General features: G+C 65.5%; 58 protein-coding genes and 2 pseudogenes (1 of these 60 running past the window's edge). 39 read left to right on the top strand and 21 right to left on the bottom strand.

All coding sequences use genetic code 11. The annotated features are described in order from the left end of the window. Positions 1-259: 259 nt before the first annotated feature. The 3 genes from ACIBI6_RS38010 (at position 260) to ACIBI6_RS38020 (ending at position 3,249) form a co-directional block, all read left to right on the top strand. Positions 260-991: a rhomboid-like protein gene (locus ACIBI6_RS38010; RefSeq protein ID WP_396959819.1), complete on the top strand. Its 732-nt coding sequence runs from the start codon at positions 260-262 to the stop codon at positions 989-991. Positions 992-1,049: 58 nt separating this feature from the next. Then, positions 1,050-1,736: an endonuclease NucS gene (gene nucS / locus ACIBI6_RS38015; protein ID WP_364360281.1), complete on the top strand. Its 687-nt coding sequence runs from the start codon at positions 1,050-1,052 to the stop codon at positions 1,734-1,736. Between the two features lie 1,204 nt (positions 1,737-2,940). Next, positions 2,941-3,249: an ATP/GTP-binding protein gene (locus ACIBI6_RS38020; RefSeq protein ID WP_364360278.1), complete on the top strand. Its 309-nt coding sequence runs from the start codon at positions 2,941-2,943 to the stop codon at positions 3,247-3,249. Positions 3,250-3,788: 539 nt separating this feature from the next. Here the strand turns inward: ACIBI6_RS38020 and ACIBI6_RS38025 are convergent. From ACIBI6_RS38025 to ACIBI6_RS38035, 3 genes are all read right to left on the bottom strand, one after another. Next, complete coding sequence (locus tag ACIBI6_RS38025; protein WP_396959821.1) at positions 3,789-4,604, bottom strand: ATP-binding protein; 816 nt, start codon at positions 4,602-4,604, stop codon at positions 3,789-3,791. Further along, positions 4,601-6,148, bottom strand: coding sequence for an IS21 family transposase (gene istA / locus ACIBI6_RS38030; protein ID WP_396959823.1), 1,548 nt, complete (start codon positions 6,146-6,148; stop codon positions 4,601-4,603). Before istA ends, ACIBI6_RS38025 begins: the two co-directional genes overlap by 4 nt. 445 nt (positions 6,149-6,593) lie before the next feature. Beyond that, the gene (locus ACIBI6_RS38035) at positions 6,594-6,752 is read right to left on the bottom strand and encodes a hypothetical protein (RefSeq protein WP_396959825.1); all 159 of its coding nucleotides are present in this window, start codon (positions 6,750-6,752) and stop codon (positions 6,594-6,596) included. 150 nt (positions 6,753-6,902) lie between these two features. Here ACIBI6_RS38035 and ACIBI6_RS38040 point away from each other — a divergent pair, with 150 nt between their 5' ends. Further along, positions 6,903-7,313, top strand: a complete 411-nt coding sequence (locus ACIBI6_RS38040) for a hypothetical protein (RefSeq protein WP_396959827.1) — start codon at positions 6,903-6,905, stop codon at positions 7,311-7,313. A gap of 539 nt (positions 7,314-7,852) precedes the next feature. Here the strand turns inward: ACIBI6_RS38040 and ACIBI6_RS38045 are convergent. Then, on the bottom strand, positions 7,853-8,857 hold the full coding sequence (locus ACIBI6_RS38045; RefSeq protein WP_364355634.1) for a hypothetical protein: 1,005 nt from the start codon (positions 8,855-8,857) through the stop codon (positions 7,853-7,855). 86 nt (positions 8,858-8,943) lie between these two features. Then, on the bottom strand, positions 8,944-9,417 hold the full coding sequence (gene mce, locus ACIBI6_RS38050) for a methylmalonyl-CoA epimerase (RefSeq protein WP_364355637.1): 474 nt from the start codon (positions 9,415-9,417) through the stop codon (positions 8,944-8,946). A 199-nt stretch (positions 9,418-9,616) separates the two neighbouring features. On the opposite strand from mce, the gene ACIBI6_RS38055 reads away from it, so the two are divergent. From ACIBI6_RS38055 to ACIBI6_RS38065, 3 genes are all read left to right on the top strand, one after another. Next, a complete protein-coding gene (locus tag ACIBI6_RS38055) occupies positions 9,617-10,795 on the top strand; it encodes an acetyl-CoA C-acetyltransferase (RefSeq protein WP_364355640.1) in 1,179 nt (392 codons plus the stop codon). A gap of 89 nt (positions 10,796-10,884) precedes the next feature. After that, positions 10,885-11,262, top strand: coding sequence for a DUF3817 domain-containing protein (locus ACIBI6_RS38060; RefSeq protein WP_396959830.1), 378 nt, complete (start codon positions 10,885-10,887; stop codon positions 11,260-11,262). Between the two features lie 61 nt (positions 11,263-11,323). Continuing rightward, positions 11,324-12,172, top strand: coding sequence for a tetratricopeptide repeat protein (locus ACIBI6_RS38065; protein WP_364355848.1), 849 nt, complete (start codon positions 11,324-11,326; stop codon positions 12,170-12,172). Positions 12,173-12,347: 175 nt separating this feature from the next. Here ACIBI6_RS38065 and glgB read toward each other — a convergent pair whose 3' ends face one another. Genes glgB through ACIBI6_RS38080 form a run of 3 tightly spaced genes read right to left on the bottom strand, consistent with a single transcriptional unit; the run spans position 12,348 to position 17,217 of the window. Next, positions 12,348-14,504: a 1,4-alpha-glucan branching protein GlgB gene (gene glgB, locus ACIBI6_RS38070; RefSeq protein ID WP_364355646.1), complete on the bottom strand. Its 2,157-nt coding sequence runs from the start codon at positions 14,502-14,504 to the stop codon at positions 12,348-12,350. Further along, positions 14,501-16,504, bottom strand: coding sequence for a maltotransferase domain-containing protein (locus ACIBI6_RS38075; RefSeq protein ID WP_396959833.1), 2,004 nt, complete (start codon positions 16,502-16,504; stop codon positions 14,501-14,503). The genes glgB and ACIBI6_RS38075 overlap by 4 nt, the downstream gene beginning before the upstream one ends. A gap of 38 nt (positions 16,505-16,542) precedes the next feature. Next, positions 16,543-17,217: a LysE family translocator gene (locus tag ACIBI6_RS38080; RefSeq protein ID WP_396959835.1), complete on the bottom strand. Its 675-nt coding sequence runs from the start codon at positions 17,215-17,217 to the stop codon at positions 16,543-16,545. 130 nt (positions 17,218-17,347) lie between these two features. On the opposite strand from ACIBI6_RS38080, the gene ACIBI6_RS38085 reads away from it, so the two are divergent. From ACIBI6_RS38085 to ACIBI6_RS38105, 5 genes are all read left to right on the top strand, one after another. Next, positions 17,348-17,608, top strand: coding sequence for a hypothetical protein (locus ACIBI6_RS38085; protein ID WP_364355655.1), 261 nt, complete (start codon positions 17,348-17,350; stop codon positions 17,606-17,608). After that, complete coding sequence (locus tag ACIBI6_RS38090) at positions 17,605-17,979, top strand: hypothetical protein (protein WP_364355658.1); 375 nt, start codon at positions 17,605-17,607, stop codon at positions 17,977-17,979. Before ACIBI6_RS38085 ends, ACIBI6_RS38090 begins: the two co-directional genes overlap by 4 nt. Positions 17,980-18,093: 114 nt before the next feature. After that, positions 18,094-20,664, top strand: coding sequence for an alpha-glucan family phosphorylase (glgP, locus tag ACIBI6_RS38095; RefSeq protein ID WP_396959837.1), 2,571 nt, complete (start codon positions 18,094-18,096; stop codon positions 20,662-20,664). 221 nt (positions 20,665-20,885) lie between these two features. Continuing rightward, complete coding sequence (locus ACIBI6_RS38100) at positions 20,886-22,247, top strand: NCS2 family permease (RefSeq protein WP_364355663.1); 1,362 nt, start codon at positions 20,886-20,888, stop codon at positions 22,245-22,247. Between the two features lie 114 nt (positions 22,248-22,361). Beyond that, positions 22,362-22,907, top strand: coding sequence for a DoxX family protein (locus ACIBI6_RS38105; RefSeq protein WP_364355666.1), 546 nt, complete (start codon positions 22,362-22,364; stop codon positions 22,905-22,907). 74 nt (positions 22,908-22,981) lie between these two features. On the opposite strand, the gene ACIBI6_RS38110 is transcribed toward ACIBI6_RS38105, so the two are convergent. The 4 genes from ACIBI6_RS38110 to ACIBI6_RS38125 all read right to left on the bottom strand — a co-directional run bounded on the left by ACIBI6_RS38110 (position 22,982) and on the right by ACIBI6_RS38125 (position 28,232). Continuing rightward, entirely contained in the window at positions 22,982-23,692 is a 711-nt protein-coding gene (locus ACIBI6_RS38110; protein WP_364355669.1) for a methyltransferase domain-containing protein, read from the bottom strand. Positions 23,693-23,885: 193 nt separating this feature from the next. Then, positions 23,886-25,931 carry an ATP-dependent DNA helicase gene (locus ACIBI6_RS38115; RefSeq protein WP_364355672.1) on the bottom strand — a complete coding sequence of 682 codons (2,046 nt, stop codon included), beginning with the start codon at positions 25,929-25,931 and terminating at the stop codon, positions 23,886-23,888. Positions 25,932-26,053: 122 nt separating this feature from the next. Continuing rightward, positions 26,054-26,620: a nicotinamidase gene (locus ACIBI6_RS38120; RefSeq protein WP_364355675.1), complete on the bottom strand. Its 567-nt coding sequence runs from the start codon at positions 26,618-26,620 to the stop codon at positions 26,054-26,056. Positions 26,621-26,936: 316 nt separating this feature from the next. Continuing rightward, complete coding sequence (locus ACIBI6_RS38125; protein WP_364355851.1) at positions 26,937-28,232, bottom strand: nicotinate phosphoribosyltransferase; 1,296 nt, start codon at positions 28,230-28,232, stop codon at positions 26,937-26,939. 120 nt (positions 28,233-28,352) lie between these two features. On the opposite strand from ACIBI6_RS38125, the gene clpS reads away from it, so the two are divergent. From clpS to rdgB, 10 genes are all read left to right on the top strand, one after another. Continuing rightward, a complete protein-coding gene (gene clpS / locus ACIBI6_RS38130) occupies positions 28,353-28,673 on the top strand; it encodes an ATP-dependent Clp protease adapter ClpS (RefSeq protein ID WP_040687186.1) in 321 nt (106 codons plus the stop codon). Between the two features lie 23 nt (positions 28,674-28,696). Further along, entirely contained in the window at positions 28,697-29,266 is a 570-nt protein-coding gene (locus ACIBI6_RS38135; protein WP_364355678.1) for a DUF2017 domain-containing protein, read from the top strand. A gap of 103 nt (positions 29,267-29,369) precedes the next feature. Then, the gene (locus ACIBI6_RS38140) at positions 29,370-30,431 is read left to right on the top strand and encodes a P1 family peptidase (RefSeq protein ID WP_364355681.1); all 1,062 of its coding nucleotides are present in this window, start codon (positions 29,370-29,372) and stop codon (positions 30,429-30,431) included. Between the two features lie 258 nt (positions 30,432-30,689). After that, positions 30,690-31,112 carry a M67 family metallopeptidase gene (locus tag ACIBI6_RS38145; RefSeq protein ID WP_364355684.1) on the top strand — a complete coding sequence of 141 codons (423 nt, stop codon included), beginning with the start codon at positions 30,690-30,692 and terminating at the stop codon, positions 31,110-31,112. Positions 31,113-31,143: 31 nt separating this feature from the next. After that, positions 31,144-31,416, top strand: a complete 273-nt coding sequence (locus ACIBI6_RS38150; protein ID WP_364355687.1) for a MoaD/ThiS family protein — start codon at positions 31,144-31,146, stop codon at positions 31,414-31,416. Positions 31,417-31,424: 8 nt separating this feature from the next. After that, positions 31,425-32,387, top strand: coding sequence for a cysteine synthase (locus ACIBI6_RS38155; RefSeq protein WP_364355690.1), 963 nt, complete (start codon positions 31,425-31,427; stop codon positions 32,385-32,387). A 163-nt stretch (positions 32,388-32,550) separates the two neighbouring features. Next, positions 32,551-33,264 (top strand): rhomboid family intramembrane serine protease, encoded by a 714-nt coding sequence (locus tag ACIBI6_RS38160; protein ID WP_396959914.1) that lies wholly within the window; start codon positions 32,551-32,553, stop codon positions 33,262-33,264. A gap of 149 nt (positions 33,265-33,413) precedes the next feature. Next, the gene (locus tag ACIBI6_RS38165; protein WP_364355857.1) at positions 33,414-34,178 is read left to right on the top strand and encodes a cyclic nucleotide-degrading phosphodiesterase; all 765 of its coding nucleotides are present in this window, start codon (positions 33,414-33,416) and stop codon (positions 34,176-34,178) included. A 42-nt stretch (positions 34,179-34,220) separates the two neighbouring features. Beyond that, a complete protein-coding gene (rph, locus tag ACIBI6_RS38170; protein WP_364355693.1) occupies positions 34,221-34,991 on the top strand; it encodes a ribonuclease PH in 771 nt (256 codons plus the stop codon). After that, a complete protein-coding gene (rdgB, locus tag ACIBI6_RS38175) occupies positions 34,991-35,602 on the top strand; it encodes an RdgB/HAM1 family non-canonical purine NTP pyrophosphatase (protein WP_364355696.1) in 612 nt (203 codons plus the stop codon). The genes rph and rdgB overlap by 1 nt, the downstream gene beginning before the upstream one ends. A 124-nt stretch (positions 35,603-35,726) precedes the next feature. Here the strand turns inward: rdgB and ACIBI6_RS38180 are convergent, their stop codons facing one another. From ACIBI6_RS38180 to ACIBI6_RS38190, 3 genes are all read right to left on the bottom strand, one after another. After that, positions 35,727-36,101 (bottom strand): DUF3817 domain-containing protein, encoded by a 375-nt coding sequence (locus tag ACIBI6_RS38180; RefSeq protein ID WP_396959844.1) that lies wholly within the window; start codon positions 36,099-36,101, stop codon positions 35,727-35,729. After that, positions 36,098-36,553 carry a transcriptional regulator gene (locus tag ACIBI6_RS38185; RefSeq protein WP_396959846.1) on the bottom strand — a complete coding sequence of 152 codons (456 nt, stop codon included), beginning with the start codon at positions 36,551-36,553 and terminating at the stop codon, positions 36,098-36,100. The genes ACIBI6_RS38180 and ACIBI6_RS38185 overlap by 4 nt, the downstream gene beginning before the upstream one ends. 62 nt (positions 36,554-36,615) lie before the next feature. Next, positions 36,616-37,491 carry an oxidoreductase gene (locus tag ACIBI6_RS38190; protein WP_364355702.1) on the bottom strand — a complete coding sequence of 292 codons (876 nt, stop codon included), beginning with the start codon at positions 37,489-37,491 and terminating at the stop codon, positions 36,616-36,618. 163 nt (positions 37,492-37,654) lie between these two features. Between ACIBI6_RS38190 and ACIBI6_RS38195 the strand changes: the two are divergent. The 7 genes and pseudogenes from ACIBI6_RS38195 to ACIBI6_RS38225 all read left to right on the top strand — a co-directional run. After that, positions 37,655-37,846: pseudogene (locus ACIBI6_RS38195) on the top strand (hypothetical protein); the annotation flags it as partial. Beyond that, the gene (locus ACIBI6_RS38200; protein WP_396959918.1) at positions 37,833-38,045 is read left to right on the top strand and encodes a hypothetical protein; all 213 of its coding nucleotides are present in this window, start codon (positions 37,833-37,835) and stop codon (positions 38,043-38,045) included. The pseudogene ACIBI6_RS38195 and the gene ACIBI6_RS38200, both read left to right, overlap by 14 nt. Before the next feature lie 89 nt (positions 38,046-38,134). Then, positions 38,135-38,782 carry a PadR family transcriptional regulator gene (locus tag ACIBI6_RS38205; RefSeq protein WP_364355708.1) on the top strand — a complete coding sequence of 216 codons (648 nt, stop codon included), beginning with the start codon at positions 38,135-38,137 and terminating at the stop codon, positions 38,780-38,782. A gap of 224 nt (positions 38,783-39,006) precedes the next feature. Continuing rightward, a complete protein-coding gene (locus tag ACIBI6_RS38210) occupies positions 39,007-40,215 on the top strand; it encodes an FAD-dependent oxidoreductase (RefSeq protein ID WP_396959849.1) in 1,209 nt (402 codons plus the stop codon). Between the two features lie 107 nt (positions 40,216-40,322). After that, positions 40,323-41,087, top strand: a complete 765-nt coding sequence (locus ACIBI6_RS38215; protein ID WP_364355714.1) for an ABC transporter ATP-binding protein — start codon at positions 40,323-40,325, stop codon at positions 41,085-41,087. Then, positions 41,072-42,640 (top strand): hypothetical protein, encoded by a 1,569-nt coding sequence (locus ACIBI6_RS38220; RefSeq protein ID WP_364355717.1) that lies wholly within the window; start codon positions 41,072-41,074, stop codon positions 42,638-42,640. The genes ACIBI6_RS38215 and ACIBI6_RS38220 overlap by 16 nt, the downstream gene beginning before the upstream one ends. Before the next feature lie 274 nt (positions 42,641-42,914). Continuing rightward, positions 42,915-43,289, top strand: coding sequence for a LysR family transcriptional regulator (locus ACIBI6_RS38225; protein WP_364355720.1), 375 nt, complete (start codon positions 42,915-42,917; stop codon positions 43,287-43,289). Here the strand turns inward: ACIBI6_RS38225 and ACIBI6_RS38230 are convergent. Further along, on the bottom strand, positions 43,176-44,006 hold the full coding sequence (locus ACIBI6_RS38230; RefSeq protein ID WP_364355723.1) for a helix-turn-helix transcriptional regulator: 831 nt from the start codon (positions 44,004-44,006) through the stop codon (positions 43,176-43,178). The two genes, ACIBI6_RS38225 and ACIBI6_RS38230, sit on opposite strands and share 114 nt — an antisense overlap. 124 nt (positions 44,007-44,130) lie before the next feature. Between ACIBI6_RS38230 and ACIBI6_RS38235 the strand changes: the two genes are divergently transcribed. Genes ACIBI6_RS38235 through ACIBI6_RS38245 form a run of 3 tightly spaced genes read left to right on the top strand, consistent with a single transcriptional unit; the run spans position 44,131 to position 45,985 of the window. Further along, positions 44,131-44,562, top strand: coding sequence for a hypothetical protein (locus tag ACIBI6_RS38235; RefSeq protein ID WP_364355726.1), 432 nt, complete (start codon positions 44,131-44,133; stop codon positions 44,560-44,562). Beyond that, on the top strand, positions 44,559-44,951 hold the full coding sequence (locus ACIBI6_RS38240; protein WP_364355729.1) for a hypothetical protein: 393 nt from the start codon (positions 44,559-44,561) through the stop codon (positions 44,949-44,951). Before ACIBI6_RS38235 ends, ACIBI6_RS38240 begins: the two co-directional genes overlap by 4 nt. A 5-nt stretch (positions 44,952-44,956) precedes the next feature. Beyond that, positions 44,957-45,985, top strand: a complete 1,029-nt coding sequence (locus tag ACIBI6_RS38245; protein ID WP_364355732.1) for an NAD(P)-dependent alcohol dehydrogenase — start codon at positions 44,957-44,959, stop codon at positions 45,983-45,985. 9 nt (positions 45,986-45,994) lie between these two features. Here the strand turns inward: ACIBI6_RS38245 and ACIBI6_RS38250 are convergent, their stop codons facing one another. Continuing rightward, positions 45,995-46,219, bottom strand: coding sequence for a hypothetical protein (locus ACIBI6_RS38250; protein WP_364355735.1), 225 nt, complete (start codon positions 46,217-46,219; stop codon positions 45,995-45,997). 35 nt (positions 46,220-46,254) lie between these two features. Then, positions 46,255-47,034 (bottom strand): HNH endonuclease family protein, encoded by a 780-nt coding sequence (locus ACIBI6_RS38255; protein ID WP_364355738.1) that lies wholly within the window; start codon positions 47,032-47,034, stop codon positions 46,255-46,257. Positions 47,035-47,657: 623 nt separating this feature from the next. Between ACIBI6_RS38255 and ACIBI6_RS38260 the strand changes: the two genes are divergently transcribed. Both ACIBI6_RS38260 and ACIBI6_RS38265 read left to right on the top strand, forming a co-directional pair. Beyond that, on the top strand, positions 47,658-48,530 hold the full coding sequence (locus tag ACIBI6_RS38260; RefSeq protein WP_364355741.1) for a haloalkane dehalogenase: 873 nt from the start codon (positions 47,658-47,660) through the stop codon (positions 48,528-48,530). 84 nt (positions 48,531-48,614) lie between these two features. Continuing rightward, the gene (locus ACIBI6_RS38265) at positions 48,615-49,499 is read left to right on the top strand and encodes an RNA polymerase sigma factor (RefSeq protein ID WP_396959854.1); all 885 of its coding nucleotides are present in this window, start codon (positions 48,615-48,617) and stop codon (positions 49,497-49,499) included. Here the strand turns inward: ACIBI6_RS38265 and ACIBI6_RS38270 are convergent, their stop codons facing one another. Beyond that, on the bottom strand, positions 49,500-50,387 hold the full coding sequence (locus ACIBI6_RS38270) for an oxidoreductase (RefSeq protein ID WP_396959856.1): 888 nt from the start codon (positions 50,385-50,387) through the stop codon (positions 49,500-49,502). 75 nt (positions 50,388-50,462) lie between these two features. Between ACIBI6_RS38270 and ACIBI6_RS38275 the strand changes: the two genes are divergently transcribed. Together ACIBI6_RS38275 and ACIBI6_RS38280 are read left to right on the top strand one after the other, a co-directional pair. Next, positions 50,463-51,062 (top strand): TetR/AcrR family transcriptional regulator, encoded by a 600-nt coding sequence (locus ACIBI6_RS38275; RefSeq protein WP_364355750.1) that lies wholly within the window; start codon positions 50,463-50,465, stop codon positions 51,060-51,062. 28 nt (positions 51,063-51,090) lie between these two features. Further along, positions 51,091-51,915: an acyl-CoA thioesterase gene (locus tag ACIBI6_RS38280; RefSeq protein ID WP_396959858.1), complete on the top strand. Its 825-nt coding sequence runs from the start codon at positions 51,091-51,093 to the stop codon at positions 51,913-51,915. Here ACIBI6_RS38280 and ACIBI6_RS38285 read toward each other — a convergent pair. After that, the gene (locus ACIBI6_RS38285; protein WP_396959860.1) at positions 51,905-53,059 is read right to left on the bottom strand and encodes a TDT family transporter; all 1,155 of its coding nucleotides are present in this window, start codon (positions 53,057-53,059) and stop codon (positions 51,905-51,907) included. The genes ACIBI6_RS38280 and ACIBI6_RS38285 overlap by 11 nt on opposite strands. 70 nt (positions 53,060-53,129) lie before the next feature. On the opposite strand from ACIBI6_RS38285, the gene ACIBI6_RS38290 reads away from it, so the two are divergent. Then, a complete protein-coding gene (locus ACIBI6_RS38290; RefSeq protein WP_396959862.1) occupies positions 53,130-54,038 on the top strand; it encodes a LysR family transcriptional regulator in 909 nt (302 codons plus the stop codon). A gap of 147 nt (positions 54,039-54,185) precedes the next feature. On the opposite strand, the gene ACIBI6_RS38295 is transcribed toward ACIBI6_RS38290, so the two are convergent. Further along, complete coding sequence (locus ACIBI6_RS38295; RefSeq protein WP_364355762.1) at positions 54,186-54,836, bottom strand: PhoU domain-containing protein; 651 nt, start codon at positions 54,834-54,836, stop codon at positions 54,186-54,188. A gap of 194 nt (positions 54,837-55,030) precedes the next feature. Here ACIBI6_RS38295 and ACIBI6_RS38300 point away from each other — a divergent pair, with 194 nt between their 5' ends. Beyond that, positions 55,031-55,426 carry a nitroreductase/quinone reductase family protein gene (locus tag ACIBI6_RS38300; RefSeq protein ID WP_396959865.1) on the top strand — a complete coding sequence of 132 codons (396 nt, stop codon included), beginning with the start codon at positions 55,031-55,033 and terminating at the stop codon, positions 55,424-55,426. Positions 55,427-55,459: 33 nt separating this feature from the next. Then, positions 55,460-55,529, top strand: a pseudogene (locus ACIBI6_RS38305) (ionic transporter y4hA); its annotated part runs 232 nt beyond the window's last position; the annotation flags it as partial.

Here is a 55,529-nt window from a genome sequence, read left to right on the forward strand (position 1 = left end):
CGCCGATGGTACTGCACTCGACAGGGTGTGGGAGAGTAGGACACCGCCGGAACATCCTTGCGAAAGGCCCCCAACACCGTTGGGGGCCTTTTTGCTTTATATTCTCCTTGCGCGCGGTGCGGTACGAGGTTTCGTAGCAATCTCACAGGGAATAGTTACCCTATGCGGCGCTCCGGTGGCCATGATGGAGAATGACAGAAAGTAGTAATCAGCATCGGCAGGTTCCGAGTAGGTGCGGTCGATGTGCATGGAGGTGTTGATGGTCGCAGCGACGACAACCGCCGACCGCGCGCCGGTCGATCCCCTCAGGCCGCTTCGCTCGCGCTGGTGGCAGCTGAGGCTTCCGGCGACGTTCGGATATCTGGCGGCCCTTGTCGCTGTTACGGCGGTCTTCTCGGCGATGAGCGAGTCGGCGCAGGCGCGGATGGTGCTGCATGCGAGTACGAATCTGCACAATCTGCTGAACGGCCAAGTGGGCACCATGCTGTCGAGCGCACTGGTGATCGGCGACGTCAGTGCCGCATGGGTGCTGATTCCGTTGCTCGGTTGTCTACTGGCACTTGCCGAGTTGCGTTTCGGTGCTGTGCATATGGTGCGCGTGTTCCTGGCCGGACATATCGGTGCCACGCTCCTTGTGGCGCTCGGTCTGTGGATAGCGATCGAGGCCGACTGGTTGCCCGCCAGCATCCGCTGGGCCCAGGACGTCGGCGTCAGCTACGGCGCCATGGCGTTGGTCGGGGCGATCGTGGTCGCCATTCCACACCGCTGGCGAATCGCTTGGTCCACTGTGTGGTTCCTCGTCGCGGCCGAGGGTGTGCTGATCGAACGGACCTTCACCAATGTCGGTCACCTGTTGGGGTTCGTCATCGGAACCGCGGTCGGCTTCGGCATGCTGCGCGCGAAAGCGGCGTCTACCCGCCGACTCACGCGGGTCGAATCCGGCCTGCTCGCTGTGAGCGCGTTCCTCGCGGCAATCCTGCTCATGGGCTGAACGCCGACGCGGCAGGGGTGACGCCGGGCGGGACCGGGCGCTCACCTACAGTGCTTGGGTGCGCCTAGTGATTGCTCGCTGTCAGGTCGACTACGTAGGGCGACTCACCGCCCATCTCGCGATGGCCCGCCGATTGTTGCTGATCAAAGCTGACGGTTCGGTCCTCGTACATTCCGATGGCGGCTCGTATAAGCCGCTGAACTGGATGAGTCCGCCGTGCTGGTTGCAGGAGCGCGACGGTGACGCGGTGCCCGAGGGAGCGAAGGCCTTCTGGGTGGTTACCAACAAGGCGGGTGAGGAACTGCGCATCACCATCGAGGACGTCGAGCACGACTCCTCGCATGAGCTGGGAGTGGACCCGGGTCTGGTGAAAGACGGTGTGGAAGCCCATCTTCAGGAGCTGCTCGCCGAACACGTACAGACCCTCGGCCCCGGCTACACGCTGATCCGCCGCGAGTATATGACCGCCATCGGCCCGGTAGATCTACTCTGCCGCGATGCCGACGGCGCCACCGTGGCCGTCGAGATCAAGCGTCGTGGCGAAATCGATGGCGTCGAGCAGCTCACTCGCTACCTCGAACTCCTGAACCGCGACACGCTGCTCGCCCCCGTCGCCGGCGTCTTCGCCGCCCAACAAATCAAACCCCAAGCCCGCACCCTCGCCGAAGACCGCGGCATCCGCTGCCTAACCCTCGATTACGACGCCTTACGCGGCACCGAGAGCAACGAATTCCGCCTCTTCTAGTTTTCTCCCCGCCGTGGCGAATGACTCCGTCTACTGCGCACCGGTTAGCGCCGCTGTGTATGGGTCGGCGCTCGCGCGTGAGTTCGCCCGCTGGGCGTGAACTGGCCTGCTGTGCATTGGCTCGGTTCGCCGCTGCGTGAGTTCGCCGGCCGCGCATGGGTTCGCCTAGCGCACTCGGGCCTGCCGCCGCTGCACATGGGATCGGTGGTCGCGCCTGCGCTCGTTCGCTGGGCGTGAACTTGCCCGCTACGTGTGACCTCGCCCCGCACGCATGGGTCGCGCGCTGCACATTGATTTGCTCGACGGGCAGGGGGTCGTGGGCCGCGGTGGGTTCGCCAGGCCAGTGTGCACCGGCGCAGGAAATGGTGCGCGACGGGCGTGGATTGGATCCCCGGGGTGCATGAGCGGGCGGTGCGGGGAGCTGCCGGTGGTGTGTGAGGTCGCCGGTGGTGTGTGAGGTCGCCGGTGGTGTGTGAGGTCGCCGGTGGTGTGTGAGGAGGTCGCCGGTGGTGTGTGAGGTCGCCGGTGGTGTGTGCGGTCGCCGGTGGTGTGTGCGGTCGCCGGTGGTGTGTGCGGTCGCCGGTGGTGTGTGCGGTCGCCGGTGGTGTGTGCGGTCGCTGGCGGTGTGTGAGGTCGCTGGCGGTGTGTGCGGTCGCTGGCGGTGTGTGCGGTCGCTGGCGGTGTGTGCGGTCGCCGGTGGTGTGTGCGGTCGCCGGTGGTGTGTGAGGTCGCTGGCGGTGTGTGAGGTCGCTGGCGGTGCGTGGCGTCGCTGGCGGTGCGTGAGGTCGTCGGTGGTGGCCGGGCAAGTGTGCACGGCGCAGGAAAATGGTGCGCGGCGAGCGTGGATTGGATCCCCGGGGTGCGTGAGGTCGTGTGGTGCGTGAGGTCAGCTGGCGGTGTGTGGGGGCGCTGGCGGTGTGTGGCGTCGCCGGTGGTGCGTGGCGTCGTTGGTGGTGCGTGGCGTCGTTGGTGGTGCGTGAGAGCGTCGGTGGTGCGTCCGGTCAGGTGGGTGGTGCTTATGGTTCGGCAGGTGCGATTTTCGTGGCTGCGCATGGCTGTGTTGTGGGGAACGGGTTCGTTTGCCGCGCGAGTTTGCTCGCTGCTGATGGGGTAGCCGGGCAAACGTGTGTGGTGCGGGATGTCGTGTGCGGAGGGGGCGGACTGCGCGTTCAGCGTGAACTCGGCCACGACCTAGGCTTATGGGATGCCTCGACGGAAACCGCGGACGGAACGTCAGGTGGGCCGCTCGCAGGAGGGGGCTCCGCCGATCGGCGATGTCTTCGGTCGGCGGGAGGCCGGGCCGAACAGCGACGATATGTACATCGTGCGAACCGTCCCAGGTAGCCGTGCGACCAAAACGTATCGCTGCCCCGGCTGCGATCACGAAATCCCGCCCGGGGTAGCCCATGTCGTCGCGTGGGCGCTCGAGGGCGGCGAAGACGATCGCAGACACTGGCACCGCGGCTGCTGGAACGGCCGTCGCACCCGCCGAATCACCCGTCGCTGGTCCTGAATCCCACCCCAAAGTAACCCTGCACTCCACGCCCCGAGTCGCCAGTACACCCCGCGCAGACGGTGTGCCGCTACGACAAACGGTGCTGTCATAAGAGCACCTTGGATAACTTTGCGTCCACAGACAAGGGCCAACTTGCGGCGTAAAAACGAGACCGGCGGCACAGCAGGGCGGCTGTGATACCTGAATCTTCCTGCACCCCAGAGCAACCTCTGCACTGCATTCGACCGCGTCGCCAGTGCACACCGCGCAAACGGTGCGCGCCTACAGGCAGAAGAGCACCGTTGGGTAAAGGGTGCGCTCACGGACAGAGGCGCAGCTTGCGGCGTAAAGACAAGACTGTGGGCACGGCAGGGTCGGCTGCGGTACTTGAATCTTCCTGCACCCCAGAGCAACCTCGGCACTGCATTCGACCGCGCCGCCAGTGCACACCGTGTCGGCTGCCAGCCTGAAGGGACCACCGGTTTGCCATGAGTATGGGACCGGGTTGCGTCCGGTCGCGGGCCGTGTGCTGATAGTGGCCGATGACCGGCTGCTGGTCAATCCGAGTGGGTCGGATCGGCCGGTTTGCCGCGACGAGGCTTCTGCCGCTGCCGGTAGGACTCGCCCTCGACGACGAGTTCGTAGGCTGCTGATTGCAGCCGGTCCATTGCCGACTGCGCCAGCAGGGGGTCGGCCATCATGGTCAGGATTTCCGGAGGTTCCCGGTTGCTGGTGATCACGGTCGATGCCTTGCGGTGGCGCTCGACGATCAGTTCGTAGAAGTCGTTGGTCTCGGGTGCTTCGAGCCGGTGCAGAGCCAGGTCATCGATGATCAGTAAATCGACGCGGTGTAGTTTGCGCATCTCGTCTTCGTAGCTGCCATCGAGGCGTGCGCCGCGCAGCCGTTTGAACAGTTTGTCGGCGCGTTCGGTGTGAACAGTGTGGTGCCGGCGGACCGCGATGTGTCCTAATGCGTTGGCCAGGAACGTCTTTCCGACACCGACCGGCCCCATATTCAATACGTTGTAGGCGTCGGCGAGGAATCGTAATGAGGTCAGCTCGGCCCAGAGTTCTCGGTCGAAGGTGACCGCGGTCGAATCGTCCCAGGCCTGCAGTTGCATCTGCGGATCCAGGTGGGCGGTCTTGGCGCGGCGTTGCTCGGACTGCCGGTCCCGGCGGGCGACCTCGTCGGCGAACAGCATTTCCAGGAAGTCGTGGTGCGGCAGCCGATTCGACCGCGCCAGCGCGAGGCGTTCGGGGAGGGTGTCCAGGAGCTGGCCGAGCTTGAGCCTGCGCATCAGCGACTTCAGCTCAGGGGTGACCTCGATCGGTTTGACCGCCGGGGCGGCGGCGGGACGGCGAGTGGTGCTCATGACGGCCTCCTGACCGCGAAATCGGTGGCGGAACGGACGAACCGGGACGGAGCCGGTGGTGGCAACAACGTCAGCTGCTGGGCCGTGGTGCCGCGGGTGAGCATGCGATCGATGACACCGACGTCGACGACCTCGGCGTCCAGCGCGCGGCGGCAGGCATCGTCGACGGCGTCGGCGCCGTGGCGGCGCACCAGCCCGAGTAGCCGGTAGACCTGCCGCATCTTCGTCCAGGGCAGCGGATGCTCGAGCACCGCCGCCGCATAGGAACCGACATGAGCACCATGGTCGAATGCTTTGCGTTGCAACGTATTCAAGTCCCGCATCGCATAGGCGGTGAGCTCGCTGGGCAGGTCCGCCGGATCGGTCTGGCGGCGACCGGCTCCGACTCGGGGATGGACCTTGATCAACTCACCACGGAAGTAGAGCTTCACCGTCTGCGAGTCGACCCGGGCGGACAGGCGCTGCCCAACGAGATCACCAGGAATGCTGTAGAGAGCCTGGGAGATCTGAACATGCCGATCCGGTGCGACTTTCGGATTCACCCAGGTCGGGATATCGAACGTAGTGTCGGGCAACGGTTTCAGTTTCGGAGCCTCGTCGATGGCGAACACTTCGGCCGGACGCAGGCGCGTGGTGCCATGTATTCTCATCCCCGCGGTCTCACGGCACCACCGCCGCGCGCGTTCTCGGCAGTCCTCCAGATCCCGGAATTGTTCTCCGGCAAAGAAATTCGACCGTGCGTAAGGAACGCAGCGTTCGACGCGCGGCTTGTCCTGCGGGCTGCGGATCCGCGCCGGATCAACCACGAACCCACGAGACTCGGCATACTCGCGGAACGAATCGTTCAACCGAGGATCGGTCGCGTTCGCGACCTCGACGATCGCCTTCATATTGTCCGGAATCGCAACGGCGAACACGCCATCGAAGAACACCCACGCCGCTTCGAACCCGGCGATCACGTCGTTGAGTGTTTCCCGGTAGGTCGGGAAGACGAACATGTGCCGCGAATACACCGCGGTGAAGATCAGGCCCTTCACCACCCGCCGGCGGCCCTCGACGTCGGTCAGCAGGCCGAGCCGGCCGAAGTCGACCTGCACTTCCGCGCCGGGTTCGCAGTCGGCCACCCGCACGGTCGTGCGCCGCTTGCCGAACCCCAATTCCGTTGTGGCATAACGGTTCAACGTCCGATACGACACCACCACACCACGGCGGGCGAGCAGAATATGAATCTTGGTCAAGGTCAGGCCCTGATCCAGCCACGCCTTGATCTGCTCGGACTGACCGGCGAGAGTCTCCCACACATCGCTCTTACCGTTCGGCCGAGACCTCCGAACCCCGGCGATCACCGTCATCAGCAGCTCATCGGTCAACTGCTCCGCACCATCGTCGCGGTCCACGCCACACGACTGCGCTCTCTCGACATACCGGCGCACGGTCTTGCGGTCGGTGCCCGACAGCCGGGCCACCTCCCGCAACCCGCGACCCTGCAGCCATAGCCGCAGCATCTCCCTGATCTCGATCACCGAAACCTCCCGGTAGCTCATCTGGCCAATACATCGGCCGAGCGACCGGAAGCCCCGCAGCCACGCCGGGTGGTCCCATAACTGGCAAAACCGCTAGTCAGGTGGTCCCATCAGTGGCAAACGGGTGGTCCCATACTCATGGCAAAAACGGCTCCGAAGTGGTCCCTTCCTCCTGGCAGCCGACACACACCGCGCGAACGGTGCGCGCCGAATGAAGGGTGCGCTCACGGACAGAGGCGCAGCTTGCGGCGTAAAGACAAGACTGTGGGCACGGCGGGGGCGGCTGTGGTACCTGAATCTTCCTGCACCAGAGCAACCCTGCACTCCACGCCCCGAGTCGCCATGACACACCCCGTGCAGACGGTGTGCGGCTACGACAAACGGTGCGCGCCTACAGTCAGAAGTGTCAGCGCTCTTCGAAAATCGGATCTGTCCCACTTTCCGTGATTTTGTCCGGGTGGATTGTTCAGGCGCTCAGCAGAATTCGCTCGCGGAGCAGGTCGGGTTCGGCGGGGCCGAACGTCTGGCGTTTGATCCGGGTTGTTGTGGCCTTCGAGGGGCCGCTGTTCCAGGACAGCGTCAGCCCTGTGGTGACCGCGTCCTGGTTGCGGCGTAGGACCGCCACCGGTCCAAGATCAGAGCACCGACACCATGATCAATTGCCGAGTCCCCGTTCGCAGTTCGAGCGATGGGTTGATCACGGAAAGTGGGGCAGATCCGAAAATCTGGCTACTAGCGCTCTTCGAAAATCGGCCACCTATCCACGATCGGAAGGGTGATCTCAGTGCAGGATTGGGCGCAGATCAGGCATCTCCATGCGGGGGAGGGCCTGTCGAGGCGGGCGATCGCGACCGAGTTGAGCATTTCGCGGGATACGGTTTCGTGGGCGATCAAGTCGGAGTTCCCGCCGCCGTGTCAGCGAGCGGCGGGTCCGTCGGCGTTCGATGAGTTCGAGGCGCTGGTGCGGGCATTGTTGGTGGAGTTCCCGGTGATGCCGGCGGCGGTGATCGCCGAGCGGGTGGGCTGGTCGGGGTCGCGGTCGTGGTTTCGTAAGAAGGTCGCCGAGCTGCGGCCGGAGTATGCGCCGAAGGATCCGGCTGATCGGCTCGAGTATCGGCCTGGTGATCAAGCGCAGGGTATTCGAAGAGCCTCGACACCAAGGGCTCGGTTGCCAGCGGCAGGCTGAACACTCACCTGCGGAGCGGGAGCGCGCCCGAGGTCGAAGCGTGGTCTCGGCGTGGGTGAATTCGGGTCAGATCTTCTGGCGGGGTCGGGCGCGGTAGCTGTCGGGTCAGAGATACCGGCTGCGGGTTCTGTGGATTTTCTTGGGGCTGAGGATCTTCGGGAGACAGTGGCTTGACGGATAGCGCATTACGCCAAGCCGCGCGGGACCAGCGCCGAGGCATCGAGGATGCGTCGGCTTCGCGACCGCCGACGTGCGCGTGAGAATCGGAAGTGCGGACGTCGAAACCGGTTACTCGAACGCCGAGAGGTATCTGCTGCGAGATATGGGGTTTTGCGCCGGAGAATCTCTCGGTAGATGCGGAAGTGCGGGCCGAATGTTCCAGGGGCGCTGGGGTCTCGGTGGGGGCGGAATATTGTTGTGGCGGTGTGTGTCCCCGTACGGGCGATGTCCGGACATTAGGAAGGCCGCCCCGGGTGTGGGGCGGCCTTGGTATGAATTCGGTTGGGGTGTTGCGTTTGTCGCCGCTCAGCCCGCCGTTGTCAGTTGCTGATTTCGGCGTTCTCGCGCTCGTCGGCGTCGATGTCGTCTTCCTCGGTCGAGACCTCGGGGATGGCCTTGGTGCGCGAACCGCCGGTGACCGACTTGGTGCCGCCGCCGATGGACTTGCGCTGATCCGGAACACCGTCCAGGAGTTCGCTTTCCCGGTTGACGGCCGCGAGCATGGCGGGCACGGAGTCGAGCTGGCCGCGGATGCCGAGCAGCTGGGCGAGCACTCGGCCGCGCAGCACGCGCATCTCCTCGGCGAGTTCCTTCGCGTGCGCGATCTTGCGCTCGGAGGTCTGAGTGGCGGAGGTGATGAGGCGGTTGGACTCGTCGGTCGCGTCCTTGATCCGCTGGGCGGCCTCGGCGCGGCTGGTGGCCTCGAGCTCCTCCATGGCGCGGGTGAGCTTGGTGCGACGCTCCGCCATGGTGGCCTCGAAGTCCTGCTGGGTCGCCTTGCGCTTGGCATCGGCTTCCTTGCCGAGGCGGTCGGCCTCGGCCTGAGCGGCCTCGATGATCTTGGCGGACTCGGTACGCGCATTCGCCAGGGTCTGCTCGAATTCGATCTCGAGCGCCTCGCGCTTCTCCTTGGTCTCGGCGAGCAGCGATTCGTACTTACCACGCATTTCGGTGGCCTGCTGCTCGGCGATCGACACCATTTCCGCCGCCTCGGCCTGCGCGAGCGCGCGGACTTCGGAAGCCTCGTCGGAAGCCAGTCGCAGCATCCGAGAGATGCGGTCGGACATGCCTTCCGCGGTGGTTGGCGGAACCGAAAGGCGATCGACTTCCTTACGGAGTTCGTCGATCTCGTCCCGCGCGTCCTCCAGCTGGCTGGCGAGGTTACGGGCTTGCGCCGCAGCGGCATCCCGATCTGTGGCGGTGACCCTTAACTCGGCATCGAAACGGTCGAAGTAGTTGCGTACCTCGTCTTGCGCATAACCCTTGCGCACAACGGTGAAGGGCAGTGCAACGAAGCGATTGCGATCGGACTCAGGTGACGACATGGCACACAAACTACAGCCTACTTGCACCTCATGGTGACTCGACCGCGAATGTGATCGGGACGAGATTTTCGGCCTCGATCTTGATACTAGTGCGTAACATTCGCGTTCGGCTCGACCAACTCGATCAGCACACCGCCAGCATCCTTCGGGTGAATGAAATTGATGCGAGAATCGGCGGTTCCGTGACGCGGGGCCTCGTACAGCAAACGCAGACCTCGATCACGAAGATACGTGGAAACGGCCACTATATCGGTGACGCGATAGGCGAGTTGCTGCAGGCCCGGACCGCTGCGTTCGATGAACTTGGCGATGGTGGACTCCGCGTTCAGTGGCGCCAGCAACTGCAGGGCAGTCGCGCCGTCCGGTGCGCCGGGCAAAGACAGCATCGCCTCGTGCACACCTTGGGCCTCGTTCACCTCCCGATGGGTCTCGATCATGCCGAGATTGTCGGCATACCAGGCAATTGCGGCATCCAAGTCGGGTACGGCGATGCCCACGTGGTCGACGGCGATGACGTAGTCGCCGGGGATGAAATTCGACGGGTCGATAACGTTGCTCACCCCTCGAACGTAGCGCCTGATCTGACACAGCCGGCCGGAGGCCGTCATTAGTCCCTTGCGCTTGGCCGAGCGTAGGCGAGGGCGCCGCGTACCTGGTAGGGGGCGTTCGAGTAGGACAAGCTACCGTTGAGTACAGAGGTTGACGTCGCGAGTGCTTCGGTGCGCGACGCTGTTCCGATCAATGAATGCGAGGCTCGTCGTGACCACAACCGTGATCGTCTCCGGTGCGCGTACCCCGGTCGGTCGGCTACTCGGGGGTCTGAAGGACTTCACCGGTTCCGACCTGGGCGGTTTCGCCATCAAGGCCGCGCTGGAGAAGGCTGGCGTCGCGCCGGAGCAGGTCGACTACGTGATCATGGGCCAGGTGCTGACCGCCGGTGCGGGACAGATCCCGGCCCGGCAGGCGGCCGTAGCGGCGGGCATTCCGATGGATGTGCCCGCGCTGACGGTGAACAAGGTGTGCCTGTCGGGTATCAACGCGATCGCGCTCGCGGACCAGCTCATCCGCGCCGGCGAGTACGAGATCGTCGTCGCGGGCGGTCAGGAGTCCATGAGCCAGGCCCCGCATCTGCTCGAAAGGAGCAGGGAGGGTTACAAATACGGCGATGTGACGCTGCGCGACAGCATGGCCTTCGACGGTCTGCACGATATCTTCACCGACCAGCCGATGGGTGCGCTGACCGAACAGCGCAACGACGCCGAGCCGGTCAGCCGGGAGGATCAGGACGCGTTCGCGGCGGCCTCGCATCAGCGTGCGGCGGCGGCGTGGAAGAACGGCGTCTTCGATGACGAGGTGGTCCCGGTCTCGGTGCCGCAGCGCAAGGGCGATCCGATCGTGGTGAGCACCGACGAGGGCATCCGCGCGGACACCACCGCCGAATCGCTGGCCAAGCTGCGCCCGGCCTTCCGCAAGGACGGCAGCATCACCGCGGGGACCGCCTCGCAGATCTCCGACGGCGCGGCCGCGGTGGTCGTGATGAGCAAGGAGAAGGCGCAGTCGCTCGGCCTGAGCTGGATCGCCGAGATCGGCGCCGCGGGCGTGGTGGCCGGTCCGGATTCGACGCTGCAGGATCAGCCCGCCAATGCGATCGCCAAGGCCTGTGCGCGCGAAGGCATTTCGCCCGCCGAGCTGGATCTGGTGGAGATCAACGAGGCGTTCGCGGCGGTCGGCATCGCGTCCACTCGCAAGTTGGGCATCGATCCGGAGAAGGTGAACGTCAATGGTGGCGCGATCGCCATCGGGCACCCGCTCGGCATGTCCGGTGCGCGCATCCTGCTGCATCTGGCGCTGGAGCTGAAGCGGCGCGGTGGCGGTATCGGTGCGGCCGCGCTCTGCGGCGGCGGCGGTCAGGGCGACGCGCTGATCATCAAGGTGTAGTTCTCGCCTCCGTCGGCCCGGCGTATACCGGGTCGGCGGAGTTCGGGTGTGACCGGTTCAACTACGACCCGTCGTAGCAGTCCGGCACAATGGTGGCCATGGGCAATTTCTTCGACTTGAGCACCGTGGCCAAGCGGTTCCGCTTCATCGCCGTGCTGGAGGCGATCTCCTGGGTCTTCCTGATCGTCGGCATGGTGTTCAAGCGACTCCCCGACCCGGTGCTGTGGCCGGTCAAAGTGTTCGGGATGACGCACGGCATCATCTTCATCCTGTTCGTCATTACCGCGATTCTCGCGGCCCGTGAGCTGGCCTGGAACACCAAGACCACGGTGCTGGCGCTGCTGTCCAGCATTCCGCCGCTCTTCACCGTGCTCTTCGAGGTGTGGGCCGTGCGCGCGGGCAAGCTCGGTGAGCTGAGCGACACCAGTTCCGTCGACACCGGAGCCCCGGCGTCGGTGACGCCGTGACAAACTGGAAACCGTGACTCGACCTGCTGCCCGCCGCCCCTCGCCAGCCGTCGCCGCCGCCATGTCCGGTGCGGTGGATCTGTCCAGCCTGAAGCAGCCCCCGGCCGGTGCGTCGGGTGCGGGCGGCGGCGGCGACTACGCCGTCTCCGAGGCGGATTTCGAAACGAAGGTGCTGCGCCGGTCCACTCAGGTGCCGGTGGTCGTTGCGCTGTATTCGCAGCGCAGCCCGGGCAGCGTCGAACTGGTCCAGACGCTGGAGCGGCTCGTCCAGGAGGGCGCGGGCGCGTGGGATCTGGCGACAGTCGAGGCAGAGGCCAATATGCGGATCGCGCAGGCGTTCGGTGTGAAGGGCATTCCGACGGTGATCGCGGTGGCCGGTGGTCGGCCGCTCGCGGATTTCGAGGGCGCCCAGCCGGAGCCGCAGGTCCGGCAGTGGTTGAGCGCGGTCGTCGATGCGGTCGGGGGTCAGCTCGAGGGCGGTGAGCAGCCCCAGGCGGTCGAGGACCCGCGTTTCACCGCCGCAGAGGCCGCGCTCGAGCGGGGCGACTTGGCCGGTGCCGAAGCGGCCTATGAGGCGATCATCGCTGCCGAGCCGGGCAATGAGGAGGCGAAGAGCGCACTGCGTCAGTTGCGCTTCCTGTCCCGTGCGCAGGCCATTTCGGACTCCGCGATCGCCACTGCCGATGCCGATCCGGCGAATGTCGACGCGGCCCTGGAGGCCGCCGATGTCGAAATGCTGAGGCAGCAGCCCGAGGCCTCGTTCGACCGGTTGATCGCGGTGATCAAGAAGACGGCGGGTGATGATCGAACCAAGGCCCGCACCCGGCTGCTCGAACTCTTCGAATTGTTCGACCCGGCAGAGCCTTTCGTGGTTGCCGCGCGCCGCAAGCTGGCTGCCGCACTGTACTGACCCAGCCGCCGCGGCGCGCATGGCATGGGCGGATAGTGTGCGCCGATGCGGTCGCCGGACCTATCCGCCGATCGTATCGGCGCGGTCGATTGCCGGGCGCGGTTATTGGCAACGCAATCGCGCTGCTGGGTAGCGAACGTTGTGGGGACTGGCGCAGCTGAACACTGCTGGTGGCTTATTTCTCCGGTGCGAGCCAGATCGCGGTGTTCGGGGCCAGCGCTACGGTGGCCGAAGCCGGTCGACCGTGCCATGGCGCATCGGTCGCCTTGACGCCGCCCAGGTTTCCGATGCCCGAGCCGCCGTATTCGACGGCGTCGGTATTGAGGATTTCGCGCCAGGTGCCGGCGCTCGGCAAGCCGACGCGGTATTCGCCGTGCACCGAGCCGGAGAAGTTGAAGACGCAGGCGATGACCGAACCGTCGGAGCCATAGCGCAGGAAGGCGATCACATTGTTTTCGCGATCGTCGGCCTGGACCCAGGAGTAGCCGCCGGGGCTGGTGTCCTGACTCCACAGCGCGGGATGGGCGCGGTAGACCGCGTTGAGATCTCGGACGGCGGCCGTAATGCCCTGGTGCAGTGGGTTTTCCAGTTCGCGCCAGTCCAAGCCGCGATCGTGTGACCATTCCCGGAACTGGCCGAAATCCTGGCCCATGAACAGCAATTGCTTACCGGGATGCGACCACATGTAGGCCAGTAGTGCGCGCACGCCCGCCGCCTTGGCGAAGTCGTCGCCGGGCATTCTGGTCCACAGGGTGCCCTTGCCGTGCACGACCTCGTCGTGGCTGATGGGCAACACGTAGTTCTCGCTCCACGCGTATACCAGCGAGAAGGTGATCTCGTTGTGGTGCCAGGAGCGGTGGATCGGATCGCGCCCCAGATAGCCCAGGGTGTCGTGCATCCAGCCCATATTCCACTTCATGGTGAACCCGAGACCGCCGACATCGGCGCCGCGGGTAACACCCGGCCAGGTGGTGGATTCCTCGGCGATGGTGACGACGCCGGGATGGTGGCGGTGCACGGTTTCGTTGAGGTCCTGCAGGAAGTCGACGGCCTCCAGGTTCTCCCGACCGCCGTGCACATTGGGTTCCCATTCGCCTTCGGCGCGTGAGTAATCCAGGTACAGCATGGACGCGACCGCATCGACGCGCAGTCCGTCGATATGGAATTCTTCGATCCAGTACCGCGCATTGGCGACCAGGAAGTTGCGCACCTCATTGCGGCCGAAGTCGAAAATATAGGTGCCCCAGTCGAGTTGCTCGCCGCGACGCGGGTCGGCGTGCTCGTAGAGCGCGGTGCCGTCGAAGCGTGCCAGCGCCCATTCGTCGCGGGGGAAGTGCGCGGGCACCCAGTCCAGCAGTACGCCGATGCCTGCCGCGTGCATGCGGTCGACGAAGGCGCGGAAATCGTCGGGGGAGCCGAAACGGGCGGTCGGCGCGTAATACGACGTGACCTGATAGCCCCAGGAGCCGCCGAACGGATGCTCGGCGATCGGCAGCAGTTCGATATGGGTGAATCCGGCCGAGCGTACGTAATCGGCTAGCTGGTCAGCCAATTCGCGGTAGCCGAGGCCGGGACGCCAGGAGCCCAGGTGCACTTCGTAGACGCTCATCGGGGCGCGGGTCGGGTCGGTGCGTTCGCGGGCCGCGACCCAATCCCCATCGGACCACACGTAATTGCTTTCGGTGACCACCGATGCCGTCGCGGGTGGCAGCTCCGTCGCGAAGGCCAGCGGATCCGCATGATCCACGGTGCGTCCATCCGCGCCGTGCAGCCGGAACTTGTACTTGGTGCCGACGCCGACCCCCGGCACGAAAACCTCCCAAACCCCGGAGGATCCGAGCGAACGCATCGGTGCGGTATTCCCGCTCCAACCGTCGAAATCGCCGATCACGGTGACACCACGGGCATTCGGTGCCCAGACGGCGAACGACGTCCCGTCCACCTCGCCGTCGAGGGTGGTGTAATGACGCGGATGCGCGCCGAGCACCTCCCACAGGTGTTCGTGACGGCCCTCCCCGATGAGATGCAGATCCAGCTCACCGACGGTGGGCAGAAAGCGGTAGCCGTCCGCACTGATGATCGTCTGTCCGCCTTGGTAATTGGTGACGATGCGATAGTCCATCAGGTCCTGATGCGGCACGACACCTGCGTAAATGCCGTGTCCCAACGACTTCAGCGGATGATCGACGCCGCCGACCCGGGCGAACACGGTATCGGCGTGCGGGCGCAACACTCGCACGATCGTGCCGTCGGGGTGGGGGTGCGCGCCGAGCACAGTATGCGGATCGGCGTGGGTGCCCGCCGCGAGCAGCATCAGATCGCGGCGTTTCATCGAAATGTCCTCCGGAAGGCCAGTTCCGCGCGCGCCTGCTGTGATACCGCGGGCAGCGTCAGAATATGGGCGACCGCGCGGGCCGGATCCAGGCGCACGTAATTGGTCTGCGCCCAGTGGTATTCCTCGCCGCTGACCTCGTCGAACACCACCGGATGGTCGTGCCATTCGCGGCCGATGGCGGGCAGGTCGAGCGAGATCATGCCCCATTCGACCCCATAGGGATTCAGATTCACCACGACCAGCACCGCGTCACCGCTGACCGGATCGACCTTCGAATAGGCCAGCAGCGCGTCGTTGTCGACGTGATGGAAGTGGACGCAGCGCAATTGCTGCAGTGCCGGATGCGCGCGGCGGATCTCGTTGAGCCGAGTGATCCACGGCTCCAATGATTCTCCGCGCGCGAACGCCTCGGCGAACGGGCGTGGGCGCAGCTCGTACTTCTCCGAATCCAGGTATTCCTCGCTGCCCGGGCGCACCGCCTGATGCTCGAAGAGTTCGAATCCGGAGTAGACACCCCAGGTCGGTGCCATGGTCGCGGCCAGCGCCGCGCGGATGGCGAACATGCCGGGACCGCCGTGCTGCAGGCTTTCGTGCAGGATGTCGGGGGTATTGACGAACAGGTTCGGTCTGGCCTCGTCGGCCTTGGCCGCCAGTTCGTTGCCGAATTCGGTCAGCTCCCATTTCGCGACGCGCCAGGTGAAATACGAGTAGGACTGGCTGAATCCGCGGCGGGCCAGTCCGTAGAGCCGCGCCGGTCGGGTGAATGCCTCGGACAGGAAGATCACGTCCGGATCGGTGCGCCGCACGGTCGCGATCAGCCATTCCCAGAAGTCGGCTGGTTTGGTGTGCGGGTTGTCGACGCGGAAGATTTTCACGCCCAAGCCGATCCAGTGTCGGACGACGCGCAGCACTTCCGCGTACAGTCCGTCCGGATCGTTGTCGAAGTTGACCGGGTAGATGTCCTGGTACTTCTTCGGTGGATTCTCGGCGTAGGCGATGGTGCCGTCCGGGAGGGTGGTGAACCACTCCGGGTGCGCGGCGACCCACGGGTGGTCCGGTGCACACTGCAGTGCCAGGTCGAGCGCTACCTCGAGGCCGAGTTGGGTTGCGGTGGCGACGAATTCAGCGAAGTCGGCGGTGCTGCCGAGTTCGGGATGGATTGCGTCGTGCCCGCCCTGCTTCGACCCGATCGCCCACGGAGATCCGACATCACCGGGTTCGGCGGCGAGCGTGTTGTTGCGGCCCTTGCGGTTGATCTCACCGATCGGGTGGATCGGCGGCAGGTAGACCACATCGAAGCCCATGCCCGCGATACGCGGCAATTCCTTTGCGGCGGTGGCGAAGTTACCGTGGATCGGGTTGCCCTCGGCATCGCGGCCGCCGGTCGAGCGCGGGAAGAATTCGTACCACGAGCCGTACAGTGCGCGTTGACGTTCCACCAGTATCGAGTGCTGCGGGCCGCGAGTGACCATGTCCCGCAACGGCGTATCGCGCAGAATTTCGGCGACGTCCGAACTGAAGGCGGGGGCGACCCGGGCGGGCAGCTGTTCGTCGGTGCGCAAAGCCGTCGCGGCGGCGCGCAAGCGCTCGAACTGCTTCTTTGGCACCGCCTGCGCGGCCCGCTCGAACAGCCGGGCGCCTAGCTCGAGGTCGTTGGCGAGATCCGCGGCGCTCTGCCCGACGGCGAGTTTCGCCTCCACCGCTGCCCGCCAGGTGGCGATCGGATCGCTCCAGCCCTCGATGCGGTAGGTCCATGTGCCGGGCAGGTTGGGTACGAAGGTGGCGTTGAAGACATCCGGTTCGTAGTCCGGCGTCATGCGAATGCGGGTGATCCGCGACGAGCCGGGGCCGCGCACCGCGAGCGTGGCGGAGACGGCGTCATGGCCCTCGCGCCAGACCACGGTGCGCACCGGAAAGACCTCGCCGACCACGGCCTTGGCCGAGCGGCCGCCGGGTATCGCAGGGGCGGTGTCATCGATTGCGATGCGGCCGGTCACGTCGACCAACCTACCGGGTGCCGGGCGGTTGGACGGGATCAGCGTGCGTCGGCCGCCAGACCGAGACCGAGTGCGACCAGGATCGCGCCGAGCGCGCGCTGCACCCGCTGGCGGATTCCGGTTCGCCGCAGCCAGGTCCCGGCGTGGTCGGCGGCCAACACGATGCCGATGCACCAAGCGGTATCGATGACCAATTGGATGCCCGCCAGGATCAGCACGGTCGGCAGCACCGGCCCGCTCGACGGCAGGAACTGCGGCAGGATCGTCAGGCCGAAGACGGCGGCCTTCGGATTCGCCGCGATCGAGATCAGCGAGGCGCGGAAGGCCGAACCGGGGGTACGGCCGGTCGGCAGTAACTTGGGCGCCCGGGGTTGGGAGCCGGCGGGGCGGGTAAACGCCGTGCTGCCGAATTCGTCGTCACCGCGGGCACCGCGCCAAGCCTGCACGCCGAGCCAGATCAACACCAACGCCCCGATGACGTGCACCGTCGTGTTGATGAACCGGTTCGCGACCAGCAGCACCGACAGACCCGCGCCACCGGCGAGCGTCCACCCGAACACCCCGATCTCGTTCCCGGCCACCGCCGCCAAGCCCGCCGCGCGACCGTCCCGCACGGCGCGTTGGAGGAACAGCGCCGTCGCCGGTCCCGGCAGTGCGGCCAGGATGAAGCAGGCCAGCAGGAACTGGGGGAGCACATCGATCCAGTGCGGCATCAGGCGATGCTCTCACCCGCCCGGGTTGGTCGCGAGCCATTATTCGGTCTGGGCGTCGGGGCCAACGGCATCGCGTCCGCCCGATACTCAACAGTATGAAATGTTCATACTGTTGAGTATCATGCTGGTCATGGCGCGTATTACAATCTCGATCCCCGACGACCTGGCTGCCAAAGCGGATCGCGCGGTCGAAGCGGGACTAGCGTCCTCCGTATCATCGTGGTTCGCCGCGCTGGCCCGTCGGGAACCCGACTGGGCCGCCGCTGAGGCCATCCTCACCGAACTCGCCACCGAGGCTGGAGTCACCGACGCCGACCGAGAAGAGGCCGGCGCTGCTCTTGACGCTGCCGAGGCCGCCGCAGCGGCGGACCACCTCGGCGGTGCTGCATGATTGTGCTCGACTCCGGAGCATTGATCGGCCTCGAAAAACGCAACTCCCGCGCAGTCGCGGTGTTGCAAGAAGCTACCCGGCGGAATTACCAAATCCTCATCCCCGCAACAGTTCTGGCACAGACATGGCGGAACAGCCCACGTCAGCATGCGATTTCGTGCCTTTTGAAGGCGCATACGGTCACCGTCGCCGGACTCAGCGAGACCCACGCCATCGCGGTCGGCGCGTTGCTGGCCGTCACTGGAACTGCTGATGTGGTCGATGCACACGTGATCGTGCTTGCTCGTGCCGTGCAGTCGATCATGGTCGTAACCTCCGACCCCGACGACCTCACCGCCCTCGACCCTGCGGTGCGGCTGCATGTGGTCTGATGGTCGGGGTCTGCCGCCCTCCCATTGACCGTGACCGCGGATGCGGCGGATCTGGTCAGGTGACCTGGGCAGCTGGAGCCCCCAGGTGTCGCGGCATTCGGTAGGGTTCGGCAGGTGAAGGCACTCCGTCGTTTCACCGTCCGTGCCCATCTGCCCGAGCGTTTGGCGGCCCTGGGCGAACTTTCCACGAATCTGCGCTGGTCGTGGCATTGGCCTACCCAGGACCTGTTCGCCGAACTCGACGCCGAGCTGTGGCGCGAGCTCGGACACGATCCGGTGCGGATGCTGGGTGAGGTCCCCGCGGCGCGGTTGGACGAGCTCGCCGCCGACGCGGACTACGTCGGGCGCGTGGATGCCGCGGCCGCCGATCTGCGCGACTATCTGACGCGACCGGGCTGGTTCCAGCGGCAGACCGACGAACCGGTGCGCGGTATCGCCTACTTCTCGATGGAGTTCGGCGTCACCGAGGTACTGCCGAACTATTCGGGTGGCCTCGGGATTCTCGCCGGTGATCATCTGAAGTCCGCATCGGATCTGGGGCTGCCGCTGATCGGCGTCGGATTGCTCTACCGCTCCGGCTACTTCCGACAGTCGCTGACCGCGGACGGTTGGCAGTCCGAGCACTATCCGGCGCTGGATCCGCAAGGGCTGCCATTGCGGCTGCTGACCACCGAAGGTTCGCCGGTGCTGATCCATGTGGCCATGCCCGATCAGCGGGTGTTGCGGGCGCGGGTATGGATAGCACAGGTCGGGCGGGTGCCATTGCTGCTGCTGGATTCCGATATCGCCGAGAACGATCCGGAACTGCGCGCGGTCACCGACCGGCTCTACGGCGGTGATCAGGACCATCGAATCAAGCAGGAGATCCTGGCCGGTATCGGTGGGGTGCGGGCGGTGCGCGCCTATACGCGAGCTGCGGGGGTGCCGGATCCCGATGTGTTCCATATGAACGAGGGCCACGCCGGATTCCTCGGCGTCGAGCGGATCCGCGAATTCGTCTCGGCCGGACTGGATTTCGACACCGCGCTCACTGCGGTGCGGGCCGCGACCGTGTTCACCACGCATACGCCGGTGCCCGCGGGTATCGACCGGTTCCCGATGCCGTTGGTGCGCAGGTATTTCGGCGGTGGCCACGGCGAATCCGAATCCGCCATGCTGCCAGGGCTTTCCGTCGACCGGATCGTCGCGCTCGGTCGCGAGGCCGACCCGTCGGTGTTCAATATGGCGCATATGGGCTTGCGGCTCGCCCAGCGCGCCAATGGTGTTTCCAAACTGCACGGCGAGGTGAGTCGCGCGATGTTCGCGCCGCTGTGGCCCGGCTTCGACGCGACCGAGGTGCCGATCGGATCGGTCACCAATGGTGTGCACGCCCCGACCTGGGCCGCGCGCGAATGGTTCGACAAGGCACGCGAACATATCGGTCCGGAGCTGGTCGAGGAGGCGCGTGGCTGGGAGAAGCTGCGCGACTTCGACCTGGGTGAATTGTGGTCGACCCGGAATACGTTGCGCGCTATCCTCGTTGCCGAGGTGCGCCGGCGGGTCCGCGCGTCCTGGTTGCAGCGCGGTGCGGCTTCGGCTGAATTGGGTTGGGTCGACAGCGTTTTCGATCCGAACGTATTAACCGTCGGTTTCGCGCGCCGGGTGCCGACCTACAAGCGGTTGACCCTGATGCTGCGCGATCCGCAGCGCTTGCGTGCGCTGCTGCTGGATCCCGACCGGCCGATGCAACTGGTCGTCGCGGGGAAAAGCCACCCTGCCGACGATGGCGGCAAGGCGCTGATTCAACAGGTCGTGCGGTTCGCCGACGATCCGGAAGTGCGTCATCGCATCGCCTTCCTGCCCGACTACGACATGTCCATGGCTCGCTACCTGTACTGGGGTTGCGATGTCTGGCTGAACAATCCGCTGCGTCCGCTGGAGGCCTGCGGCACCTCCGGTATGAAGTCCGCGCTCAACGGCGGACTCAACCTCTCCATCCGCGACGGCTGGTGGGATGAGATGTACGACGGCGAAAACGGTTGGGCCATACCGACCGCCGACGGTGTCTCCGATGAACACCGCCGCGACGACCTGGAGGCCGCCGCCCTCTACGACCTGTTCGAACGCACCGTCGCACCGCGCTTCTACGACCGCGACGGCTCGGATATGCCGGTGCGCTGGGTCGAGATGGTGCGCCACACTCTGCAAACGCTCGGCCCGAAGGTGCTGGCCTCGCGCATGGTTCGCGACTATGCCGTCGAGTACTACACTTGCGCCGCATCCGCCGGTCGACGCGCGAGCGCCGACGAATTCGCTGGTGCCCGAGCGGTTTCGGAGTACCGCCGCCGAGTCGAGGCCGCGTGGTCCTCGGTCAAGATCATCCAGGTCGACAGTGCGGGCCTGCCCGACACTCCGATCATCGGCGCCGACCTCTCTCTCGCCGCCCGCATCGACCTCGGCGGACTCACCCCCGGCGACGTCACGGTCCAAGCGGTACTGGGCCGCGTCTCGCCGACCGACGACCTCTCCGACACCACCACCTTCCCCATGACCCACACCGGATCCGATTCCGGCGTAGACCGTTTCACCGTCGAAACCCCGGTGCCCCTGTCGGGCGCCGTCGGCTACACAGTCCGCGTACTCCCTCACAACGAATTACTCGCCAGCGATGCCGAACTGGGCCTGGTAATCGCCCCGAACGGCTAATCGACCGCGCTGCGCTGGTGTAAGGGTCGCATGCTGGACCCACTCCGAGCTCTCGGCGAGTTGGACCAGGCCTTTCAGGTCCCAGGGGAGCGGGTCTGAGATGGCGACCGTGACGCTGCTCACGGAAACCTCTACCTGCTGATGGGCCGGGTTCTGGGGAGCAGTGAATTGTCGGCTACCGTGCCCTGGCACCCCTGTACTTGTTTTCGACTGGAGAGCTCATGGTCACCGACGTTCTGACGCGAACCCGAGGACGCCTCGACGCGTACTTCGGCATCAGTTCGAACGGTTCGACCATGAAGCGCGAGCTGATGGCCGGAACCATCACCTTCCTCGCCATGTCCTATGTGCTCGCCGTGAATCCATCGGTTCTCGGCGACGAGGGCACGCTCGGTGCCAAGGGCATTCCCATGCAGGCGGTCTTCACCGCGACGGCCGTCGCCGCGGTCTTCGGCACGCTGGTCATGGGGGTGTGGGCCAGATATCCGATCGCGCTCGCACCGGGCATGGGCCTGAATGCCTTCTTCGCCTATTCGGTGGTGCTCGGGATGGGAATCCCGTGGCAGGTGGCGCTGTCGGGGACCTTCCTGTCCGGCGTGATCTTCTTCGTACTCGCGATCACCAAGGTGCGCGAACGCATCCTTAACGCGATTCCGATGCAGATGAAGCTCGCCGTCGGCGCGGGCATCGGCATGTTCGTGGCATTTCTCGGCCTGAAGAACGCGGGCATCGTTGTCAATAGCGAGGCCACCCTCGTCACCCTCGGCGACTTCACCAAGGGCACCACGCTGCTGGCACTGTTCGGTCTCGTGATGACCGTGGTGTTCCTGGTCATCGGCTGGCACGGCGCGGTGCTCTACGGCATCGTGCTCACGGCCATTGTGGGTGTCATCAGTGGTTTAGTCGATCTGCCCACGGGTGTCGTGGCGATGCCGACGGGACTCGAGCACACCTTCGGCCAGGCGATCATCCACCTGCCCGATGCATTCACCGGCCAGATGGCAGTCGTCATTCTCACCATGCTCTTCGTCGACTTCTTCGACTGCTCCGGCACCCTGATCGGCGTCGCCAACCAGGCCGGACTGCTCGACAAGAACGGCAAACTGCCGCGTGCGGCCAGCGCACTCGCCGCGGATTCGGTGGGCACCATGGCGGGTGCGGTTATCGGCACCTCGACCACCACCGCCTACGTCGAATCGACCGCGGGTGTCTCAGCGGGCGGACGGACCGGCATGACTGCCGTGACCACGGCGGGGTGGTTCCTGATCGCCATGTTCTGCTACCCGATCTTCGCCGTGGTCGCCGGTTCGGCGGCCATTACCGCGCCTGCGCTGATCGTGGTCGGCGTGCTGATGGCCCGCGCGCTCGGCGAGATCGACTGGAACCGTCTGGAGTACTCGATTCCGGCGTTCATCACCGTCGTCATGATGCCGCTGACCTACTCGATCGCGAATGGCCTGGCGATGGGCATGCTGTTTTATCCGATCGTCATGGTCGCGAAGGGACGAGTCAAAGAGGTGCATCCGGCGATGTGGGCGCTGATGGTGATGTTCCTCGGATATTTCTTCTTCCTCGCGAAATAAGTCGCGCCTATCGCGCGGTTGGGTCGTTCTGTGCGATAATCGGACCGCAGTCCGCTTCATTGCCGAGGCTAAACAAGCCATTTGTTCATAACCGATGCGCGAATGAGGACCAGCATGAATACCAACGGCACACTCGAACGCTCCACCAATCCGAGTGGCGCGACCCTCGACAACTCTGCCGCCGATATCGGCCTGCTGGTGCTGCGCGTCGTCTTCGGCGGCCTGCTCGCGGCGCACGGCGCTCAGAAACTGTTCGGCTGGTTCAGCGGCATGGGTTGGAGCGCCAACGCCGCCGCCTTTGATTCCATGGGCTACAACCCTGGAAAACTGTTCGGCACCCTCGCCGGACTCAGCGAATTCACCGGCGGCATTCTATTGCTGCTCGGCCTGCTGACACCGCTGGCCTCGGCCATCGTGCTCGGCACCATGATCAATGCGGTCAATGCCACCTGGGGTGGGGGGCTGTTGACCGGTAAGGGCTACGAAACGCCCTTGCTGTTCGCCGCCGTCGGTGCGGCTGTCGCTTTCACCGGCCCCGGCAAGTTCTCCCTCGACCACGGCCGTCCGTGGCACCGTCAGGGCATTGTCTGGGGTGGTGCCGCCATCGCGGTGGCCGTGGTCGCGGCTGTCATCACCTTGATCCTCAAGTGGACGCTCTGATCTCGTAACAGATCGCGGCGCGGTGACCGGGGGTGCTCGCCGCGCCGCGAATTCATCTGGGTTGGCAACCGTTTTCACGTTTCGTCCGAGTGCGGGTGCAGGACCAGAACCGTGGTCGCTCCATGGTGGAACTCGTAGGCCGTCTCCCGGAGCGACGAGCGGATTCCCTTGTCGTGCAATTCTTTTCGCAGATGTGCGACCAGATCGTCTTGGCGTGCGCCGGTGTGATCGACGAGCGGATAGAGGCGAGTCTCGCCCGCGGACACTCGGGAGAGTTCGAGCAGGGATGCGAGATGGAAATCCGGATCGAGTCGGTCGGCGTAGGTGAAGAGCAGATGTGAGCTCAGGGCCAGATCGAAGCTGTTGTCGGGAAAGGGAAGTGACGGCAACACAGCCGCGACGTATCGGTCTCGATGAGCAGTGAGGTCGGCGCCGAAGCGAGCCGCCGCGGCCAGGCGGATTGCTCGGTGCTGTTGCGGATCGCCGTAGAAATCCCACCGGTAGCGGTCCAGATGTGCTGTTGCCCAGATGTTTCCGCGATTGGTTTCGGAGACGGCGAGGGTGCGCAGTTGCTCCGCGGGTTGGGCGTAGATCGGATCCGCCGCGATGACGGTGGCCCCGAGTTCACACGCCTGCGCGGTGAAACTTGCTGCGCCGCCTGGGCAGTCGAGGATGTGTCCGTCGAGGTCGGCTTCGGTGAGTGCAAAGATTGCCCGGTATTCATCCAAAGATCTTGCGCTGATCAAGAATTCGCCGAGTGTGCCGATATCTGGCTGGTGCGTCATTGGGAAACGGTCTCACGGGTGCACCGGCGGTGACAGGGATTTGTGGTGTCCCCGCGCCGCGTGCAGGGCTTGGCGCGGGGATCGCCGATACGTCCGGTGTGGGAATTGGGGTTCCACCGACGTACCGATTCTCAACTTACTTCTGCCTGGAAATATTGGCATCCTTTGTGAGTGGTCTCACAGTGTGTGCAGCTCAGGCGCTTGCGGCGGCGAGTCGCCGCAGCGCTTTGGTGACGACTTCGGGATCGGCGGTCTCCCAGTACGGCGGCAGTGACGCCCGCAGATAGGCGCCGTAGCGCGCGGTCGCCAAACGAGAATCCAGGATCGCGACGACGCCGCGGTCATCGACGCTGCGTAAGAGCCTGCCGGTGCCCTGGGCCAGCAGCAGCGCGGCGTGATTAGCCGCAACGGTCATGAAGCCATTGCCACCGCGCGACTCGACGGCCCGCTGTCGCGCGGTCAGCAGCGGATCGTCGGGGCGCGGGAACGGGATCCGATCCAGGATCACCAGACTCAGCGACGGACCGGGCACGTCGACGCCCTGCCACAGCGACAGCGTGCCGAACAGAGAGGTCTCGGGGTCGTCGGCGAACTTGCGCACCAGCGCGCCGGTTGCGTCGTCCCCTTGACACAGAACGGGAGTATTCAGCCGCTCGCGGAGTGCGTCGGTGGCCGCGCGTGCGGCTCGCATCGAGGAGAACAGCCCGAGCGTGCGTCCACCCGCAGCGTTGATCAGCCGCTCGATTTCGTCGAGGTAGGCCGGTGCCAGACCGTCTCGTCCGGGGGCGGGCAGATGCTTCGCGACATAGAGAATTCCCGACTTGGCATGGTCGAACGGCGAACCCACATCGAGCGAACTCCAGCGCACGGTCTCCGCGTCCGAGGGCGCCTCGGCGCCGTTTGCGGTTGCCGTATCGCTGCGGTTGGCCGATTGTGCGGGCAGGCCCCAGGTGATGGCTAGTCCGTCGAAAGAGCCGCCGATCTGCAGGGTGGCCGAGGTCAGCACGACGGTGGCGGTGCCGAAAAGTCGGCTGCGCAGTAGCCCGCCCACCGACAGCGGCGCCATCCGCAGCGTGCGCCGGGTGACGCCGCGGATCTCGTCGGCGGCGAGCCAGATGACATCGTGACGCTTGGCCGGATCGGATTCGTCGAACGCGGTCAACGCGCGCACCGCGCCGTCGTGCACCTCATCGATGGCGGCCAACGCCTGGGTGCGGGCGGCAGCGCTTTCCGGATCGCCCTGTGCGGTGGTGCCGCCCTGCGGCGCGAGCGCGGTACGGGCATTCCAGGCGGCATCGCGGACCAGTGCGAGCACCGGCGCGATGCCATCGGGCAAGGTGTCCCAGCGGGCGGCGGGCAGTTCGTCGAGCACCGTGTGCCAGGCCTCCCCGGCCTCCTCCAGCCGGTCCACTTCCTGCTGGTCGATGAGTTTGGCGCAGCGCCGGGCTGCGGCGCTGATCGTCGATGCGGCCAGTTCGGCGGTGGCGACGCCGGTGACCCGATCGACCAATTCGTGCGCCTCATCGATGACGACCACATCGTGTTCGGGCAGCACCTGGATGCCGCTGATCGCATCGATCGCGAGCAGGGCGTGATTGGTCACCACCACATCGGCCTGCGCCGATTCGGCTCTTGCCAGTTCGGCGAAGCAGTCCTGGCCGAACGGGCAGCGCGACTTGCCGAGGCACTCCCGCGACGACACGCTGACCTGCCGCCAGGCCCGATCGGTGACGCCGGGAGCGAGCTCGTCCCGGTCGCCGGTTTCGGTATTCGATGCCCATTCGTTGAGCCGCTGCACCTCCCGGCCCAGCCGCGAGATGGCGAATGCGTCGAAGAGTTCGGCCTCCGCGGGTTCGTCCGGAATCACGCTGTTGATCTTGTTCAGGCACAGATAGTTATTGCGCCCCTTGAGGATCGCGAATTTCGCCTCCCGCCCGAGCGGCTTGCTCAGCGCCTCGGCCAGTCGCGGCAGGTCCCGGTCGACGAGCTGACGCTGCAGCGCGATCGTCGCGGTCGACACCACCACGGTCCGGCCGGTTCGTACCGCATGACGCAGGCTCGGCACCAGATACGCCAGCGACTTCCCGGTCCCGGTGCCCGCCTGCACCGCGAGGTGTTCCTTGGTATCGATGGCGTGATCCACCGCCGCCGCCATCGTCACCTGCCCGACGCGTTCCTTCCCGCCGAGCGCGCGCACGGCGGTGGCCAAAAGCTCGGGAACGGGAGGCAGTTCGGGCACGCGACGAGCCTACTGCTTCGGACCGACACCGATAACCGCCCGATCGGATCCTCGGCCTGCTTCGCGCATCTTCCGAACGCGAAACCGGCGTGTTCTGCGGAAGGTCGGGTGGAGGGTCTGCGCTAGCGAATGACCGAGCCCTCGATATCCACCCCCGCCGCACGCATGCGATCGAGTGCGGCGGTGGTCGTATCGGGTGCGACGCCAGCGGTGAAGTCCAGCAGCACCCTGGTGTCGAAACCTTCGATGCGGGCGTCCAGAGCGGTGGCGCGGACGCAGTGGTCGGTGGCGATGCCGACGATGTCGAGTTCATCGATGGCGCGCTCACGTAGCCAGTCAGCGAGGCTGGTGCCGTCCTCGGTGGCGCCCTCGAAACCCGAATAGGCGGCACTGTATTGGCCCTTGGAGAAGATCTCCTGGATCTGCTCGGTATTCAGGGCGGGGTGGAAATCCGCGCCGGAGGTGCCGACCCGGCAGTGCGGCGGCCAGGTGTCCAGGTAATCCGGATGGTCGGAGAAATGGCCGCCGGGATCGATGTGGTAGTCGCGGGTGGCCACGACCGCGCTGTAATGCGCGGAGTCCAGGTAGCCGGTGATGCGCTGGGCGACCGTCGCCCCGCCGGTGACGGCAAGGGACCCGCCCTCGCAGAAGTCGTTCTGCACGTCGACGATGATCAACGCTCGGTTCATGTCGACCTCACCTTCCCAGGATCTAAGCGCCGAAGGTGTAAACACTCGGGCCCCTGTCTGTGGATTACATTGTGCCGCCTGATCGCTCGGGCGGGCTACCAACACTCGGAGGTCCACGTGAGCAGTACCGCCAGAATTTCGATCGCACTCTTCGTCGGCTACACGGCCTATCTCGCCACCGCCTTTCTGCTGGGTGACCGACCCGATGGGGTAGGTGACTGGGTGCCGCTGCTGATCAAGGGGTTCCTGATCGTGCTGGTAGCGATCTCCTTCGTGGAATGGCTGACCAAGCGACGCCACGCCGAAGCGGTCCGGGTCAGTTCGCGAATGTCGTCGGAATCGCAGGTTCCCCAGCCGATAGCTTCAGGCCCTCCCACGGCAGGCTGACCAAACCGCGCGCTACCAACTTGCGGCTGTCCGCGAGCGTGGGCAGCTCATCCACCGGTTCGCCGTCGCGCACCAGCGGGGTCAGCAACTCGCGCACCTCGAATCCGTTTGCGGCGGGCTGGGTTCCGGCGGCCGGATAGATGATCTCCTCCACCACGGTGCCGGTCCGGCGCGACAGCCGAATCGCCTTCTTGGTGCCCCCGCGCGACTCCTTGTGGCTGCTGCGCTTGGCGACCGGCAGCCCGTCCACCTCGACCAACTTGTAGACCATTCCAGCAGTGGGTGCGCCGGACCCGGTGACCAGCGACGTCCCGACCCCATAGGCATCCACCGGTTCGGCGCGCAGTGCGGCGATCGCGTACTCGTCCAGATCGCCGGAGACCACGATGCGGGTCTTGGTCGCGCCGAGTCCGTCGAGTTGGTCGCGCACCTGCCTGGCCAATACGCCGAGATCACCGGAATCGATACGCACACCGCCCAATTCGGGCCCGGCGACCTCGATGGCGGTCGCCACTCCCTGGGTGATGTCGAAGGTGTCGACCAGCAGTGTGGTGCCGATGCCGAGTGCCTCGATCTGACCGCGGAATGCGGCGGCCTCGTGCGCGCCATCCGCAGCGCTGTGCAGCAGGGTGAACGCATGCGCGCTGGTACCCGCCCCCGGCACGCCGAACCGGCGCACGGCCTCCAGATTGGAGGTGGCGTCGAAGCCGGCCACGTATGCCGCGCGCGAGCAGGACGGCGCCGCGAGTTCGTGGGCGCGGCGGGAGCCCATCTCGATGATCCGGCGTCCGTCGGCGGCGCTCACCATGCGGGCGGCGGCCGAGGCGATCGCGCTGTCGTGATTGAGGATCGACAGGGCGATGGTCTCCAACAGGACGCATTCGGCGAAGCTGCCGCGCACCGAAAGAATCGGGGAGCCCGGGAAATACAGTTCGCCCTCCGGATAGCCGTCGATATCGCCGGTGAAGCGGTACTCGCGCAGCCAATCGATGGTCCTCGAGTCCAGGAAGCCAGCCGCGATATCGAGCTCCGGTTCCTCGAAACGGAAATGCGCCAGCGCCTCGACCAGTCGGCCGGTGCCCGCGACCACCCCGTAGCGGCGACCATTCGGCAAACGTCGTGCAAACACCTCGAAGGTGCAGCGGCGGTGCGCCGAGCCGTCGCCGAGGGCGGCCGCGAGCATGGTCAGTTCGTACTGATCGGTCAGCAGGGCGGTGCTGCGCATCTCCACCCCAGCCACTGTAGACAGCCGTGGCGGGCATGATAGGCCGGTGTGGTCGGGGTGTCTGTCAATTACCGGTGGACGGGTGTTGTGTATCCGGAGTCGAGTCGTACCCTGAGTGTTATGGCCTTGTGCGAAGTGAACGCGACACTGTCGGCGGCACAGGCGACTCCGGAGGCGGTCGAATACACCGAGATCCTGGAGGCCGAGGACCGTCCGTGGGTGACGGTCGTATGGGATGATCCGGTCAACCTCATGCACTACGTCGCCTACATCTTCCAGAAGCTGTTCGGCTACAGCAAAGCGAAGGCGACCGAATTGATGCTGAAGGTGCACAACGAGGGCAAGGCAGTAGTGTCGTCGGGTTCGCGGGACAAGATGGAACAGGACGTGCGACGGCTGCACGCCGCGGGTCTCTGGGCGACCATGCAACGGGACGACTGACCGGTACGACTACCCTGACGTCAGTGCGTAAGTGGAGCCGGAAGAACTCGCTGAGCGGCCTCAAATTGCGATCCGAAATGGACGCGCGTGAGGCGAGCGTGCTGCGGTCCCTGGTCGGCGCGGTTTCCGGCCTACTGACCGAGCGGGCCGAATCCGCACCCGACGATGAGCTCGCCGAGCTCACCGGGCTGCGCAGCGGCAATACGACCCCGCCCGACGATCCCCGGCTGCACCGGCTACTGCCGGACTTCCACCGGAGTGAACCGGGCTCACCCGATGCCGATCGCGCCGATCTCAACAGCGCGCTGCGCGGCCTGCACGAACCGGAGATCATCGACGCCAAGCTGGCGGCCGGATCGGTGGTGCTGAATACGGTGCCGACCGACGGCGGGAAGATCGTGCTGACGCCGGAGCAGGCCGACGCCTGGTTGACCGCGCTGACCGATGTGCGGCTGGCCTTGGGCACGGTGCTCGGAATCGATGCCGAAACACCGGATCACCTCGAACCCGATGATCCGCGCGGGCCGCATCTGGATGTGTACCACTGGCTGACGTGGATGCAGGATTCGCTGCTGCAGGCCCTCGCGCCCTGAGGGGCGTCCGTCCGGGAACCGATGCGCGGTCAGGTCCGCCGCGGCTCGAAGTGTCGCATGCTTGCATGGAGATCGTCGTGACCAGTAGTCAGGAGCACATGCTGTGAATGCGCAAGCCGGACTGCGGAATTCGCTCACCGATGTGCCGAGCCTGCTGGTCGGGCACCATCATCTGCTCGACCCGGACGCGACGCTGGGTTCCGGCGCGGCGACCGGCTGCACCGTCGTGCGCGTGCCCGGCGGTGCGATCGCGGCGGTCGATGTGCGCGGCGGCGGGCCGGGGACCAGGGAAACCGATCTGCTCGCCCCGGGCAATACTGTGCGCCAAGTGAATTCGATCCTGCTCACCGGCGGCAGCGCCTACGGACTCGCGGCAGCGGACGGCGTAATGCGTTGGCTGGAGGAACATCACGAGGGCATACCGATGGATCCGGCCGATCCGAGTCGGGTGGTGCCCATTGTCCCCGCCGCCGTGATCTTCGATCTTCCGTTGGGGGACTGGCGAATTCGACCGACCGCCGACTTCGGTTTCCGCGCGGCCGAGGCGGCGGCGGAGGAGTTCGAGCGCGGGTGCGTCGGCGCTGGCGTCGGTGCGCGCGCCGGTTCGATCAAGGGAGGCGTGGGCACGGCGAGCGTAGTGCTCGGCGCGGGTGCGGCCGCGGGTGTCACCGTGGCGGCGCTGGTTGTCGCCAACCCGGTCGGCTCGGTTTTCGATCCACGCACCGGCCTGCCATGGGGCATCGGCACCGAGGGCCCCGACGCATTCGGCCTATCTCCGGCTACGCCCGAGCAACTGGCCGTGGCCAACGCCCTCCCGGTCAAGGGCACCGTCCTCAATACGACCATCGGCGTGGTCGCCACCGACGCGCCTCTGGACCCGGCCAGCTGTCAGCGTATGGCGACCACCGCCCACGACGGGCTCGCCCGCGCCATCCGGCCCGCCCACTCGCCCCTGGACGGTGACACCCTCTTCGCCCTGTCCACCGGCACCGCCGAAATCACCGAGGCCGCGCTGCCGCCTGCGTTCCCATCCGACCTCCTGGTCCTGGACGAGATCTGTACCGCGGCGGCCGTCTGCGTCGAGCGCGCCATCGTCGATGCGATCCTGTCCGCCCACTCCGTGGCGGGCATCCCCGCGTACGCCGATCTCTTCTCGCGCTCCTAGCGGCCCCGCGCAGCTTCGGACGGTTTCGCTTATCGGCTGGCCGCGCTCGGAGCGGGTCCCGCAGAGTTTCGGGCGGCCCCGCACATCGACTCGCCGCCAGACATGCCGGGCGGGATCCGCGAAAGTGTGCGGGAGCCACGGGAACAGCGTCGAGGAGGGGACCGGCCGACAGGTGGATGGGAATAGCGGAATATTCTGGGTCGTTGTCGGGTGCGATGTGTCGGCAGCGGATATGCCGAATGCGGAAGGGTTTGACTCGTGCTGGTGATCAGGACCGACCTGGTGGAGGCGATGGTGGCGCATGCGCGCGCCGATCACCCGGACGAGGCCTGTGGCGTCATCGCCGGTCCGGAGGGTTCGGATCGGCCGGAGCGTTTTATCGCCATGGTCAATGCCGAGCGCTCGCCGACCTTCTACCGGTTCGATTCCGGTGAACAGCTGAAGGTGTGGCGGTCGATGGACGATGCCGACGAGACCCCGGTGGTGATTTACCACTCGCATACCGCCACCGAGGCCTATCCGAGCCGCACCGATATCTCCTATGCGTCCGAGCCGTTCGCGCATTACGTGCTGATCTCCACCCGCGATCCCGAGCAGCACGAACTGCGCAGCTATCGGATCGTAGACGGTGAGGTCACCGAGGAGCCGGTGCGGATCGTCGATGCGTACGAGACCGCTTAGTACCCATGTTCGTCGAATTCGAGGAGTCCCCATGCCGGTAACCGTGTCCATCCCGACCATCATGCGTGGCCTTACCGGAGGCGAGAAGCGCGTCGACGCGCAGGGCTCGACCCTGTCCGCGCTGATCGAGAACCTCGAGGCCAACCATCCGGGCCTCGCGGAGCGGCTGCTCAAGGACGGCAAGCTGAACCGCTACGTCAACATCTACGTCGACGACGAGGATGTGCGCTTCGCGGGCGGACTCGACGCGCAGGTGCCCGAGGACGCGAGCGTCACCATCCTGCCCGCCGTCGCCGGAGGCTGATCGAGCCCGTGGCGCGCTATGAATCGCTGATCGCGACCCTCGGCAACACCCCGCTGGTCGGTCTGCGCAACCTGTCCCCGCAATGGGACGGTGAAAATCCGGTGCGGCTGTGGGCCAAACTCGAGGACCGCAACCCGACCGGTTCCATCAAGGATCGTCCCGCTCTGCGGATGATCGAACAGGCCGAGGCCGACGGCCTGCTGACGCCCGGCTGCACGATCTTGGAGCCGACCAGCGGAAATACCGGCATATCGCTGGCCATGGCGGCCAAACTCAAAGGCTACCGGCTGGTCTGCGTGATGCCGGAGAACACCTCGGTCGAGCGCCGTCAACTGTTGACCATGTTCGGTGCGCAGATCATCGATTCCCCGGCCGCGGGCGGTTCCAATCAGGCGGTCGCGCTGGCCAAGCGGATCGCCACGGAGAATCCGGACTGGGTGATGCTGTACCAGTACGGCAATCCGGCCAATGCCTTGGCGCACTACGAGACCACCGGCCCGGAAATCCTCGCCGACCTGCCCGAGATCACCCATTTCGTCGCGGGTCTCGGCACCACCGGCACGCTCATGGGAACCGGCCGCTTCCTGCGCGAGAAGGTGCCCGGCATCGAAATCGTCGCGGCCGAACCGCGCTACGGCGAACTCGTGTACGGACTGCGCAATATCGATGAGGGCTTCATTCCCGAGCTCTACGACGAGTCGGTGCTGACAACTCGTTTTTCGGTCGGTCCATTCGATGCGGTGCGGCGCACGCGCGAGCTGGTGCTGGAAGAGGGCATTTTCGCGGGCATTTCGACCGGCGCGATTCTGCATGCGGCGCTCGGTGTCGCGCGCAAATGCGTGCGTGCGGGCACGCGCGCCGATATCGCCTTCGTGGTGGCCGATGGCGGGTGGAAGTACCTGTCCACCGGGGCGTACGACGGGACCCTCGAAGAGGCCGAGGAACGCCTCGACGGCCAGCTCTGGGCCTGAGTTTCGAGCGATCCGGCCGGAGCGTGCGCTTTTCGCGCGGAAAGTGCACGCTCACGCCTGTATCACCGGCCGTTTGGTCGCGAATTGCCCCGGTACTCTCGAAAGAGCGAGTCCCTTGTCGCATATCGTCGGCGTCCGGGTCTCGCTCGACGAGGAGGTTGCGATGACCGGCGGTTCGGGAATCGGTTCGTCGTTCGATCCGGAACGGATCGCCGCACTACGCGCCCAACTGGGGCAGTCGAGCATGCCTTCCGGTACGCCCGCCAAACCGAACAGCGTCGCGCCGATCAAACAGCTCTGGCTGCGCGCGGGCGTCATCATCACCGCATTCGTCGCCCTGCTCTACGGCATCGAAGGCGTCGACAACCTCGACCACAACCAACTCGATTACAACGGCATCGAACCGCGCGAGGCGGACGGCCTGTGGGGCATTCTGTGGGCCCCCGTCCTGCATCACGGCTGGGACCACCTGTTCGCCAATACGCTTCCGGTTATCGTCCTCGGCTTCATCACCCTGCTCGCGGGCATCGGTCGTGGACTCGCCGCCACCGCGATCATCTGGATCGTTGCCGGAGTCGGCGTCTGGCTCACCGGCGCCACCGGATCGGTGCATCTCGGCGCATCGTCGCTGATATTCGGCTGGCTGACCTTCCTGATCTCGCGTGGCTGGTTCGCCCGCAATCTGGTGCAGATCGGGATCGGCCTGGTTGTGCTGGCGATTTACGGGTCGGTGCTGTGGGGTGTGCTGCCCGGACAGCCCGGAATCTCTTGGCAGGGCCATCTTTTCGGGGCAATGGGTGGAGTGCTGGCCGGCTGGGTACTCTCTGGTGATGAACGTCGACACCGTCGCGGGGATCGAGCCGGAGTCAATGCGTAGTCGCGGTTGTCGCGCGGTTCGCAGCGGAATGTGGGGGATCGGTTCTTGAGCGAGCGAACAACAAAAACAGCCGGGCTCTCGCTCGTGACGGTGCCGAGCGTTAGCGAGGCGCTGTTATGAGCGAGAATTCGTCGTGGGAGCATGGGGGAATGCGCCTTACCGTCCTCGGGTGCTCGGGCAGTGTGTCCGGCCCGGACTCCCCAGCGTCGGGGTACCTACTGACCGGGCCGGATATGTCGCCGGTGGTCATCGATTTCGGACCCGGCGTGCTCGGCGCATTGCAGCGCTACGCCGATCCCGGTGAGGTCGATATCTTCCTCACGCATCTGCATGCCGATCACTGCCTGGATCTGCCCGGACTGCTGGTCTGGCGGCGCTACCACCCGTCACCTCCGGTGGGACAGGCGATCGTGCGCGGTCCGTCCGATAGCGCGGTGCGCATCGGCAATGCGTCCGCCGAGATCGGCGGCGCATGCGACGACTGGTCCGACGTCATCGATCACCAGACGTGGGTCGAGGGCGAAGCGATCGAATTCGGTCCGGGCCATACGGTGCTCGCGCGTCGGATGTATCACCCGCCGGAGTCGTACGGGCTGCGCATCGTGACCGCGACCGGGCGGACCTTCGTCTACACCGGCGACACCGCGATGTGCGATGCGGTACTCGAACTCGCGCAGGGCGCCGACATTCTCATGTCGGAGGCGTCGTGGACGCACGATCCGGCCAACCGGCCGCCCGGCATTCATCTTTCCGGCACCGAGGCGGGCATTATCGCCGCGCGTGCGGGCGTGAAAGAGCTGCTGCTCACCCACATTCCGCCGTGGACCTCCCGCGAGGACGTGATCGCCGAGGCGAAGGCGCAGTTCTCCGGACCGGTGCACGCCGTCGCACCGGGCGAAACCTTCGACATCTGACCGCCTGCCGCGCGCGGTTGGCCATGTGACTAGGCTTGGCGCGTGTCGAGACGAGCCGATGGCAGGGCGGACGATGAGCTCCGCGAGGTACGGATCACCCGTGGCTTCACCACGCATCCAGCCGGTTCGGTGCTGGTGGAGTTCGGGCAGACCCGGGTGATGTGCACCGCGAGCGTCACCGAGGGCGTGCCCCCGTGGCGTCGTGATTCCGGACTCGGCTGGCTCACCGCCGAATACGCGATGCTGCCCGCGGCCACGCATACCCGTAGCGGGCGGGAATCGGTGAAGGGCAAGGTCGGCGGGCGCACCCAGGAGATCAGCCGGTTGGTCGGCCGGTCGCTGCGGGCATGCATCGACCTGGCGGCCATCGGTGAGAACACCATCGCCATCGACTGCGATGTGCTGCAGGCCGACGGTGGCACTCGGACCGCGGCCATCACCGGCGCGTATGTCGCGCTCTCGGATGCGGTCACCTACCTCGGTGCGGCGGGCGGATTGGCCGACCCGCAGCCGATCTCGTGTGCGATCGCCGCGGTGAGCGTGGGTGTCGTCGACGGCAGGGTGCGGTTGGACCTGCCGTACGAAGAGGATTCGCGCGCCGAGGTCGATATGAATGTGGTCGCCACTGATACCGGCACCCTGGTGGAGATCCAGGGCACAGGTGAGGGCGCCACCTTCCCGCGCTCCACCCTGGACAAGCTGCTCGACTCCGCACTCGCCGGCTGTGAGCGGCTGTTCGCCGTCCAGAAAGAGGCGCTCGCGCTGCCGTATCCGGGTGTGCTGCCGCAGCCTGCCGAGTCGAAGAAGAAGTGATGTCGCGCCGCGTCCTGGTCGCCAGTCGCAATGCCAAGAAGCTGAACGAACTGCGCCGGATCCTCGCCGACGCGGGTATCGCTGGCATCGAGATCGTCGGACTCGGCGATGTGCCCGCCTACGACGAGGCGCCCGAGACCGGCGCGACCTTCGAGGAGAATGCGCTGGCGAAGGCGCGCGATGGCGCGGCCGCCACCGGATTGCCCTGTGTCGCAGACGATTCCGGGATCGCGGTGGACGCGTTGAACGGTATGCCCGGCGTGCTGTCGGCGCGCTGGTCCGGTGTGCACGGCGACGACGCGGCCAATAATGCCCTGCTGCTCGCCCAACTCGGTGACGTACCGGACGAGCGGCGCGGCGCACAGTTCGTCTCCACCTGCGCGCTGGTGGTGCCCGGCGGCACCGAGATCGTGGTGCGCGGTGAATGGCCGGGCGTGATCGGCCGCAAGCCCGTGGGCGACGGTGGATTCGGCTACGACCCGCTGTTCATTCCGACAGGCGGCGATATCACCGCTGCCCAGCTGACGCCCGCCGAGAAGGATGCCGTGTCCCATCGCGGTCGCGCGCTGACTCAGCTGCTCCCGGCACTCGCGGCCCTCGCTGAGGCCTGAGTCAGCCGTACGCTCGAGAGGCTGCAACCGCTGCGGATCCTCCCGGCGACGGATGTGTGCCGCGCGACGGGCGGTGATTCCCTGAGGGTCGGGTCGCGCGGCGGGGTGCGGCGTTAGGGGTGGGTCAGAGGTCGAAGTCTTGCTTCACCTTGTTCGCGTTGACGTGCTCGACGAAGAAGGACAGCAGGGGGATGGTGCCTGCGATGAGGGTGCCGACGGTGCGCGGGATCGGCCAGCGCACCTTGACCGCGAGGTCTGCGGTAACCAGCAGGTAGACGAAGTAGACCCAGCCGTGCACGACGGCGATCCAGTTCGGGGTGTGCACATCAAAGCCGTACTTGACGATCATTTCGCCGGTGAGCAGCAGCAGCCACAGACCCGTCGTCCAGGCGAGTACCCGGTAGCGCAGGAGTGCGGGCTTGATCTTCGCGACGTCGGTCGCCCTTGGCTCGGGGGTGAGCGTCGCGGCGGATTCGGTCGAGTTCTCGCTGGTGGTCAACCGGCGCTCCTCTGTGTGTCGTGGGCGAGGCCCGCTTCCCGGACGTGTTGGTCGATATCTTGTGCGTGCAGCTCGGCCAGATATTTGTTGTATTCGGCGAGCACCGGGTCATCGTCGCGGGCAGCTTTGGGCCGCTCGGGCAGCAGTCCGGCCGGAATCTCGCGCGGCGCGTCGACTTTCGTGGGTCGGCGCGCCTTCGCGGGAGCCGGTTCAGCTTCCGGCTCCTTATCCGCTTCGGATTCCAGCCGCACGAACCGGAAGTAGGCGAAGACTGCGAATCCGGCGAACAGCGGCCACTGCAGTGCGTAGCCGAGATTCTGGCCGGTGCCGCTCGCGGATTCGAACCGCTCCCACTGCCACCATCCCAACGCCAAGCAGGCGAGGGCGGCCACTATCACCAGCACGATCAGGGCTGGGCGATTGTGTGCCGAGCGGCGAGGTGGAGCGGACACGCATACCACGGTACCCGTCTACTACACGGTACGTAGGAGCAGGTCGAGTCAGCGGTCGGGCCTCAGAACTTGTAGGTGATCCCGGTCATGCGCTCGGATTCCTCCCACAGTCGGCGCAGCAGTTCGGGATTGTTCGACAGCTTGCTCGACGGCGAGGGTTCGACCGGGCCCTGGCTCTGGAACAACCGGTTCGGCCCCCAGTAAGTGGTGGGATCGGCATCGGGCATGGTGGCCGCGAAGAGGGTGGAGTGGGCGGCCTTGGCCGGGGCATGGCCGATGATGCGGATGAAAGGCTTGCTGATCCGGTCGAGTGGGGTTTCGGTCCTTGCGAACAGATCGGTTGCAGAGACGCCCGGGTGTACCGCGTAAGAGCGTTTGTCGGAGCCCGCCTCGGTCAGCCGCCGTTGCAGTTCGCGGGCGAACATCAGGTTGGCCAGCTTGGACTGGGCGTAGGCGAGGTTGCGCTGGTAGCGGCGGTTCTCGTAGTTGAGATCGTCGATCCACAGTTTCGGGGTCTGCTTGTGCGCGATGCTCGCCAGGCTCACCACCCGGTCTCGGAGGCGATCCAACAGCAGCCCGGTCAGCGCGAAATGGCCGAGGTGGTTGACGCCGAACTGGGTTTCGAACCCGTCCTTGGTGCGTGAGAACGGAATGTTCATCAGGCCGGCGTTATTGATGAGCACATCGAATTCGCCGGTCTTGTCGACGAATTCGCGCACCGATGCCAGATCCGCCAGATCCAGCTGCTCCACCCGGACGTCGCCATCGATCCGGTCGGCGATCGGCTGCGCCTTCGCGACGTTGCGGCAGGCCATGATCACGGTGCCGCCCTTGCTCGCCAGCACCGAGGTGGTCTCGACACCGAGGCCGCCATTGGCTCCGGTGACGATGAAGGTGCGCCCACTCTGGTCGGGCATATCTTTCGGGTTCCACGCCATGAGCCGACCTTACTTCGGAGTAAGTTGCAGCGGAAGGGCGACACGCAATCCGGAACTTCGATCACCCTGCGCTGGCGTAGGCATGGGGCCGCCAACGGTGCGTTCTCGGTGATTGCTGTCGTGTCGCTGGGAGGAGGGGGTGGTGGGTGGCCCTACTTGGGGAATGGGCGGTGCGGTTGCTGTCGCTGAGAATACTTCGGAGCCGTTGGGTCGGAGCAAGACGAATGTCGTGTTTGCCGCGATTGTGCTCGGGATGTTACTGGCGGCGCTGGATCAGACGATCGTGTCGACCGCGTTGCCGACGATCGCTGCCGATCTGGGCGAGGCAGGGCATATGGCGTGTGTGGTCACGGCCGCCGATCTACGGCCGGGTGATCGGCTGCGGCTATCTCGCCGAAGATGCTGTGGGACTGCGACTTACCGGACAGCGCGAGGTCGACCGGATCCAGGCATCGTGGCGGCGCTGGTTCGATACCGAGCTCGACGATTGGGGCTGCGCCGATCCGACCGACCGTGCGCTGTTGGATCGGGCCCTGGGGAAGCCGCCAAGCTGAAGACGCCAGAGAACACGAGCCGGTCCACGCCCAGTACTTGTGCCCAACTACTCGTAGACGTATATTCGTAGACGAGTAAGGAGGTGTCCATGGTGGCGAAGCGCAAGGTGAACAATCTGCTGGCGCTGGCGGTGCTCGCGACCGTCATCGAACGGCCGATGCACCGCTACGAAATCGCCTCGCAGATGCGTGAGCGCGGCAAGGACCGCGATATGGACATCAAATGGGGCTCGCTTTACACCGTCGTGCAGAACATGGAGAAGGCGGGCTTCCTGGAGGTCGTCGGCAGTGAGCGCGACGGCGCCCGGCCGGAACGCACGATCTATGCGATCACCGATGCCGGTCGCACCGAAATGGCTGACTGGACAAGAGAATTGATTGCCGAGCCGGAGCTGGAACACCACCGGTTCACGGCTGGACTCTCCGTCGTGGCGGCGCTGCCGCCGGATGAAGTCGTCGAGTTGCTCGGCCGGCGCATCGACGCGCTGGGTCGCATCATCGAGGCTGCGCGCCGAGAACTCGATCAACTGGCTGCCGCCAATCTGCCCCGGCTTTTCGTCGTCGAAGCCGAATATGGTGTGGCGATGCTGGAGGCCGAGGTGGCGTGGGCCGCGTCGCTGCGTGACGAGATCGCCGCGGGCAGCTTCCCCGGCGTGGATCTCTGGCGGCATATGCATGTCGCAGGCATGTCGCCCGCCGAGGTCACGGAGCTGGTGGAAAGGGGGATGACGGAGTAGACGTCCCGCTCTCGGCCCGGTCCGTACCGGGCGGAGTGAATTGTCGAGACCGGGCCCGGCGGGGTGCGGCAACACCGCCGCCGAGCCCGATGTAACCGTCTCGAACCGCGTCCGCATGCGCGCACCCGGCTGCAAGGCTGGCAACCACAGGATAACTGGGTGTGCGATCGGACGGTCGGTTCGGGCTTCGAAGAACCCGTATCGCACATAACTGGAGTACACCCATGTCCAAAACAGAAACGGCCATTGTTATCGGCGGCGGTATCGCCGGACCTGTGACCGCCACCGCATTGCACAAGGCGGGCATTGCCGCTCGCGTCTACGAGGCCTATCCCGGTCCGACGTTCGGTATCGGCAGCGGGCTGGCATTGGCACCGAATGGTGTTGCCGCCCTTGACATTGTTGGTGCGGGCGACCGCATTCGCGCCATCGCGAGTCCTATATCGCATACGCAGCTTTCGGTGGGCGGCAAAGTGTTGCAAATGCCGGAAATGCCCGACGTGCCGTCATTGAAGATGGTCGACCGCAACGAATTGCACCGGGAACTGCACGATCACGCGGTTGCCGCGGGGATTCCTTTCGAATACAACAAGCGAATCGTGCGCGTCGACGAGGACGCGGACGGCATCACCGCGCATTTCGCCGATGGCAGTAGCGCAACCGCGGATGTGCTGATCGGCGCGGACGGCATTCGATCCACGGTGCGCGGTCTCATCGACCCGAATAATCCGGGACCGGAGTACACCGGGATGATCGGATTCGGTGCGATGCTCGACAGCGATTTCGGAATTCCCTCGGAGACAATGGTTTTCGCGTTCGGTAAGAAGGCGTACTACCTCTACGGAACCGTCGAGGGCAATAGGGTCATGTGGGGTGCGAATCTGCCGCACAAGGAGTATCTGTCGCTGACCGAGGCACGCGCGATTCCGGCCGAGCGCTGGTTGGCAATCCTGCGGGAGACCTACGCCGAGGACACTCCGGGCGGTGAATTCGCCCGCAGGACCACTGCGGAAAACCTGGAAACGACTGGCGCACTGCACATTATGCCGCCGGTGCCGACCTGGTATCGGGGGCGCATGGTGTTGGTGGGGGATTCGGTGCACGCGCCGTCCAACAGTTCTGGGCAGGGGGCGTCGCTGGCCATCGAGAGTGCGGTGCAGTTGGCGCGGTGTCTGCGGGACCTGCCCGATCACACCTCGGCCTTCGCCGCCTATGAAGGGGTGCGGCGGCCGCGGGTGGAGGGTGTCGCGGCGCGGGCGCGCAAGATCAACCACAGCAAGACGCCGGGACCGGTGGCGCGGCGGATGATGTCCTTGCTGATGCCGCTGCTTATCAAGGCGATGAACCCGGAGAAGACCATGGGTGTCGAGCAGCGGTATCGGATCGAGTGGGATGCGCCGGTGCAGCAGGAGTTGGTGACCGCGAAGGCGTAGTGCTGGTGCTGCCTGTCTCTTCCGGGGACGGGCAGCACTATTTCGAACCCGGCGGCCGGTTCGTCCGTAACGTAGGAGATGGGAATTGAAAGACAAAGGGGGGATAGATGGTGCATACCGATCCTGCGTTGCAGCTGACCGGGCTCTATAAGCGATTCGGCGGCCCGTGGGTCGTCGACGATGTCGGCCTCACGGTGCCGCCGGGCTCGTTCTTCGGGCTGGTCGGCCCGAACGGTGCGGGCAAGACCACCACCTTGTCGATGGCCTGCGGACTGTTACGGCCGGACGCCGGACAGGCGCGGATCTTCGGCGTCGACGTTTGGGCCGATCCGGTCGCGGCGAAGACTTTGGCGGGCGTGCTGCCGGACGGCCTTGCGCTACCGGAGCGCCTGACGGGCCGAGAACTATTGACCTACACCGGTTTACTGCGCGGTCTGCCCGCGAATACGGTGGCCGAACGTGCCGATGAACTGCTCGGAGTCTTCGAATTGACCGGTGCCGAACGGACTCTCGTCGTCGATTACTCCGCGGGTATGCGCAAGAAGATCGGGTTGGCCACGGCGCTGCTGCACGCACCGAAACTACTGGTGCTCGACGAACCGTTCGAGGCCGTGGATCCGGTGTCGGCGAGCACGATTCGCACAATTCTGCAGCGGTTCGTCGCGGCGGGCGGTGCGGTGGTGCTGTCGAGCCATGTGATGGCGCTGGTGGAGAACCTGTGCGATCGGGTAGCGGTGATCACCGCCGGGCGAGTGGTGGCCGCGGGCACGCTCGACGAGGTGCGCGGGGACAGTACCTTGGAGGCGGCGTTCGTACATCTGGTCGGTGGCCGAGTCGGCGGGGAGGACGGGCTGTCGTGGTTGGCGTCCTGATTCGGATGCGGTTGCTGCTGACCAAGCGTGCTCTGGGCAACGGCTGGCAGGGCGTCACCTTCGTCAGCGGTGTGGTCATCGGCGTCGTATTCGCGCTCGGTACAGCGGGTCTCATCGGATTCGGGGTGCGGGACGGCGACGTGGGCGGTGGTGTCACGGTGGCCGCTGCGTGGTATGGAATATGGACGCTCGGCTGGCTGTGCGGTCCGGTATTGATGGGCAGCAGCGATGAGACCGTGCAGCCCGAACATCTGCGGCTGTTGCCGCTGAGTCATCGACAGTTGGCCACCGGGCTATTGGCGGCGGCGTTCGTGGGGCCTGCGCCGGTGATCAATCTGCTGGCGTTCGCTGGACTGGTTGTGCTTGCGGCGCAACTGAGTTGGGCTGCCGTCGGGGTCGCGGTGGTCGGTGTGGTGCTGCAGTTGTTATTCGTCGTGGTGCTCTCGCGGGTGGTGCTGGCGTGGATCGGTGCCGCGATGCGTTCGCGGCGGGGACGCGATCTCGGGGTACTGCTGGCGGGTCTCGCCGGTTTGGCCTACTACCCGATGAGTTTCCTGCTGAATCATGTGGATGCGGTGCGGGAATCGGCACCGTGGTTGGCGAATCTGTTGCGCGTGTTGCCTTCCGGGTGGGCACCAGTTGCGGTGGGAGCGGCGGCGCGCGGTGACTGGTTGTCGGCAGTGGGCGCGTTGGTCGGGTTGTCGGCCTTGACAGGGGTGCTGTGGTGGGCATGGTCTGTGCTGTTGCGGAGGCGGTTGACCGCGCCGCTGGATTCGGTATCCGGCGCGGGCGGGCGCGGGATGCTGCTGAGTCGGGTGCGGACGTCCGGGCCGGTGGGTGCGGTGGTGGTCAAGGAGTTGCGAACCTGGTCGCGAGATAGCCGACGCCGGGCGGCGCTGTTGCCCGTGCTGCTGGTGGGTGCCCTGCTGCCGGTGTTTCCGGCAATACAGGGCGACGGTTCGGGCGGCGTGGCGTTCGCGGGTGTGAGTGCCGCGTGGTTCGCGGGCCTGGCCGCCAATAACCTCTACGGCTACGACGGCACCGCACTCTGGCAGACACTGGTGACTCCCGGCGCGGTGCGCGCCGATGTGCGCGGACGACTGCTGGCCCTGCTGCTGGTGATCGGGCTGCCGTCTGTGCTGCTCGCAGTTGTGCTGCCGGGCGCGCTCGGCCGTTGGTCGATGTATCCGTGGACGCTATCGCTACTTTTCGCTGTCCTCGGCGTCGGCGCGGGCTCGGCCGTATTCCTGTCGGTGACCGCGCCCTACCCGCTACCACCGCGCACCGGAAACCCCTTCGCCTCCTCCGGAAACCCAGGCTGCGCAAAGGCTTTGGTGCAAGTCGCCACCAGCTTGGGCCAACTGGTCGCGCTGATCCCGGTCCTGATCGTGCTGCTCATCGGCCTAGCCCTCGACATCACCGCCGTACTGTGGCTGGCCCTACCGGTCGGGATTGCGATCGGGATCATCGCAGCTGTGCTCGGTGCGCGTCTCGCCGAAGAGCGATTGTCCGCCCGCGGACCAGAAGTTCTTGCGGCTGTGCAGCCGCGTTGATGCTCGCATCGCGCGGCCACCAGGTCTTGTCTCGAAGTGGTGGGCGTCCATCGAGCCGAGTCGAATGGTGGTACTGAACCCTGTCCGGAACCGGATGGTGCCTCGGAGAGTGACTTCCAGACAGGCCATAGCCGGATGGCTGGGACAATCCGCGTATGCCCCCTGGTCACGCCCCGCTCTAATCGAATGGCAGAAGTCGCGGCAGGAATTCGAACGACGGGCCGTGGGATAGGGATCGGCTGGTCGAGTATTGGGAGAGAAATACACTTGTTGGGTGGGCGATAGGGATTCCGATGGCAGTTTCGATCTGAATCAGCTGCGGACGTTCCTGGCGGTGCATCGCGCCGGATCAATTACGGCGGGAGCGCGGTTGGTGGGGTTGTCGCAGCCGACGGTGACGACGCAGTTGCCGCGCGCACGTGGTAGGTCACTGCTGAGGTGGGTGTCGGTTCCGGGTGCGCGCAGGTTTTGCCGCCGCCAATGCGCAGCGACCTGTCCGTGGCGGGTTTGCGCGTTGGCGGAACCACCTGGTGAGTCATTGCGGAGATGGGGCGTAGGTTTTGTGCGCTTGCGCCTGACGCTGTTCGGAGCGGCGGCGGAGGTATTCGGCGGTTCGGTCGTCGGCGGGGAGGAAGGCTTCCAGGTGTAGTTCGGAGAGGGTTATGTCTACGGCAGTGGCGAAGCTGGTGATGGTGGTGATGAGGCGGAGTTCGCCCTCGGGGGTGGTCAGGCGGAGCGGGACGGCGAAGCCGAGGTGGTCGGGGCCGGGGGTGGCGGCGGGGAGGTAGCTTTCGAGCTCGGCGATGAAGTCGTCGAGGCGGGGGTCGGGACTGCGTAGGGCCTTGCCGCGCAGGCTTTCGGTGACGTGGCGGCCCCATTCGGGGAGGTTCAGCACGCGTCGTGCCAGGCCGTCGGGGTGTAGGGCGAGGCGCAGGACATTGATCGGCGGGTTGATCAGTTCCGTGGCGGCCCCCTCGGTGAGGATGTCGAAGGCGGCATTGGCGGCGACCAGTCGGCCGTAAGGGCGGGTGACAACGGCGGGGTAGGGCAGATGCCCGTCGAGAATGCGCTCCAAGGCGACCCGCACCGGACCCAATTCCGGTGTGTCCAAGTCGGATTCGGGGAAGATTGGGGCATATCCCGCGGCGAGCAGCAGGGCATTGCGCTCGCGCAGCGACAGTTCCAGCGATTCGGCCAGCCGCACCACCATGGTGCGTCCCGGGCGCGAGCGCCCCTGTTCCAGGAAGCTCAGATAGCGCTGGCTGGTGTCCGCGCGAATAGCCAGGTCGAGCTGGCTCACATGTCGCTGCGTGCGCCAATGCCGCAACTGCTGAGCGAACGGATTCGGCTCCACCACTGTCGTCATGAATTCAGTGATATCCGACCCGCGGTGTCCGCGCCATTCCCCGGAGGGAATCACCGAACCCGCATCGGATGTCATTCCCTGCAGGGAATCGCGCCACAACGCCGCGCTCGCAAAACTCAGTGCCATGAGCAACCAAGACCTGAGCCGTTTCGCCGAGCGCTACATGTCCCAGTGGAACGAATCCGATCCGGAGATCCGCCGCAAGCTGATCCACGAGATTTGGGCACCCGAAGGTGCACAGACCCTGGTCGACCCACCGGTGGAGATCCGCGAGGCGGCGGCGAACCTGAACTTCGCCGTACCTGCCCTGGAAGTGCGCGGCCACGACGCGATGGAAGCCCGGGTGTCCCGCGCCTACGAGATGTTCGTGGCTCCCGGCGAGTACATCTTCGAGGTGGGGGCGGCCACCGGGTTGCCCGCCGGTCTGATCGGCCTGCCTTGGTCGATGGTTTCGCGCGCCGACGGTTCCGTCGCGGGCGGCGGTTACGAGGTGATCGGGCTCGACTCGGATGGTCGCATCACCTTCGACCACCAATTCATCGAAGGCGTGCGATGACCGAAGTGGCGACCTTACGGTTCAGCCGGATAGTGCGCACCGCCGACGGTGGCTCCCGATTCGTCGATGCGGAACTCGCACTGACCGGTCGAACCGTCGCGGCGGGCGTACCCGCGATGGCCGTCGCCGGAATGTCGGCGGCGGCGACCGTAACCTACTTGCGCAGTGCGCAATTCGACAGCGAACCGCATCCGGCTCCAGCACAGCAATGGGTTGTGATGCTGCGGGGCGTAATCGAAGTGACCACGAGTGACGGCGCTCAGCGCAGATTCGGCCCCGGCGACCTCGTCCATGTCGAGGACACCGACGGCCGCGGCCACATCACCACTGGTGTCGGAGAAGCGCCCTACGAGGCGCTCTTCGTGCCTACCACAGAAAGCAGATCATGAAAGCCATGAAAGCCATGAAAGCCATTGCCTACCACCTCGATCCACTACAGGGGCGCGCCGGTTTGACCGCGCGGGTGCAAGAACTGCCGCAGCCGGGACCGAATCAGGTGGTCATCAGGGTGCGGGCGGCCTCACTGAACCGGCGGGATCTCATGCTGATGGACGGTATCTACCCGCTGCCCGCGACCCCGGGCATCGTCCCGCTGTCCGATGGTGTCGGTGAGGTTATCGCCCTGGGCGACAATGTGACTCGCGCCGCGCTCGGCGACCGGGTGACCGCGTCGTACTTCGTGCGTTTCATCAATGGCCCGCAGCGACTGGCGCAGGTCGCTGAACAGTACGGCGCCAACTACAACGGCATGCTAGCCACCTATGCGGTCATCGAAGAGGATTCTGTGGTGCACGTGCCCGAACATCTCACCGATGTCGAGGCGGCCACGCTGACCTGCGCGGGAGTCGTCGCGTGGGCGTCGCTGACCACACCGGTGCCGGTGTCTTCGGGGCAGACGGTACTTACCGTCGGCAGCGGTACCGTCGCGTTGTTCGCCGTGCAGCACGCGAAAATGCTTGGTGCCAGGGTTATTTCGATAACGTCCGGCACGGAGAAGGCGGAGCGACTGCACAAGCTCGGCGCGGACGAGACCATCGACCGCAACGCGACGCCGGACTGGGACGAGAAGGTGCTCGAGCTCACCGACGGCCACGGCGTCGAACATGTGGTGGAGGCCGTCGGACTGCCAACCCTGTCGAAATCGGTGCGTTCCGCAGGCTACAACGCGACGATCACCATGATCGGCGCATCGCAGCTGCCGGAGGGAGAGACATTCGAGAATCCGTTCGTCGGACCGTATCTCGCGATCCGCCGGATCGCGGTCGGCAGCCGGGACGATTTCGAGGCGATGAACCGCGCCATCACTGCCCATCGCATGCGCCCCGTCATCGATCGGACCTTTCCGCTCGACCAGGCGGTGGAGGCGTACCGCTACTTCCGCGAGGACAATCCGTTCGGCAAGGTCGTCATCACCATGCCGTAGGCCTGTGGATCAGGCCTCGAAGGGCACGATATTGCCTGCTGCATCGCGGGTTCCGGCGGTAGCTTCGATCGCGGCCGCCAACTCGGCGACGGTGGTCCAGGTGCGCGGCGGCTCCGCCTCGAGATTGCCGATGGTGTACCAGGTCTCGGTTTTGCGATAGCGGACCAGACCTTTACCCGTCGCATCGACGGTCACATCGAGCTCGCCGGAGACCGTCCCTTCCTCTTCGGTCATGACGGCGGCCTTGGCGGAAATCTCGATGATGTCGCTTATTTGAACTCTCCTCGACTGACGCAGTCGGCGACTGCGTTGCGCAGTGCGGTGTGTTCGGCGGGATCAACGTTCAGCGCGTATTTTACTTTGATCTTGACGTAATGCTCGAGATAGCCACACCGGAATTTTCCCGGCGGCAGGTAGTTCGCGACGTCTTGGTCACCCTTGGACCTGTTGGCGGAGGGATCGGAGGCGATCAGATTGACGGAGTCGTTGGCAATCCGGCGGCGGGTATCTTCATCGCGCTTATTCGCACCCGAACGCCACGCCTCGGCCAGCGGCACGATGTGTTCGGCGTCGACTCCGGCCGGGTCGGTAATGAACTTGTACGGCTTGAGCTTTCCGGTCTTGGAATCCAGTACGCCGTACTGGTCCTGCCAACCACCGCCGCGGCCGACGGTGAGCTCACAGGTTTTCGGGTCGAGTTTGACCGAGCCCGTCGCGTCGCGGAGCATCATCACGTCACGGCTGGTGCACTTGCTGTACTGCGTGAAGTCCGGGCCGAAGCCGTGCTCGGGCTTATTGGTATCCCAGTGCGGGAACTTCTCCCGGCTGTAGCCTTCCATCGACTCCTCGGGCGCATCGACGAGCTGGCCGAGCAGATCGTTGATGTCCTTGCCGGACGCCGTTGTGACATCCGCCGGTCCGGATCCCTTGCCGGTCTTACCGGTCCACTCGTCGATAAAGGAATAGCCAACGGCGACAACGACAGCCAAGACGATGGGTGCGCAAACAGCGAGTACACGACGCGCGGTGCGGGATGACAACCACTTCACAAAGATCGAACTTCCTAGCCTCGCACCGATGAATTTGTCGGGCGTCAAGCTACCTGCGGCCGATCGTCCCGTATGTGATTGTCGCGTATGACGTTCGGCACAGCTAGTCGAAGAACGCACGGCGTGGCAAGGGCACTCGACGGTAGACGCAGAACCACCCCTGACTCGGCGTGCCGGCGCTGATCCAGGGGTGGTCGTGTCACGAATGAGCTCGTGCGCGGCCGAATGAATGGGCCGGTTGTCCAGGCCGGATGATCCATTCTCGCGGCGCCACGAGGCTGATGAGGGAAGTCTCGTCGGGCCGTGTCGTACTGCGGATAACTTTTCGTGACGATCTGTGTGAACTTCATTGTTCTTACGTAGAGAGACAGTAGATCATTCCAGATTCCTTTGCAATCGCTTTACTTAAGTCTGAGAATCTCCTGAATGGCGCGCCGGTCAGTTGAAACATGTACTGCTCACATACGGAAGTTAGGTTTACCTGCGGTTGTGGTGAGCGCGGCCGGGTACCCGACTTCCGGATGAGTGACGAGCGTCACATTCGATGGCGGTCACAATGCGGCCGAAACGTGTGTCGAAACCGGGTGCAGGCACAGAAGCCGGATCCAGGAAGGACCCACATCATGGCTACCGTCGACGTTCTCGACTCGTTCATCAACTACACCGACCTCGGTGCCGGTTCGGTACCGGTGGTGTTCCTGCACGGGAACCCGACCTCATCGCACCTGTGGCGCAATGTGATCCCGCATGTCGCCGATCAAACCCGGGTGCTCGCACCGGATCTGATCGGGATGGGTGCGTCCGGGAAGCCCGACAGCCCCTACCGCCTCGCCGACCACGCCCGCTATCTGGACGCCTGGTTCGACGCACTGGGCCTCGACCAAGTTGTCATCGTCGGCCACGACTGGGGTGGCGCGCTCGGTATGCATTGGGCGGCACGGCATCCCGAGCGCGTCCGGGGCATCGCACTGATCGAGACATTCCTGCGACCGATGCGCTGGGACGAACTTCCGCCGCTCGGCGCCGAACTTTTCCGGAAATTCCGGACGGCCGAGGGGGAGCGAATGGTGCTGGTGGAGAATACGTTCATCGAGTTCAACCTGCCGAGGGGCATTACCGACCTGTCGCAGGAAGATCACGACGTGTATCGCGCTCCCTTCCCGACGCCGGAATCGCGTAAGCCCATGCTGGCCTGGACGCGCGAATTTCCGTTGGAGGGCGAGCCTGCCGATGTGGTTGCGCTGGTGGAGAACTACGACCGGTGGGCGGCGGATTCGCCGGCGGTGCCCAAGCTCATCATGGCGCTCGACAATGGCGTCGGCCTCGGTTCGTCGGAGGTGATCGCATGGGCCGCCGAGACGTTCGCCAGCGCCGAGGTCGTCTCGGTCGGCGCGGCGGGACATCACGCACCGGAGGATCAGCCCGATGCCATCGGGACCGCGGTCGCGACGTGGTTGCGCGCGCACTCGTTGACGACGGCGACCACGAGTGCATGACTCCGGTGCGCCGCGCGGGTGCGGGGCACCCGCGCGGCGCATGTAGGACTTGCGTAACGCCGGAAACCGCCGAAGGATTGTGCGGTGGAACCCGAGCTATCGCACCCCGACCCGCCCAAGGCGGAAAACAGCGACGACATCGCTCGGGAGCGGCGGCTGGTCGATCGGGCGATCGCAGGGGAAGCGGCCGCCATCTCGGATGTGGTGCGGCAGCTACAGGATCCGCTGTACCGGCTGGCACTGCGCATGGTGTGGCGGCCCGCCGAAGCCGAGGACGCGACGCAGGAGATTCTGCTGCGAGTGGTCGGCAATCTCGCGACATGGCGAGGTGAGGCCAAGCTGCTGACCTGGGCCTACCGCATCGGCGTCAACTATCTGCTGAATCTCAAACGCCAGACACCCCAGGAGGCGGCGCAGCTCAGCCTCGACGCATACCGCGACGGATTGGCGGACGGGCTCGCCGCCGACGACTATCGCGGACCCGAGGCCGAACTGCTCGCCCACGAGGTGCGGCTGAACTGCAGTCAAGCCATGCTGCAGTGTTTGGCCCGCGATGAGCGGGTTGCCTTTGTACTCGGTGACGTTTTCGAACTCGGCTCCGCCGATGCGGCCTGGATTCTGGGTATCACCGCCCCTGCATTCCGAAAGCGGTTGGAACGGGCCAAGAAACGCATCGGCACCTTTCTGAATGCGACCTGCGGCGTGGCCGATCCCGAGGCGTTCTGTCGCTGCTCGCGTCGGGTGGAGAAGGCATTGGCGCTCGGACGCGTCGATCCGAAGCGGCCGGTATTCGCCCGACATGCGGTGAGTACGGGCGGCCGCAGCGTCACCGAGGTCGAACAGCAGATGATCCGACTGCACGACGCCGCCGCGGTAATCCGGCTGCACCCCGATTACGCTGCGCCGCAGGCGAAAATGGATGCGATCGCGGTATTGCTGAATTCGGGCAGGTTCCCGCTGCTCGACTGATTACGCGTTGGCTGGAAAGCGCACGTCGGTCAGTTCTTCGGATTTGGTCCACAAGGCGGCGGCGAGGTCGGCATTCGCCGCGGCCGAACTGCGGCCGACGACCTTCGGGTAGCCGCGGAATTCGAACCAGCTGTCCGGGCCGACGTAACTTCCCGGCGACAGCTGCTGGCTGGCGGCGAACAGGGTGGGCAGCGCGCCGAAACTCGCATCCTGGGCGAGCAGTTTATTGCCCACCTGCATGACCTCGTGCAGGATCCGGTTGCCGGAATGGCTCTGCAGATTCGTTGCGGACCAACCGGGATGGGCGCTGAGCGCGAGTCGAGATCCCGATTCGGTGAAGCGCCGCTGTAGTTCCAGGGTGAACAACAGATTGGCGAGTTTGGATTGCCCGTAGGCGGCGGCGGAGTTGTAGGTTCGGGTTTCCCAGTTGAGGTCGTCGAGGTCGATGCTGCCGCGGCGATGGGCCTGCGAGGAGACGGTCACCACGCGGTCGGTGATATGGGGCAGTAGCAGATTCGTCAGCGCGAAATGGCCGAGGTGGTTGGTGCCGAATTGGCGCTCGAAACCATCCTTTGTGCGTCCGGCGGGGACCAGCATGATGCCCGCATTGTTTACCAATACCTCGATATCGCCGGACCAGTCCGCGGCGAACCGGCGAATCGAGGCCAGGTCGGCGAGGTCGAGTTCGCGCACCTCGGTGTGGCCCGAAATGCTTTTCGCCGCTTCCTCGCCGCGTGCGATATCGCGCACCGCGAGTACGACGCGAGCGCCGACGCGGGCCAGTTCACGGGCTGTCACCAGGCCGATCCCACTATTTGCGCCGGTGACGATGACGGTGCGGCCGTCGAATCGGGGCAGATCTGCGGAAGTCCACTTGTGGTTCGTCATAGCGCCAATGTAGGCAGTGTCAACAAAGTAGTCAATGCCAACAATCGATCAGGCATCGGATATCCTGCAGCAACCATGAGTTTTGTCCGCTCCCGCTCCTATCACCACGGTGACCTGCGCGCCGAACTGCTTCAGCGCGCCGAGGCGACGTTGCGCGAGTCCGGTGTGGACGGGCTTTCGCTACGTCAGTTGGCCCGCGACCTCGGCGTCAGTCATGCCGCACCGAGCAGGCACTTCCGGGATAAGCAGACGCTGCTCGACGCGCTCGCGCTGGTCGGATTCGACCGGCTCGCCGCGGTGTACGGCGAGGGCGACCCGACCGGATCATTCTCCGAGCGGCTGCATGCCGTAGCGCGTGCCTACCTGAATTTCGCGATCGACAATCCGGCGCTGCTCGCGCTGATGTTCGCGCGCAAACACAGTCCGACCTCGGGCGAGGAAATGCTGGCGGCGGTGGGGCGGGCGTTCACCGTGCCCATCGCCTTGATTGCCGAGGGGCAGGCGCATGGCGAAGTCGTTGCGGGCGATCCGATGCGGATCGGTATCGCCGCCATTGCCGCACTGCAGGGGTTGGCCACCTTTGTCGGGTCCGGATTTGTCGAGGCCGAGAACGTGGAAGCGGCACTGACCGAAACGATTACCCAGCTGACCTACGGTTTGCGCCCCCGCGATTGACCTGCGCCCACCTACTCGAGGAGAATCGATGAGTTCGACCGTGACGGCACGGCACGCCTTCGACAGCGCAGTCGCGCTGACACCGGACGGCACCGGAAACTTCAGTGGTCGAACGACTCCCGAGTACGCCAATATGGTCGGCCCATTCGGTGGCATCACCGCGGCAACCATATTGCGTGCGGTACAACAACATCCGCAATGTCTCGGTGAGCCGATCTCGCTCACCGTCAACTTCGCGGGCCCGATTGCCGAGGGCCCCTTCACCATTGCGGCGCAACCGGTGCGAACCAACCGCACTACCCAGCACTGGATGCTATCGATGAGTCAGGACGGCGTCGTGACCACCACGGCCACCGCGGTTTTCGGCACCCGCCGCGAAACCTGGACCGCGACCGAAGCCACCGCACCGACCGCCCCGCCACCGGACACCATCGAACCGGACGCGCTGCCCGAATTCATTGCCTGGGTGGACAACTACGAAATGCGCTTCATCGAGGGCGGTATCACCCAACTCGACGGCGCTGCGGCACAACCGACTTCCACTACAACGCTCTGGGTCCGCGACCGGCCCGCGCGCCCGCTGGACTATCCGGCCCTGACCGCATTGAGCGATGTGTTCTTCCCGCGGGTCATGCTGCGACTCGGCCGAGTCGTGCCCGCCGGAACCGTCACGCTGACCGTGTATTTCCACGCCGACACCGACCGCCTCGCCGCCCAATCCGATCAGTCGCTGCTGGCCACCGCGCGCTCCCAGCATTTCGGCAAGGGATTCTTCGATCAGTCGGCCGAACTCTGGGCGCACGACGGTGGGTTGCTCGCGACTAGCCATCAGCTGGTGTATTTCAAGGCCTGACGGATCCGGCCGGTCGCAGTAGCGGCCCGATGAGTACACCGTGGATGGTCTTGGTAGCGACGACTGCCCAGGCACTGACCAGTCCGACATACAGCACGACCGCGGCGACGGCGAAGATATCGGCGCCGGTGTGTCCATAGAGCACAGTGCTGCCGGTAATGCAGGTGCCGAGCGGGAAGGTGAAGCCCCACCAGGTCAGATTGAACCGCAATTCGCCTGCGCGAGCGGTCTTTACGGTGACAGCGGCGGCCAGCGCCAGCCACATCATCGCGAACCCCCAGGTGACCACGCCGAAGATCACCGAGAAGACGGTCAGCCCCTTGGCATAGAGCTCGGGCAGTGCCGAGGGGCCGACATTGGCGAGCAGGCCTGCGGCAGTGACGGATTGGCCGAGCGGGCCGAGCACGAGCCAGAGGGTCGCCACCATGCCCGACTGCGGGACGCCGTAATGCACCAGGCGTGACCAGACCATGGTGGCAGTGACCAGCGCGGCGATCAGGCTCAGGCCGAACATGGCCAGGCACAGCAGGATCATGGTGAGCCGCAACTGGCCTTGGGGCAGATAGGGGACCAGCAGTGCTCCCATGGCGGCCGACACCATCGGCGGCACCACGGGCATCAACCAGCCACCGAAGGCGGCATCGGGCTCGATGTGGTGGTGGGTGAACATCCGGTAGGGAATGGCGACGGCGGTCAGCAGGCCGAGCGCGGTGCCGAGCGACCACAACACCCAATCGATGGCGAGTGCGGCATCGAGGCCGATCACCTCGCGGCCGAGCACCAGCGTGCCCCCGCCAACGGTCACCAGTGCCATCGGCGGTGCGCCGTAGAAATGCGCCATGACCGGGTGGTCCTTGTGGCTGCGGGCCTGCTCCGGATAGCGCGTCCAGTGCACGACCCAGGCGGCGCTCAAAACCACCAGCAGTAGTGCGGCCAGCGCCCAGACAACCGTCGCCGCGCCGCGCAGTCCGGGGAACTGCAGCGGCAGCGTGGCGGCGGCATTGGCGACAATGCCGGTGCCCATGACGGCGGCGAACCAATTGGGTGCGAAGTGCCGCAGCGAGCGGCGCTGGGTCGCGGTCTGTCCGAGCTCGCCGAGCAGATGCCGCGGGGTTGCGGGGCGGAAGGTCGCTATGGCGGTCATGTGTTCAGATTCGTCTGCGTAGATAGTGTCGAGTAGCCACCGCGTACCTATGGATGCATAGACTCGTTCTATGCCCCTGTCGCCGCGTGTCCCCGATCTGGCCGCGCTCGACCTGCTGGTTTCGGTCATCGAACTGGGCAGTCTCGGACGTGCGGCGCAGGCGCACGGCATCAGCCAGCCCTCGGCGTCCTCGCGCATCCGCTATCTGGAGAAGTTGGTCGGGATGCCGGTGCTGGAGCGCACGACCCTCGGTTCCCGGCCCACCCCGGCCGGGGCATTGATCGCCGAATGGGCACGCGGAGTCGTCGATGCGGCCAAGCAATTGGACGCGGGCATCGACACCTTGCGTGCCGAGCGTGATTCGCAGCTGCGGGTGGCGGCGAGTCAGACCATTGCCGAATACCTGTTCCCCGGCTGGCTCATGATGCTGCGCACGACCGCACCTGGTACCGCGATCGCATTGCAGTCCGGCAATTCCGTCGAGGTCGCGCAGGCGGTGCTCGACGGCAAGGATGCCATCGGCTTCATCGAGAGTCCGCGGAATTTCCGTGGGCTGGAGAGTCATATCGTGGCCCGCGATCAACTGGTCGTCGTGGTCGCCCCGCAACACCGCTGGGCCCGCCAGGGCTCGGTCGACCTGGCCGAACTCGCTCGAACGGCGCTGATCCAACGCGAACTCGGATCCGGCACCCGGACCTGGTTCGAAAATGCTGTCGCGCGGGCCATTCCGGGCTGGGAACCCACCGTTGCGCTGGAACTTTCCTCCACCACCGCGATCAAAACCGCGGTCGCCTCCGGCGTCGGCCCCGCCGTCCTCAGCTCCCTGGCCGTAGCCCCCGAAATCGCCGCGGGCACCCTCGTTTCCCCGACCGTCACCGGCCTTGACCTGACTCGGACCCTGCGTGCCGTCTGGCCCGCGGGCAACCGCCTCACGGGCCCCGCCCGCGACCTCTACGTCATCGCCCGCCGCACCACCTAGCGCCAGTCCCGATAGCCTGCTGTGCCACCCGCTCCGGCTACTCGCCGAGCGTAGCGATATCGCGGTCGATGCGACGTGGGCGACCACCATTCGACTGCGTTCGACGGAACCCTCCGAACCAAGGCTCGGTACGGTCTGGACGCGGCACTAGCTGGCTTCGGAGGTTTGGGCCGTCGGCGGAATTCCGGTGTCCAGGAAGCGGATCAGGCGATCGATGCGGATGGTGTGGTCGATACAGCCTTCGAGGTTATTGCCCACCAGGGCGATATCGATGGCGGCCTCGGTGGCGGTTCGCTCGGTCAGCGCAGAGTGGAGTTGTTGGTGGAGTTGCTCCATTGCGGGAATACCGGATTCCGGGGTGACGGGTTGGCGGCCGGTGGCGACCGATTCGCCCGCGAGGGCGGTGTGCCGCGCGGCCAGCCGACCCAGAGCGGTGAGGATTTCCATAAGAGGTTGGGGTGCAACGGATTCTGGGTGGTATTTGTAGACCTGATCGGCGACGCGGCTGATCAGCGAGCCGATCCGGGACAGTTCACCGGCGATCTGGATGGCGGTGACCACATGCCGCAGATCGCGCGCGACCGGCGCCTGCAATGCGAGCAGCACCACGGTTCTGGCCTCGCAGGCGGCGTACATCTTCTGTAGCTGCTCGTCGAGCGCGAAGGCCTCATAGGTGGCGGCGAGATCGGCGTCGCCGAGCGCGGCCGTGACACGCTCGGCGGCATCGTGGGCGAGCCGACACATGAGCGTCAAATCATTGGTCAACGCGATGAGCTCGCGAGTGAACTGGGTCCGCACTCCGCACATTGTCGCTTATCGCCGCGCTGTCCCATAGAAGAATCTCGACTCGATCGCCGCGAAGGCTGGAATACCTGGGTGTTCGGCATTCGAAATGACGTCGCCCCGTGCAGTTGCCGTCGCCGGTTGCCCACCCCACGCCGTCGTGACCCGACACGGTGCCAAATGCGATCAGCTGGTGTTAGCGTCGGGAGATGGCGAACTTGCGTGATGTTCAGCACCGAGTTGTGACGCTATTTCAGCGACGGTTGGGGAATCCGATTCTGCGCAGATTGCCGACACAGCAGTTGCTGGAGACCATCGGGCGCAAGAGTGGGCAGCCGCGGATTACGCCGATCGGTGGTCGCCGGGTCGGCAAGGAGTTCTGGCTCGTCTCGGAATTCGGGGACAAGTCGCAGTACATTCGTAATATCAAGGCCGACAACCGGGTTCGAGTGCGGCTGCACGGTCATTGGCATACCGGTATCGCACATCTACTGCCGGATGATGATCCGCGCGCCCGGTTGCAATCGTTGCCCAAGGCCAACAGTGCGGGTGTTCGATTGCTCGGCACCGACTTGCTGACCGTCCGGATCGATCTCGCAGACTGACGCAGCGCAGCGCCCGATCACACGCGATCGAGTGGCATGGTCATCGCAATGCTCGTCCTACCGCCGGAAACCCTTGCGTCCGTGCGCGCCGCACGCCGCGATC

The organism is Nocardia sp. NPDC050412 (genome assembly GCF_044458825.1).
In the GTDB taxonomy this organism is placed as follows: Bacteria; Actinomycetota; Actinomycetes; order Mycobacteriales; family Mycobacteriaceae; genus Nocardia.

Excerpts from the sequence above, each read along its gene's own strand:
- ACIBI6_RS38010 (WP_396959819.1), top strand. The coding sequence starts at position 260 with ATGGTCGCAGCGACGACAACCGCCGACCGCGCGCCGGTCGATCCCCTC.
- ACIBI6_RS38020 (WP_364360278.1), top strand. The coding sequence starts at position 2,941 with ATGCCTCGACGGAAACCGCGGACGGAACGTCAGGTGGGCCGCTCGCAG.
- ACIBI6_RS38025 (WP_396959821.1), bottom strand. The coding sequence starts at position 4,604 with ATGAGCACCACTCGCCGTCCCGCCGCCGCCCCGGCGGTCAAACCGATC.
- istA (WP_396959823.1), bottom strand. The coding sequence starts at position 6,148 with ATGAGCTACCGGGAGGTTTCGGTGATCGAGATCAGGGAGATGCTGCGG.
- ACIBI6_RS38045 (WP_364355634.1), bottom strand. The coding sequence starts at position 8,857 with ATGTCGTCACCTGAGTCCGATCGCAATCGCTTCGTTGCACTGCCCTTC.
- ACIBI6_RS38060 (WP_396959830.1), top strand. The coding sequence starts at position 10,885 with ATGGTGGCCATGGGCAATTTCTTCGACTTGAGCACCGTGGCCAAGCGG.
- ACIBI6_RS38065 (WP_364355848.1), top strand. The coding sequence starts at position 11,324 with ATGTCCGGTGCGGTGGATCTGTCCAGCCTGAAGCAGCCCCCGGCCGGT.
- glgB (WP_364355646.1), bottom strand. The coding sequence starts at position 14,504 with ATGAAACGCCGCGATCTGATGCTGCTCGCGGCGGGCACCCACGCCGAT.
- ACIBI6_RS38080 (WP_396959835.1), bottom strand. The coding sequence starts at position 17,217 with ATGCCGCACTGGATCGATGTGCTCCCCCAGTTCCTGCTGGCCTGCTTC.
- ACIBI6_RS38085 (WP_364355655.1), top strand. The coding sequence starts at position 17,348 with ATGGCGCGTATTACAATCTCGATCCCCGACGACCTGGCTGCCAAAGCG.
- ACIBI6_RS38090 (WP_364355658.1), top strand. The coding sequence starts at position 17,605 with ATGATTGTGCTCGACTCCGGAGCATTGATCGGCCTCGAAAAACGCAAC.
- ACIBI6_RS38100 (WP_364355663.1), top strand. The coding sequence starts at position 20,886 with ATGGTCACCGACGTTCTGACGCGAACCCGAGGACGCCTCGACGCGTAC.
- ACIBI6_RS38105 (WP_364355666.1), top strand. The coding sequence starts at position 22,362 with ATGAATACCAACGGCACACTCGAACGCTCCACCAATCCGAGTGGCGCG.
- ACIBI6_RS38110 (WP_364355669.1), bottom strand. The coding sequence starts at position 23,692 with ATGACGCACCAGCCAGATATCGGCACACTCGGCGAATTCTTGATCAGC.
- ACIBI6_RS38120 (WP_364355675.1), bottom strand. The coding sequence starts at position 26,620 with ATGAACCGAGCGTTGATCATCGTCGACGTGCAGAACGACTTCTGCGAG.
- ACIBI6_RS38125 (WP_364355851.1), bottom strand. The coding sequence starts at position 28,232 with ATGCGCAGCACCGCCCTGCTGACCGATCAGTACGAACTGACCATGCTC.
- clpS (WP_040687186.1), top strand. The coding sequence starts at position 28,353 with ATGGCCTTGTGCGAAGTGAACGCGACACTGTCGGCGGCACAGGCGACT.
- ACIBI6_RS38150 (WP_364355687.1), top strand. The coding sequence starts at position 31,144 with ATGCCGGTAACCGTGTCCATCCCGACCATCATGCGTGGCCTTACCGGA.
- ACIBI6_RS38160 (WP_396959914.1), top strand. The coding sequence starts at position 32,551 with ATGACCGGCGGTTCGGGAATCGGTTCGTCGTTCGATCCGGAACGGATC.
- ACIBI6_RS38165 (WP_364355857.1), top strand. The coding sequence starts at position 33,414 with ATGCGCCTTACCGTCCTCGGGTGCTCGGGCAGTGTGTCCGGCCCGGAC.
- rdgB (WP_364355696.1), top strand. The coding sequence starts at position 34,991 with ATGTCGCGCCGCGTCCTGGTCGCCAGTCGCAATGCCAAGAAGCTGAAC.
- ACIBI6_RS38190 (WP_364355702.1), bottom strand. The coding sequence starts at position 37,491 with ATGGCGTGGAACCCGAAAGATATGCCCGACCAGAGTGGGCGCACCTTC.
- ACIBI6_RS38205 (WP_364355708.1), top strand. The coding sequence starts at position 38,135 with ATGGTGGCGAAGCGCAAGGTGAACAATCTGCTGGCGCTGGCGGTGCTC.
- ACIBI6_RS38210 (WP_396959849.1), top strand. The coding sequence starts at position 39,007 with ATGTCCAAAACAGAAACGGCCATTGTTATCGGCGGCGGTATCGCCGGA.
- ACIBI6_RS38215 (WP_364355714.1), top strand. The coding sequence starts at position 40,323 with ATGGTGCATACCGATCCTGCGTTGCAGCTGACCGGGCTCTATAAGCGA.
- ACIBI6_RS38230 (WP_364355723.1), bottom strand. The coding sequence starts at position 44,006 with ATGACGACAGTGGTGGAGCCGAATCCGTTCGCTCAGCAGTTGCGGCAT.
- ACIBI6_RS38235 (WP_364355726.1), top strand. The coding sequence starts at position 44,131 with ATGAGCAACCAAGACCTGAGCCGTTTCGCCGAGCGCTACATGTCCCAG.
- ACIBI6_RS38240 (WP_364355729.1), top strand. The coding sequence starts at position 44,559 with ATGACCGAAGTGGCGACCTTACGGTTCAGCCGGATAGTGCGCACCGCC.
- ACIBI6_RS38245 (WP_364355732.1), top strand. The coding sequence starts at position 44,957 with ATGAAAGCCATGAAAGCCATTGCCTACCACCTCGATCCACTACAGGGG.
- ACIBI6_RS38250 (WP_364355735.1), bottom strand. The coding sequence starts at position 46,219 with ATGACCGAAGAGGAAGGGACGGTCTCCGGCGAGCTCGATGTGACCGTC.
- ACIBI6_RS38260 (WP_364355741.1), top strand. The coding sequence starts at position 47,658 with ATGGCTACCGTCGACGTTCTCGACTCGTTCATCAACTACACCGACCTC.
- ACIBI6_RS38270 (WP_396959856.1), bottom strand. The coding sequence starts at position 50,387 with ATGACGAACCACAAGTGGACTTCCGCAGATCTGCCCCGATTCGACGGC.
- ACIBI6_RS38275 (WP_364355750.1), top strand. The coding sequence starts at position 50,463 with ATGAGTTTTGTCCGCTCCCGCTCCTATCACCACGGTGACCTGCGCGCC.
- ACIBI6_RS38280 (WP_396959858.1), top strand. The coding sequence starts at position 51,091 with ATGAGTTCGACCGTGACGGCACGGCACGCCTTCGACAGCGCAGTCGCG.
- ACIBI6_RS38285 (WP_396959860.1), bottom strand. The coding sequence starts at position 53,059 with ATGACCGCCATAGCGACCTTCCGCCCCGCAACCCCGCGGCATCTGCTC.
- ACIBI6_RS38290 (WP_396959862.1), top strand. The coding sequence starts at position 53,130 with ATGCCCCTGTCGCCGCGTGTCCCCGATCTGGCCGCGCTCGACCTGCTG.
- ACIBI6_RS38300 (WP_396959865.1), top strand. The coding sequence starts at position 55,031 with ATGGCGAACTTGCGTGATGTTCAGCACCGAGTTGTGACGCTATTTCAG.